55 protein-coding genes, 1 other RNA gene and 1 pseudogene (1 of these 57 running past the window's edge) are annotated in these 56306 nt (G+C 60.3%); 18 read left to right on the top strand and 39 right to left on the bottom strand.

From position 1 onward, the window contains the following. Positions 1-72: 72 nt before the first annotated feature. Both yjgA and mog read left to right on the top strand, forming a co-directional pair. The gene (yjgA, locus tag FH08_RS0125170; RefSeq protein ID WP_051888503.1) at positions 73-723 is read left to right on the top strand and encodes a ribosome biogenesis factor YjgA; all 651 of its coding nucleotides are present in this window, start codon (positions 73-75) and stop codon (positions 721-723) included. Then, on the top strand, positions 707-1327 hold the full coding sequence (mog, locus tag FH08_RS0125175; RefSeq protein ID WP_075583373.1) for a molybdopterin adenylyltransferase: 621 nt from the start codon (positions 707-709) through the stop codon (positions 1325-1327). Before yjgA ends, mog begins: the two co-directional genes overlap by 17 nt. On the opposite strand, the gene orn is transcribed toward mog, so the two are convergent. Then, on the bottom strand, positions 1328-1960 hold the full coding sequence (orn, locus tag FH08_RS0125180; RefSeq protein WP_031361018.1) for an oligoribonuclease: 633 nt from the start codon (positions 1958-1960) through the stop codon (positions 1328-1330). A 149-nt stretch (positions 1961-2109) separates the two neighbouring features. On the opposite strand from orn, the gene FH08_RS0125185 reads away from it, so the two are divergent. From FH08_RS0125185 to FH08_RS0125195, 3 genes are read left to right on the top strand one after another with little or no spacing between them, the layout of a single operon-like run. Beyond that, the gene (locus FH08_RS0125185) at positions 2110-3378 is read left to right on the top strand and encodes a M48 family metallopeptidase (RefSeq protein ID WP_031361019.1); all 1269 of its coding nucleotides are present in this window, start codon (positions 2110-2112) and stop codon (positions 3376-3378) included. Beyond that, positions 3375-4310 (top strand): ribosome small subunit-dependent GTPase A, encoded by a 936-nt coding sequence (gene rsgA / locus FH08_RS0125190; RefSeq protein ID WP_031361020.1) that lies wholly within the window; start codon positions 3375-3377, stop codon positions 4308-4310. The genes FH08_RS0125185 and rsgA overlap by 4 nt, the downstream gene beginning before the upstream one ends. Before the next feature lie 33 nt (positions 4311-4343). After that, positions 4344-4670, top strand: coding sequence for a DUF2007 domain-containing protein (locus FH08_RS0125195; protein ID WP_031361021.1), 327 nt, complete (start codon positions 4344-4346; stop codon positions 4668-4670). An 18-nt stretch (positions 4671-4688) separates the two neighbouring features. Here FH08_RS0125195 and FH08_RS0125200 read toward each other — a convergent pair whose 3' ends face one another. The 6 genes from FH08_RS0125200 to rpsP all read right to left on the bottom strand — a co-directional run bounded on the left by FH08_RS0125200 (position 4689) and on the right by rpsP (position 9014). Further along, a complete protein-coding gene (locus FH08_RS0125200) occupies positions 4689-5627 on the bottom strand; it encodes a CobD/CbiB family protein (protein WP_031361022.1) in 939 nt (312 codons plus the stop codon). A gap of 114 nt (positions 5628-5741) precedes the next feature. After that, on the bottom strand, positions 5742-6428 hold the full coding sequence (locus FH08_RS0125205; RefSeq protein WP_031361023.1) for a CoA pyrophosphatase: 687 nt from the start codon (positions 6426-6428) through the stop codon (positions 5742-5744). A gap of 202 nt (positions 6429-6630) precedes the next feature. Then, entirely contained in the window at positions 6631-7020 is a 390-nt protein-coding gene (rplS, locus tag FH08_RS0125210; RefSeq protein ID WP_031361024.1) for a 50S ribosomal protein L19, read from the bottom strand. Between the two features lie 142 nt (positions 7021-7162). Beyond that, positions 7163-7933, bottom strand: coding sequence for a tRNA (guanosine(37)-N1)-methyltransferase TrmD (gene trmD / locus FH08_RS0125215; RefSeq protein ID WP_031361025.1), 771 nt, complete (start codon positions 7931-7933; stop codon positions 7163-7165). 39 nt (positions 7934-7972) lie between these two features. Next, positions 7973-8680, bottom strand: a complete 708-nt coding sequence (gene rimM / locus FH08_RS0125220) for a ribosome maturation factor RimM (protein ID WP_031361026.1) — start codon at positions 8678-8680, stop codon at positions 7973-7975. Between the two features lie 79 nt (positions 8681-8759). After that, positions 8760-9014 (bottom strand): 30S ribosomal protein S16, encoded by a 255-nt coding sequence (gene rpsP, locus FH08_RS0125225; protein ID WP_031361027.1) that lies wholly within the window; start codon positions 9012-9014, stop codon positions 8760-8762. A gap of 225 nt (positions 9015-9239) precedes the next feature. On the opposite strand from rpsP, the gene FH08_RS0125230 reads away from it, so the two are divergent. Further along, complete coding sequence (locus tag FH08_RS0125230; RefSeq protein ID WP_081889567.1) at positions 9240-10430, top strand: PQQ-dependent sugar dehydrogenase; 1191 nt, start codon at positions 9240-9242, stop codon at positions 10428-10430. Between the two features lie 172 nt (positions 10431-10602). Beyond that, positions 10603-11097: an NINE protein gene (locus FH08_RS0125235; RefSeq protein WP_035567123.1), complete on the top strand. Its 495-nt coding sequence runs from the start codon at positions 10603-10605 to the stop codon at positions 11095-11097. A 60-nt stretch (positions 11098-11157) separates the two neighbouring features. On the opposite strand, the gene FH08_RS0125240 is transcribed toward FH08_RS0125235, so the two are convergent. Together FH08_RS0125240 and FH08_RS0125245 are read right to left on the bottom strand one after the other, a co-directional pair. Next, positions 11158-12303: a PA0069 family radical SAM protein gene (locus FH08_RS0125240; protein ID WP_031361030.1), complete on the bottom strand. Its 1146-nt coding sequence runs from the start codon at positions 12301-12303 to the stop codon at positions 11158-11160. Positions 12304-12371: 68 nt separating this feature from the next. Further along, complete coding sequence (locus FH08_RS0125245; protein WP_031361031.1) at positions 12372-12860, bottom strand: Lrp/AsnC ligand binding domain-containing protein; 489 nt, start codon at positions 12858-12860, stop codon at positions 12372-12374. A 149-nt stretch (positions 12861-13009) separates the two neighbouring features. Between FH08_RS0125245 and FH08_RS0125250 the strand changes: the two genes are divergently transcribed. Further along, positions 13010-14302, top strand: a complete 1293-nt coding sequence (locus FH08_RS0125250; RefSeq protein ID WP_031361032.1) for a D-amino acid dehydrogenase — start codon at positions 13010-13012, stop codon at positions 14300-14302. A 103-nt stretch (positions 14303-14405) separates the two neighbouring features. Here the strand turns inward: FH08_RS0125250 and FH08_RS0125255 are convergent, their stop codons facing one another. The 3 genes from FH08_RS0125255 to FH08_RS0125265 all read right to left on the bottom strand — a co-directional run bounded on the left by FH08_RS0125255 (position 14406) and on the right by FH08_RS0125265 (position 17978). Continuing rightward, positions 14406-16196, bottom strand: a complete 1791-nt coding sequence (locus FH08_RS0125255) for an acyl-CoA dehydrogenase (protein ID WP_031361033.1) — start codon at positions 16194-16196, stop codon at positions 14406-14408. Between the two features lie 83 nt (positions 16197-16279). Beyond that, a complete protein-coding gene (locus tag FH08_RS0125260; protein WP_031361034.1) occupies positions 16280-17215 on the bottom strand; it encodes an electron transfer flavoprotein subunit alpha/FixB family protein in 936 nt (311 codons plus the stop codon). 13 nt (positions 17216-17228) lie between these two features. Beyond that, positions 17229-17978 carry an electron transfer flavoprotein subunit beta/FixA family protein gene (locus tag FH08_RS0125265; RefSeq protein WP_031361035.1) on the bottom strand — a complete coding sequence of 250 codons (750 nt, stop codon included), beginning with the start codon at positions 17976-17978 and terminating at the stop codon, positions 17229-17231. Between the two features lie 265 nt (positions 17979-18243). Between FH08_RS0125265 and FH08_RS0125270 the strand changes: the two genes are divergently transcribed. Further along, positions 18244-19149: an alpha/beta hydrolase gene (locus tag FH08_RS0125270; RefSeq protein ID WP_035567117.1), complete on the top strand. Its 906-nt coding sequence runs from the start codon at positions 18244-18246 to the stop codon at positions 19147-19149. A gap of 9 nt (positions 19150-19158) precedes the next feature. Here the strand turns inward: FH08_RS0125270 and FH08_RS0125275 are convergent, their stop codons facing one another. Beyond that, complete coding sequence (locus FH08_RS0125275; protein ID WP_031361037.1) at positions 19159-20082, bottom strand: histone deacetylase family protein; 924 nt, start codon at positions 20080-20082, stop codon at positions 19159-19161. Between the two features lie 310 nt (positions 20083-20392). Here FH08_RS0125275 and mltB point away from each other — a divergent pair, with 310 nt between their 5' ends. Next, positions 20393-21565 carry a lytic murein transglycosylase B gene (mltB, locus tag FH08_RS0125280; RefSeq protein ID WP_031361038.1) on the top strand — a complete coding sequence of 391 codons (1173 nt, stop codon included), beginning with the start codon at positions 20393-20395 and terminating at the stop codon, positions 21563-21565. An 86-nt stretch (positions 21566-21651) separates the two neighbouring features. Here the strand turns inward: mltB and cysM are convergent, their stop codons facing one another. From cysM to gyrA, 17 genes are all read right to left on the bottom strand, one after another. Beyond that, complete coding sequence (gene cysM, locus FH08_RS0125285; protein ID WP_031361039.1) at positions 21652-22554, bottom strand: cysteine synthase CysM; 903 nt, start codon at positions 22552-22554, stop codon at positions 21652-21654. A 180-nt stretch (positions 22555-22734) separates the two neighbouring features. Continuing rightward, the gene (locus FH08_RS0125290) at positions 22735-23076 is read right to left on the bottom strand and encodes a ComEA family DNA-binding protein (protein ID WP_031361040.1); all 342 of its coding nucleotides are present in this window, start codon (positions 23074-23076) and stop codon (positions 22735-22737) included. 74 nt (positions 23077-23150) lie between these two features. Then, positions 23151-24143, bottom strand: coding sequence for an ADP-glyceromanno-heptose 6-epimerase (gene rfaD / locus FH08_RS0125295; RefSeq protein WP_031361041.1), 993 nt, complete (start codon positions 24141-24143; stop codon positions 23151-23153). Positions 24144-24150: 7 nt separating this feature from the next. Further along, positions 24151-25155: a D-glycero-beta-D-manno-heptose-7-phosphate kinase gene (rfaE1, locus tag FH08_RS0125300; protein ID WP_051888505.1), complete on the bottom strand. Its 1005-nt coding sequence runs from the start codon at positions 25153-25155 to the stop codon at positions 24151-24153. After that, positions 25133-26524 (bottom strand): UDP-glucose dehydrogenase family protein, encoded by a 1392-nt coding sequence (locus FH08_RS0125305; protein WP_031361043.1) that lies wholly within the window; start codon positions 26522-26524, stop codon positions 25133-25135. The genes rfaE1 and FH08_RS0125305 overlap by 23 nt, the downstream gene beginning before the upstream one ends. Before the next feature lie 140 nt (positions 26525-26664). Continuing rightward, a complete protein-coding gene (gene lapB / locus FH08_RS0125310) occupies positions 26665-27840 on the bottom strand; it encodes a lipopolysaccharide assembly protein LapB (RefSeq protein WP_031361044.1) in 1176 nt (391 codons plus the stop codon). Positions 27841-27931: 91 nt separating this feature from the next. Continuing rightward, entirely contained in the window at positions 27932-28225 is a 294-nt protein-coding gene (locus FH08_RS0125315; protein ID WP_031361045.1) for a LapA family protein, read from the bottom strand. Between the two features lie 380 nt (positions 28226-28605). Further along, on the bottom strand, positions 28606-28953 hold the full coding sequence (locus FH08_RS0125320) for an integration host factor subunit beta (protein ID WP_031361046.1): 348 nt from the start codon (positions 28951-28953) through the stop codon (positions 28606-28608). Positions 28954-28973: 20 nt separating this feature from the next. Next, positions 28974-30689 (bottom strand): 30S ribosomal protein S1, encoded by a 1716-nt coding sequence (gene rpsA / locus FH08_RS0125325; protein WP_031361047.1) that lies wholly within the window; start codon positions 30687-30689, stop codon positions 28974-28976. A gap of 173 nt (positions 30690-30862) precedes the next feature. After that, entirely contained in the window at positions 30863-31543 is a 681-nt protein-coding gene (gene cmk, locus FH08_RS0125330) for a (d)CMP kinase (RefSeq protein WP_031361048.1), read from the bottom strand. Positions 31544-31619: 76 nt separating this feature from the next. Continuing rightward, positions 31620-32924 carry a 3-phosphoshikimate 1-carboxyvinyltransferase gene (gene aroA, locus FH08_RS0125335; protein WP_031361049.1) on the bottom strand — a complete coding sequence of 435 codons (1305 nt, stop codon included), beginning with the start codon at positions 32922-32924 and terminating at the stop codon, positions 31620-31622. Between the two features lie 16 nt (positions 32925-32940). Continuing rightward, on the bottom strand, positions 32941-33864 hold the full coding sequence (locus FH08_RS0125340) for a prephenate dehydrogenase (protein ID WP_031361050.1): 924 nt from the start codon (positions 33862-33864) through the stop codon (positions 32941-32943). Between the two features lie 92 nt (positions 33865-33956). Then, positions 33957-35069 (bottom strand): histidinol-phosphate transaminase, encoded by a 1113-nt coding sequence (gene hisC, locus FH08_RS0125345; RefSeq protein WP_031361051.1) that lies wholly within the window; start codon positions 35067-35069, stop codon positions 33957-33959. 31 nt (positions 35070-35100) lie between these two features. Next, complete coding sequence (gene pheA, locus FH08_RS0125350) at positions 35101-36183, bottom strand: prephenate dehydratase (protein ID WP_031361052.1); 1083 nt, start codon at positions 36181-36183, stop codon at positions 35101-35103. A 66-nt stretch (positions 36184-36249) separates the two neighbouring features. Next, positions 36250-37332: a 3-phosphoserine/phosphohydroxythreonine transaminase gene (serC, locus tag FH08_RS0125355; protein ID WP_031361053.1), complete on the bottom strand. Its 1083-nt coding sequence runs from the start codon at positions 37330-37332 to the stop codon at positions 36250-36252. Positions 37333-37534: 202 nt separating this feature from the next. After that, complete coding sequence (locus tag FH08_RS0125360; protein ID WP_031361054.1) at positions 37535-38137, bottom strand: DUF2059 domain-containing protein; 603 nt, start codon at positions 38135-38137, stop codon at positions 37535-37537. A 131-nt stretch (positions 38138-38268) separates the two neighbouring features. After that, on the bottom strand, positions 38269-40974 hold the full coding sequence (gene gyrA, locus FH08_RS0125365) for a DNA gyrase subunit A (RefSeq protein ID WP_081889566.1): 2706 nt from the start codon (positions 40972-40974) through the stop codon (positions 38269-38271). A gap of 723 nt (positions 40975-41697) precedes the next feature. Here gyrA and ompA point away from each other — a divergent pair. The 4 genes from ompA (at position 41698) to ssrA (ending at position 44499) form a co-directional block, all read left to right on the top strand. Beyond that, positions 41698-42351 carry an outer membrane protein OmpA gene (gene ompA, locus FH08_RS0125370; protein ID WP_031361056.1) on the top strand — a complete coding sequence of 218 codons (654 nt, stop codon included), beginning with the start codon at positions 41698-41700 and terminating at the stop codon, positions 42349-42351. A 195-nt stretch (positions 42352-42546) separates the two neighbouring features. Then, the gene (ubiG, locus tag FH08_RS0125375; RefSeq protein WP_031361057.1) at positions 42547-43245 is read left to right on the top strand and encodes a bifunctional 2-polyprenyl-6-hydroxyphenol methylase/3-demethylubiquinol 3-O-methyltransferase UbiG; all 699 of its coding nucleotides are present in this window, start codon (positions 42547-42549) and stop codon (positions 43243-43245) included. 77 nt (positions 43246-43322) lie between these two features. After that, positions 43323-44039: a phosphoglycolate phosphatase gene (gph, locus tag FH08_RS0125380; RefSeq protein WP_031361058.1), complete on the top strand. Its 717-nt coding sequence runs from the start codon at positions 43323-43325 to the stop codon at positions 44037-44039. A gap of 91 nt (positions 44040-44130) precedes the next feature. Next, positions 44131-44499: a transfer-messenger RNA gene (gene ssrA, locus FH08_RS49970) on the top strand. 114 nt (positions 44500-44613) lie between these two features. Here ssrA and FH08_RS0125385 read toward each other — a convergent pair. The 6 genes and pseudogenes from FH08_RS0125385 to FH08_RS0125410 form a co-directional block, all read right to left on the bottom strand. After that, on the bottom strand, positions 44614-44901 hold the full coding sequence (locus FH08_RS0125385) for a helix-turn-helix domain-containing protein (RefSeq protein ID WP_031361059.1): 288 nt from the start codon (positions 44899-44901) through the stop codon (positions 44614-44616). 3 nt (positions 44902-44904) lie between these two features. After that, positions 44905-45276: a type II toxin-antitoxin system RelE/ParE family toxin gene (locus FH08_RS54030; protein WP_268810833.1), complete on the bottom strand. Its 372-nt coding sequence runs from the start codon at positions 45274-45276 to the stop codon at positions 44905-44907. Next, positions 45161-45454 carry an addiction module antidote protein gene (locus tag FH08_RS0125395; protein ID WP_031361061.1) on the bottom strand — a complete coding sequence of 98 codons (294 nt, stop codon included), beginning with the start codon at positions 45452-45454 and terminating at the stop codon, positions 45161-45163. The genes FH08_RS54030 and FH08_RS0125395 overlap by 116 nt, the downstream gene beginning before the upstream one ends. Before the next feature lie 3 nt (positions 45455-45457). Further along, positions 45458-45756, bottom strand: a pseudogene (locus FH08_RS48585) (type II toxin-antitoxin system RelE/ParE family toxin). A gap of 524 nt (positions 45757-46280) precedes the next feature. After that, positions 46281-46544 (bottom strand): hypothetical protein, encoded by a 264-nt coding sequence (locus FH08_RS0125405; RefSeq protein WP_031361062.1) that lies wholly within the window; start codon positions 46542-46544, stop codon positions 46281-46283. A gap of 180 nt (positions 46545-46724) precedes the next feature. After that, positions 46725-47813, bottom strand: coding sequence for a substrate-binding domain-containing protein (locus FH08_RS0125410; RefSeq protein ID WP_031361063.1), 1089 nt, complete (start codon positions 47811-47813; stop codon positions 46725-46727). Between the two features lie 140 nt (positions 47814-47953). Here FH08_RS0125410 and FH08_RS0125415 point away from each other — a divergent pair, with 140 nt between their 5' ends. Genes FH08_RS0125415 through FH08_RS0125430 form a run of 4 tightly spaced genes read left to right on the top strand, consistent with a single transcriptional unit; the run spans position 47954 to position 53193 of the window. Next, positions 47954-48445 (top strand): NAD(P)H-dependent oxidoreductase subunit E, encoded by a 492-nt coding sequence (locus tag FH08_RS0125415; RefSeq protein WP_031361064.1) that lies wholly within the window; start codon positions 47954-47956, stop codon positions 48443-48445. Continuing rightward, entirely contained in the window at positions 48442-49998 is a 1557-nt protein-coding gene (locus FH08_RS0125420; RefSeq protein WP_031361065.1) for a formate dehydrogenase beta subunit, read from the top strand. The genes FH08_RS0125415 and FH08_RS0125420 overlap by 4 nt, the downstream gene beginning before the upstream one ends. Positions 49999-50014: 16 nt before the next feature. Beyond that, positions 50015-52945, top strand: coding sequence for a formate dehydrogenase subunit alpha (gene fdhF, locus FH08_RS0125425; protein WP_031361066.1), 2931 nt, complete (start codon positions 50015-50017; stop codon positions 52943-52945). Between the two features lie 2 nt (positions 52946-52947). Next, entirely contained in the window at positions 52948-53193 is a 246-nt protein-coding gene (locus FH08_RS0125430) for a formate dehydrogenase subunit delta (protein WP_031361067.1), read from the top strand. 4 nt (positions 53194-53197) lie between these two features. Here the strand turns inward: FH08_RS0125430 and FH08_RS0125435 are convergent, their stop codons facing one another. From FH08_RS0125435 to FH08_RS0125445, 3 genes are all read right to left on the bottom strand, one after another. Beyond that, on the bottom strand, positions 53198-54928 hold the full coding sequence (locus FH08_RS0125435; RefSeq protein ID WP_051888507.1) for an FAD-dependent monooxygenase: 1731 nt from the start codon (positions 54926-54928) through the stop codon (positions 53198-53200). Positions 54929-54994: 66 nt separating this feature from the next. Next, entirely contained in the window at positions 54995-56047 is a 1053-nt protein-coding gene (locus tag FH08_RS0125440; protein WP_051888508.1) for a cation diffusion facilitator family transporter, read from the bottom strand. Beyond that, positions 56048-56306, bottom strand: partial view of an ArsR/SmtB family transcription factor gene (locus tag FH08_RS0125445; RefSeq protein ID WP_031361070.1) — the 3' portion only. Its footprint extends 104 nt past the window's final position; only the last 259 of its 363 coding nucleotides appear in the window; its start codon lies off the right edge, out of view; it ends in the stop codon at positions 56048-56050.

Here is a 56306-nt window from a genome sequence, read left to right on the forward strand (position 1 = left end):
ACTCGCCGGACCACAGACCCTGGAGATAGTCACAAGTGCGAACGGCCCCCCCTCCCAAGTTACAATACCCGGATGAACCGTAAAACCCGCACGCAACCGATAAACCCGGCCGAGGCCTCCGAACAGGACGGCAGCGAGCACGGCTACGACCGTCCCAGCAAATCCCAGCTCAAACGCGACATGCTCGCGCTCCAAGTGCTGGGCGTCACGCTGATCGAACTGCCGAAAGACGCGCTCAAACGCATGCCCATGCCGGAAAAGCTCGACGACGCCGTCCGCGACGCCCGCCGCATCACCGACCACGAAGGCAAACGCCGGCAGCTGCAGTACGTCGGGCGTGTCATGCGCTCGCTCACCGACGAGGAGACGGCAGCGATTCGCACTGCGCTGGATTCATATCGCGGCGTGAACCGAGCCGAAACAGCCAAGCTGCACTGGATCGAACGCACCCGCGAAAAACTTCTCGCCGATGACGCCGCCCTCACCGATTTCATCCGCCAGCATCCCGGCGTCGACCCGCAAGAAGGCCGCACGCTGATCCGCAACGCCCGCAAGGAACGCGAACAGGCGAAGCCGCCGCGCTACTTCCGCGAGCTGTTCCAATGGATCAAGACCGCGGCGGGCGTGGAAGACGAGGAAGACGAGAGCCTGAACGAAGGTGAAGCCGAAGACGAAGGCGTCGAATTCCCCGAACGAGAAGACGACGATGGCTACAAAGCGTAACCACCCCGACGAATTGGTGATCGGCCTGGTGTCGATCAGCGACCGGGCTTCGCAGGGCGTGTACGAGGACAAGGGCATTCCGTCGCTGCAGGAGTGGCTCACGGGTGCACTGAGCTCGCCCTGGCGCGTTGAAACCCGGCTGATCCAGGACGACGCGGCGACCATTTCGGCAACGCTGATCGAACTCGTCGATGAAACCGGCTGTGACCTGATCCTGACCACCGGCGGCACAGGCCCATCGCGTCGCGACGTGACCCCGGAAGCCACGCTTGCGGTCGCCACGAAGCCAATGCCCGGTTTCGGCGAACAAATGCGCCAGATCAGCCTGAATTTCGTCCCGACAGCCATTTTGTCCCGGCAAGTGGCCGTGATTCGCGAGACGCCGGATCACGCGGCGCTGATCGTGAATTTGCCCGGGCAGCCGAAATCGATCCGCGAAACGCTGGAAGGATTGCGCGGCGCGGACGGCAAATCCAGCGTGCCGGGTATTTTTGCCGCGGTGCCCTATTGCGTCGATCTGATCGGCGGTCCGTACATCGAAACGCGGCCGGAAGTGGTGGCCGCGTTCAGACCGAAAAACGCGATCCGGCCGCCAAAATCCTGATTATTTGCCCGCTTGGACCGGCTCGGTATCACCCGTTGCCGACGGGATCAGGAAATGCTCGCGGTAGTACTTGAGTTCGTCGATGGATTCGTGGATATCGGCGAGCGCCGTGTGCATCGCGCGCTTCTGAAAACCCTTGTAGATGGCCGGCTGCCAGCGGCGGCACAACTCCTTGAGCGTGCTGACGTCGAGGTTGCGATAGTGGAAAAACGTTTCCAGTTCGGGCATCCACCGGGCCATGAAACGCCGGTCCTGACAGATGGAATTGCCGCACATGGGCGACTTGCCAGGCGGCACATACTGGCCCAGGAATTCCCGGATTTGCCGCGTGGCGTCTGCTTCGTCAACCGTCGACGCTCGCACACGTTCAGTCAATCCCGACCGGCCGTGCGTGTTGCGGTTCCACTCGTCCATCTTGCCCAGCGCCGTTTCGTCCTGGTGAATCGCCAGAACCGGCCCTTCCACCAGTTTGTCGAGCGTCGAATTCGTCACCACCACCGCAATTTCGATAATGCGGTCAGTATCGGGTTCGAGACCCGTCATCTCCATGTCGAGCCACACGAGATTCATGTCGCTGCGAACGAGGTCGGAGGAGCTTGCGGAAGAAGCGGGATCGAGCACGGAATCGGCCATATGAGGGCAACCTGAGAAGGGTTTGACGCGGGTTTCACGCCTTGCCAGGCGCGGTTTTGGATATCCAACACAGACCGCGCGCGGCGACGGCCAAGAACCTATAATTCTCGCATAATTCAATCGCGCTTATTTCAATCGGGTTTCCGCTGATGTCCAATTTCAATCTCGCCTTCTCGATCGTGTTCGTCGTGGCACTGGTCGGCATGGTCGGCACCAAGCTGTGGCTGGCGTCGCGCCAGATCCGGCACGTCGCCGCGCATCGCAAGGATGTGCCGCCGCAATTCCTGCAGACCATTCCGCTCGCCGCCCACCAGCGCGCCGCCGATTACACCGTCGAACGCACGCGCCTGACCATGGTCGAGGTCGTGATCAGCGCCGCGCTCCTGATCGCGCTCACGCTGCTTGGCGGCATCCAGCAGATCGAACTGGCCGTCACTGACTGGCTCGGCCGGGGTTATGTCGGGCAAATGGCCCTGGTGGCTATTGTGGTGGCAATCACCGGCGTGGTGGACCTGCCGTTCGACTACATCCGGCACTTTGTGATCGAAGAGAAATTCGGCTTCAACCGGATGACGAAAAAGCTCTTTTTCCTCGATCTGGTGAAAGGTGTCGTGCTGGGCGCGGCAATTGGCTTGCCGGTCCTGTTCGTGACGCTGTGGCTGATGAACCAGGCCGGCGCTTTGTGGTGGCTGTGGGCGTGGGTGCTGCTGGTCGCGTTCCAGATGCTCGTGCTGATCCTGTACCCCACGTTTATCGCGCCGATGTTCAACAAGTTCGAGCCCCTGAAAGACGAAGCGTTGCGGGTGCGTATCGAGAACCTGATGGCCCGTACAGGCTTCGCCGCGAAGGGATTGTTTGTCATGGACGGCAGCCGCCGTTCGGCCCACGGCAACGCGTATTTCACGGGTTTTGGCGCGGCGAAGCGAATCGTTTTCTTCGATACCCTGCTCGCCCGCCTCTCCGGCAACGAGATCGAAGCGGTGCTCGCACACGAGCTCGGCCACTTCAAGCGGCGTCACGTGATCAAACGCCTGATCGTCACGTTTGTGCTGAGCCTCGTGATGCTTGCGCTGCTCGGCTGGCTCGCGCAATGCGTGTGGTTCTACGAGGGACTTGGCGTGCGGCCATCGCTGCTGGGCAACAACAACGGCCTCGCGCTCGTGCTGTTCATGCTGGCATTGCCCGTCTTCATGTTCTTCGTGACGCCGTTGGGCAGCCTGAGCTCACGCAAACATGAATTCGAAGCCGATGCATTCGCTGCGAGCCAGACCGATCCGCGCGATCTCGTCAACGCGCTGGTCAAGCTGTATGAAGACAACGCGTCCACGCTCACGCCCGATCCGCTCTACTCCGCGTTTTATGCATCGCACCCGCCTGCATCGCAGCGCATCGAGCGCTTGATGCAGTTCGCCGCATGAGGCCGGGTGACGCGAAGCAAGCGAAGAAAGCAACGAACGCGCGCATCGAAGGAAAGGTTATCGCCGCGCACGGGCGACATTATCTGGTCGCCCCCGCCGACGGCAGCGCGATGCTCCAATGCTTCCCGCGCGGCAAGCGCAGCGAGATAGCGGTCGGCGACCGGGTGAGTTACGAGCAGTCATCGGCGGATCAGGGGGTGATCGTCGAGATTGGCGAGCGCCGCAATTTGCTTTATCGATCCGACCAGTTCAAGTCGAAGCTCTTCGCCGCCAATCTCGACCAATTGATGATCGTGCTCGGCACGGAGCCGCATTTCAGCGAGGACTTGCTCGGGCGCGCGCTGATTGCGGCCGAGGCACATGGCCTCGAGCCGTTGATCGTGCTGAACAAGATCGATATGGAAGGGCCACTCGCGGTCGCCCGCAAGCGGCTGGCGTTGTATCGGGAGCTTGGGTACACGGTGGTGGAGTTATCGGCGAAAGCGGCGCCTCAGCGCGTGCATGAGGAACTCGATGCACGACTGGCCGATCGCGCCACCTTGCTGCTTGGGCAATCGGGCATGGGTAAATCGACGCTGGTGAACATCCTCGTGCCGAACGCCGAAGTCGCGACGCGGGAGATATCGAAGGCATTAAACAGCGGCCGGCATACGACCACGTTCACGCGGCTGTATCCGCTGCCAGGCGGCGGATCGCTGATCGATTCGCCGGGGTTCCAGGAGTTTGGGCTGCATCACTTGTCCGAGGGACAACTGGAGCGTTCGTTCGCAGACTTCCGGCCATTCCTCGGCAAGTGCCGCTTCTATAACTGCAGGCATCTGCATGAACCGGGCTGCGCGATTCTCGAAGCCTTGGCGGAAGGCAAGATCAGGCCCGCGCGACATCAGTTGTATGCGCAACTGGTGCATGAAGCCAGCCAGATTGTTCGATGATCGGCAACGTCATCTAAAACAGATTGCGACGGGATGAAGAAACTGACGCGGGCTCCGAATCTGATTACAGCGCATCACTGGGTGAACGTGTTGGTGACGGCGGGGATCGCATGCGAGATGCACAACCGTTATCTGAGCGGCGCGATGGGCGAGATTCCGGCAGAGCAATGCGCGCCGGAAATATGGATACTGGATGATCGCGACGAGGGTTTGGCGACAGGCATCCTGGACCGCGCCCGAAGCGGCCCGGCAACCAACGCCCGGGGATGGCGCTGCCAGCAATGCGGTGAAGCGCTGGAAGCGCAATTCACCGTGTGCTGGCAATGTGGGACAGAGAGGGACCCGCTGAACGATGAATAGGCCTGCGGGACAACCTCTTCAGGCCAGCCACACCGCGATGCTGAGCATGAGCAGCAACAGCATCCAGAGAATCACGGCACGCCAGACCAGGCCCACTGCGGACTGAAGCGTCCTGGGCGTGCAATCATCGCCAACGGGCAGCGGACTGGCGTCGCCAACGGCCAGAGCATCGATGCTCAGCGGCTCCGCCAACGGCCCCGCCAACCGAGCCCCCAGCGCCCCGCTCCCGGCTGCGAGCAGAACCCCTTCGTTGGCATCGGGCCATTGGCGTGCGTGATTGCGCCACGCATAGATCGCGTCCTCAAAATTTCCAACGATCGCGAAGCCCAACGCGGTCAACCGCGCCGGCACCCAATCGATGAAAAAGAATGCCCGCTGCGCGAAGGTGGAGAACGCCGGCGTGCGTTCATCGGTCGGCTGGACCCATGACCTCGCCAGATACTCCGCAATACGATAAAACACCGCGCCTGCCGGCCCGATCGGAATCAGGAACCAGAAGAACACGCCGAACACGTGCCGATGCGACGCCACGACCGCATGAACTAAGGTGTGCCGGACGATCTCGCTGACGGGCATATCAAGCGTATCGATGCCGGTCCATTCGTTGAGGACCTCGCGAGCGCGGGGCACGTCGTCGTTGTTCAGCGCGAGATGGATGTCGGTGAAATAGTGGCTGAACTGCCGGAAGCCCAACGTGAAATACACGATCACGACGTTCCACAGGAACGCCAGCGCGAAGTTGATGCGATAGAGCACGTAATAGACAAGCCCGACGGCCAATGTCCACGGCACCACGACCACTAGCCACGCGAGCACGCCGTGCCGCTGCTTACCGGCATCGAAGCCATGAGCCGCGGATTCCGCATGGTACTGAAGCAACGCCGAAATGGGATTCTGCGGCGAGAGCGCGCGCAACTGCTCGATGATGAGAGCCAGCAATACAGAGAAAAAAGTCATGCGATGCGCCGAGACCTTCGAGTTTTACGAATTTCTTGTAAAGATAGCACAGCACTGTGCACGCCAGAGGGACACATCGGCCGTAGGGCTAGCCGTGCTTCCATACGTTGACCGTCAAGCCGCGAGGAAACGATAGAAATTGCGTAACATACCCGCCGTTGCGCCCCAAATGAAATACGGAGCCACATTCTCGGCAGGCGAAAAAGGCATCGCAAAAAAACGACGCTCGCCGCCTTCCCAACGAAACACGCGGACTTGATGGTTGGCCGGGTTCATGAGAAATGCGAGTGGGACTTCGAATATATCGGCGACTTCGAGGGTATCGGCGCGCAGTTCGAACGGGGGATGGACCAGCGCCACGACCGGCGTCACGCGAAAGCCCGTGCCCGTCAGATACTCGGGCAACTCACCCAGCACTTCCACATGCTTCGCCGCGAGGTCCACTTCCTCCTGCGCTTCGCGAAGCGCAGTCGCAGCGGCGTCGAGGTCCTCCGGTTCGCGACGTCCGCCCGGGAAACTGATCTGCCCCGCGTGATCCGAAAGATGCTCCGCCCGCTGAGTGAGCAGCACGGTCAGCCCGGTCTCCCGCAAAACCAGCGCAATCAGCACCGATGCCACCCGTGGATCGCCACCCAGCGCCTTGATTCTGTCGTCGCGCGCGTCTGGCGTCCAGTCGAGCGTCTGCTTGAACCGTGCACGGAGTCCGTCTGGCGTCAGGAGTTCGTCGCGCAAAGGCGGCAGATCTTCGCCGATCGATTCGATCGGCAAGATCTCAGGCTCGAGGATTCGGGGAGTCGACAGCTTGGACGGAGACACGAGGGGCGTTTAGTTCTCGGGTGGATCCAGGTTTAGGTCTGGTTCTGATTCTGATTTTGAAAAATCGTTGCGGTCGGGACGCAAATAAGACCCGAGTGAAGCATAAGACACGGCAACACTCGATTTGACCACACGAAAGAAAAAAGCACCCGCGAAGGTGCTTTTTCCAGTGCAGCTTCGGTGCAGTTTATTGCGCCTTGGCAGCAGCACGGTCTTTCGACACGAGCTTTTCCTTGATCCGAGCCGACTTGCCCGAACGCTCGCGCAGGTAGTACAGCTTCGCGCGACGCACGTCACCACGACGCTTCACGACAATGCTCGCCAGCAGCGGCGAGTAGGTCTGGAACGTACGCTCGACGCCTTCGCCCGACGAAATTTTGCGGACGATGAAATTCGAGTTCAAACCACGGTTGCGCTTCGAGATCACCACGCCTTCGTAAGCCTGGACACGCTTGCGCGTACCTTCGACTACGTTGACGCTAACGATCACCGTATCGCCGGGGGCGAATGCGGGAATCGATTTCTCGCCGAGTGCGCGCGCGATTTCTTCTTTCTCAAGCTGTTCAATCAGATTCATTACTGACTCCTGGAGCCATCTTGCCGGAGTTGTTTGCCATTATGAGTGGCCCCGGTAGAGGATGGGTTCACATCTGGCGCCCGCTTGAATTCACAAGCCTGGCACCACCCTTTCGTCTCGCCTTGTATTTGCCTTCCAAAGCCTACTGCGCTTTCGATCGTTCCTTGGCGAGACTTGTAAGCCATGTCTCATCGACACGGCTCAACATTTTAGCCTTGCGCGCCTTTTCTATCAGATCAGGTCGCTTTTCCTGCGTATTCTTTAGCGCTTCACGCCGGCGCCACGCCTCGATTTCCTTGTGATGGCCGCCAAGCAGCACATCGGGAACCCGCACACCGCCGTATTCTTCCGGGCGCGTGTAGTGCGGGCAATCGAGCAGCACATCGACGAAACTGTCTTGCACAGCCGACTGCGAGTCGTTCAGCACGCCGGGCAACTGGCGCACCACGGCGTCCATGAGCGCCATGGCCGGCAATTCGCCGCCCGACAACACGAAGTCACCGAGACTCACTTCTTCGTCAACCACACGATCGATCAAGCGCTGGTCGATCGCTTCGTAACGGCCGCACAGCACAACGAGACCCGGCTCCTGAGCGAATTGCATGACCCGCTCATGATTCAGCGTTTTCCCTTGCGGCGACATCATCACCACACGCGATCCGCTGATGCCCTGCTCCGCCTGCGCCGCTTTCGCAGCCGCAATTGCATCTTCCAGCGGCCTTGCCAGCATGACCATGCCGGGGCCGCCGCCGTACGGGCGATCATCGATGGTTCGATAATTGTCCGTGGTGAAATCGCGAGGATTCCACGTGCGAAGACCAAACCGCTCCTGCTTGACTGCCCGACTGGTAATACCCCAATCGGTCAGCGCGCGAAACATCTCGGGAAAGAGCGTCACGACGTCAAACTGCATCGCTCTCTCCTTGCAGTAATCGATGAACCGATCTTTCGATCAATAGTCAACGCCCCAGTCAACGACAATCCTGCGCGCCGCCTGATCCACCGATTTGACGAATACGCCAACGAACGGAATCAGCCGTTCGCCAGTTGCGGGCGAACCGTCCTTGCCTGTAGTCGGAAATTCCACGCGCATGATGGAATGCGCGCCGTTGTCGATCATGCCCGCGACCTGGCCTAAAGCCACGTCCGCGTCATTCACGACGTCCAGGCCGATCAGATCGACCCAGTAGAATTCGTCACTGCCTGTCAGTTTCGGGAAGTCGCTGCGCAACACATGGATACTGTGACCGCGCAACGCATAGGCCGTGTCGCGATCATCGCAGCCGGCAAAGTGCGCCACGACCGTGTCGCTATGCACTTTGGACTGCAAGCACCGAACTGCCTTGCGCTCGTTTCCCTTGACCAGCCACCAGCGTTTTGCCGCGAGCATTGCGTCACCGCCATGACCCGCATGCGCGTGCGGCGCAATCTTGACCCAGCCCTTCAGTCCGTAAGCGTCGACGATCGCACCCACTTCAATGGCGTCATCGGGCAGACTTTCTATGGGCTCGATCGAGCCTGCGCTATCTGAAGCGTCGACAGCCACGCGACGCGCTGCCGGCTTACTGACAAACGCGCCAAACGTGGCTTCGTTCGGCTCAGGTTTTTCGCCACGTGCGGCTTTCAAACCTGAGTCTGAAGCTGAATCACGCGTCGACATGAGCCAATCTCCCGCGAACCTGAGCAGCTGGAATCGATCGGATCACCAGTACCCGAGCGATCGACTGCAGCAAGCGCACTTAAGCAGCCGGCTGAGCTTGTTGCGATTGCTTGACCAGACGGGCAACCGTAGGCGACAACTGCGCGCCATTGTCTTGCCAGTACGTCAGGCGGTCCTGGGCGATACGCAGCGATTCGCCTTTGGTCGCGACCGGGTTGTAAAAACCCACGCGTTCGATGAAGCGGCCATCACGGCGGCTACGCGAATCGGTTGCAACGATGTTGTAAAACGGGCGCTTCTTGGAGCCGCCACGAGCCAAGCGGATGATAACCATGCTGAAATCCTTGAAAACCGGGGTTCGGAACTACCAAAACACGCGATTATAGCGGCAAAACGGAGCCTTAACAAACACTTGCGTCGATTAATCAAGATGGCACGTGGCCTGCGGCGTGACATTCAGCCGACTATCGCCCGCCCTGACGCGGCGCAAAGCGGGTTTTTCAAGACTTCGCGAGGCAACGTAAAGTGTCATTTTGGGGAGACAAATTTGGACTCGCTCATGACTTTGACCTGTAAGGCTTTCTCTTGCGACGATTCGCGGCGGGCGAGCGCTTTCGCTCAAGGTTTCTCGCGTTCGGCGCACTCGTTCCTTTTGGTGGCAAATTTTCTCATTTTGCTGACCGGTTCGTTCGCTGCAGGTGGCGCCCACGCGGCGCTGCCGATCGACCAGATCAAGTTGCCGCCCGGCTTCAGCATTGCTGTTCTCGCCGACAACGTCCCGAGCGCCCGCGCCATGGTTTTGTCGCCTAAAGGCGTACTTTACGCCGGAAGCATCGACGGGCACGTCTACGCGCTCGAGTTGAAGGACGGACGCGTGACGGCGCGACACGTGATCTCGTCAGATCTGGACGAGCCCGCGGGCGTGGCGTTCCACAACGGAGCGCTGTATGTTTCCGCGATCTCCCGCATCCTGCGCTTCGACGACATCGACGATCACCTCGACGCACCGCCCAAGCCTGTGGTGGTTACCGACAAACTACCCTCCGACCGGCACCACGGCTGGAAATTCATCGCGTTCGGCCCGGACGGTAAGCTGTATGTGCCGACCGGCGCGCCGTGCAATGTCTGCAATCCGGATCGCAAACGGTACGCACTGATCGCCCGGATGAACCCGGACGGCACCGACTACGAAGTGTTTGCGAACGGCGTTCGCAACACGGTGGGTTTCGACTGGAATCCGCAGACGAAAGAACTCTGGTTCACCGACAACGGCCGCGACATGCTTGGCGACGATATCCCCGACGACAAGCTCAACCGCGCGCCGAAGGCCGGCATGGACTTCGGTTTCCCCTACTGTCACGGCGGTGACGTTACGGACCCTGAATTTGGCGCCGGCCATCCGTGCTCCGGGTTCACGCCGCCCGTGGTCAAGCTGGGCGCACACGTGGCGTCGCTCGGCATGCGTTTCTATACAGGCACGATGTTCCCCGCCGACTATAAGAACAACGTTTTCATCGCGGAACACGGGTCGTGGAACCGCAGCACGAAGGTGGGGTATCGCGTAGTAAGGATCGTGCTGGGTGCGAATGGCGAGAAACCGCGCATGGAGCCGTTCGCCCAAGGCTGGCTCCTTCCGAAAGAGCAGGTCTGGGGCCGTCCTGCCGATGTCCTGCCCATGCCCGACGGCTCACTTCTCGTCAGCGACGACTACGCGGGCGCGATCTACCGTATTACGTACGCCCAGCCTTGACCTTGCCGTGATCTCGCAGCGGCATTGTCGCTGTCCGGTCGCTGCGCGCTGAGCCGTTTAGCCGCGTGAACGCCCGCCCCCACGCGGGCGTAGAATGCCGCGTCGGCGCGAAAGTGTTGTCGTTTGTGCCAATCCGCTTCCATTGCTCACTGCATTTTCCTTTTCGTTCCCGATGAACAACTCGCCGTCCACTGCCACGCACCCATCGAAACCGACATCAAATGGGCGTTTTCGTTCGAAAACGCTGACCGCCGCGCTCGCCTTCTTCTTCGGAAGCATTGGCGCGCATCGCTTTTATTTGTACGGGTTGCGCGACAAGTTCGGCTGGGCGCACATTGTTGGCATCGTGCTGGGCGTGGCCGGTTACCTGCTGCTCGCGGCAACGGATCGGGCTTCGATTCCCGGCTGGATCTTGGTCGTGCCCGGCGCCATTTCACTGCTGGCGGCGTTCCTGTCGGCGATGGTCTACGGCTTGCGTCCCGACGAAAAATGGGACGCTCAGTTCAATCCACAAACAGGCCAACATAGTGAATCCGGCTGGGCGGTCATCTTCGTCGTGATCTTTTCTTTGTTCTTCGGCGCGCTCCTGCTGATGGCAGGTCTTGCCGTCACCTTCCAGACCTACTTCGAAGGGCAGGTTCAAGCAGCTAAAGAGTTGTCGCAATAAGTGCCGCAATGAGGTTCAGGGGGTCGTAGCGACACTGCCCGGCAGTCGCTACGCCACGCTTCAAAACAATTTCATCTGCGCACTGTCCACGACTGCACGTGGATTTCGACCTACCGGCTTTTCGACACGTCGAAATTCCGACATATCCAGAATTCCGTGCCGCCGCTGATTCAGGCCAAGTCGCTTCGTGGCGTTATGAAAGCGCTGCTTGAGCATGTCAGCCCATAAACCTTCGCCTTTCATCCGCTTCGAGAAATCCGAGTCGTAGTCCTTGCCTCCGCGCATGTCGCGTACACGCCCCATCACGCGCTCCGCCCGATCCGGGAAATGCGCCGCAAGCCAGTCCTTGAACAGCGGCGCCACCTCCCACGGCAAGCGCAAAACGATGAAGCTCGCACTTGTCGCACCCGCTTCTGCGCAGGCTGCCAAAACTCGTTCCATGTCTGGCTCCGTGACGAACGGAATCATGGGCGCGACACTGACGCCTACGGGAATGCCCGCCTCGGTCAACGTCCGGATAGTACGCAGCCTTCTTGAAGGCGTGGCGGCGCGCGGTTCGAGCGTGCGGGCAATATCCGCATCAAGCGTGGTTATGGTGACGGCAGCCATGAACTGGCCCTTCTGCGCCATGGGTGCGAGCAAGTCGATATCCCGTTCGATCAGCGACGACTTCGTGATTGCCGCGAACGGATGTCCTCGTTCGCTCAGTATCTCGGTCACCCGCCGCGTGATCCGCAAATTCCGTTCGACGGGCTGATACGCGTCTGTATTCACGCCCAGCGCGATTGGCTCCGGCCGATAGGACGGTTTGTCCAATTCCCGCTCGAGCAATTCCCCAGCATTGATCTTGGCGTAGATCCGGCTTTCGAAATCCAGCCCTGGCGACAAGCCCAAATAACTATGCGTAGGCCGCGCGAAGCAATATATACAACCATGCTCGCAGCCGCGGTACGGGTTCAGCGACACCCTGAACGGAATGTCCGGTGACGAATTGCGCGTCAGAATGCTCTTCGCGCGTTCTTCGAATACTTGCGTGCGCAGGACCGGTGCGTCATCGGTTTCCCCCTCCTCGCTGACATGCGTCCAGCCGTCATCTACCCGTTCACGTTCGTCCTTCTCGTAGCGCCCCTGAAGGTTCGTGACCGCCCCTCGGCCCTTGCGCGGCGCGGGAGGAGCAACAGGATATTCGTGGTCGTGAGAAGCCATGGCCGGGGATTGGAAGAGACAAAGTACTGTATAAATATACAGTAAATTTCCCCGATCGCAAGCTCATTTCAGGCGTCGACGGCGATGGTCAGCGTTTCCTTGATTTCCTCCATGACCACATAACTCTTCGACTGCACGGCGCCCGGCAGTTGCAGCAGGATGTCGCCGAGCAGCTTGCGGTAGTCGGCCATTTCACCAATACGGGCCTTGATCAGGTAGTCGAAATCGCCGGAAACGAGATGGCATTCCAGCACTTCGGGAATGCGCTGCACTTCGCGCCGGAACTGCTCGAACATGTTGCCGCTTTTGTGGTCGAGGGTGATCTCGACGAACACCAGCAGCGACGCGCCCAACTGATGCGGATTCACCCGCGCGTAATACCCCGCGATCACCTGATCGCGCTCCATGCGTTTGACGCGTTCGATGCACGGCGTCACCGAGAGCCCGATCTGCTCAGCCAGGTCTTTCATCGCCATGCGCCCGTCCTGTTGAAGGATCTTCAGAATCCGGCGATCGATCTTATCGAGTTCTCGTACTGAATTTCGTTGTGTTCTCATTGCTTTCCGCTGAAAACTGAATAAATACAATAACAAAAACTGCCTCTGTATCAATACTATAGTCGATACCACTATGTAACCCGCTACTCACATTGCTTCACTCAAAACGAAGCGAATGACCGGCGGACACACTTTGCACGGAGCAAGGCATGCGAGTCGTAATTCTGGGAAGCGGTGTTGTTGGCGTCACGAGCGCTTACTATCTGGCGCGCGCGGGGCACGAAGTGACCGTGATCGATCGTGAGGCGGGACCGGCACTCGAGACGAGTTTCGCGAACGCGGGGCAGATCTCGCCCGGTTACGCATCGCCGTGGGCCGCGCCCGGCGTGCCGCTGAAAGCAATGAAATGGATGTTCGAGAAACACGCGCCTCTCGCTATCCGTCTGGACGGAACGTCGTTTCAATTGAAGTGGATGTGGCAGATGCTGCAGAACTGCACGCAGGCGCGCTATTCGGTCAACAAGGGTCGCATGGTGCGCCTGGCCGAATACAGCCGCGATTGCCTGCAGGCGTTGCGCGCGGACACCGGCATCCACTACGAAGGCCGCACCGGCGGCACACTGCAAGTTTTCCGGACCCAGCAGCAACTCGATGGCGCCGCGAAGGACATCGCCGTGTTACGCGACGCGAACGTGCCGTTCGAATTGCTGACGCCGGCTGAGCTGCACAACGCGGAACCGGCGCTTGCCGCCGTGTCGCACAAGCTGACGGGCGGCTTGCGCCTGCCGAACGACGAGACCGGCGATTGCCAGAAATTCACCACCCGCCTCGCCGCCATGGCCGAACAGCTAGGCGTGAAGTTCCGCTACAACACACCAATCGACGCGCTTGCGGTCAGCGGCGGCCGCATCGCGGGCGTGCAGTGCGGTGGAGAGACCATTCGCGCTGATTCTTATGTTGTCGCGCTGGGCTCCTACTCCACGAAACTGCTGGGCAGTCTTGTTGATATCCCCGTGTATCCGCTGAAGGGTTATTCGATCACGGCACCCATCGCGAACGAAAGCGCCGCGCCGGTTTCCACCGTGCTCGACGAAACGTACAAGATCGCGATCACCCGTTTCGATGACCGGATTCGCGTCGGCGGAATGGCTGAGATTGTCGGCTTCGACAAAACGCTAAAGCAGGCGCGTCGTGAAACGCTGGAAATGTGCGTGAACGACCTGTTCCCCGGTGGCGGGGACACCGCGAAGGCGTCGTTCTGGACCGGCTTGCGCCCGATGACCCCGGACGGCACGCCTATCGTTGGCCGTACGCCGCTGCCGAACCTGTTCCTCAATACGGGCCACGGCACGCTCGGCTGGACCATGTCGTGCGGCTCGGGCCAGTTGCTGGCCGACTTGATATCGGGTAAGCAGCCGGCAATCCAATCCGACGATTTGTCGGTACATCGGTATTTCGGTGAAACGCGTACGAACACGCGGCCGTCGTATGCGGGTGCTTGAGATGGATTTTCGCGCGTAGCGGCGAGCGCATGCTTCAAAAAAATGCCGTCCCTGACTTTCGTCAGGGACGGCATTTTTCATAGCCCGGCTCAACCTCAGCCAATCAAAACTGATCCTCGCCCAGCGCGAGATACCCTTCCTTCCCGTTCCCACTGACCACCGACGCTTCAATGCCCGGTGCTTGCGACAAAATATGCTCCGCGAAAAACTGGGCCGTCGCGATTTTGGCGCCATAAAACGCTTCGTCCTCGCCACGCTTGTCCGTTGCCACCAACAGCGCGCGCGCCATTTGCCATCCGCCGAACACAATGCCGGCCAGCTTCAGATACGGCACGCTGCCGGCAAAGACCGCGTTCGGATCGCTTTTCACCTTGGCGACCATGAACTCGACCACCCTTGCCAGCGACAGGCTACCCGCGCTCAAATATCGATGCATCGACGTGAACGCCTGCCCTTCGCGATCAGCCAATAGCGCAATCGTCTGATCCATCTGCGCGAAAATCGCCTGCGCCGTCGCGCCGCCGTCACGCACCGTCTTGCGGCCGATCAGGTCGTTAGCCTGGATCGCGGTCGTGCCTTCATAGATGGTAAGAATGCGCGCATCGCGGTAATACTGCGCCGCGCCCGTTTCCTCGATGAATCCCATGCCGCCGTGAACCTGCACGCCGAGGCTCGCGACATCGATGGAAAGCTCCGTGCTCCAGCCCTTCACGATCGGCACAAGAAACTCGTAGATCGCCTGATGGCTCGCTCGCGCAGCTTCATCGGGATGATGATGTGCAAGGTCGCAATGCGCCGCCGCGACGTAAGCCAGCGCACGTGACGCTTCGGTCAGCGCGCGCATGGTGGAGAGCATGCGGCGCACGTCGGGGTGGTGAATGATCGACACCGGCTGTTTGGCGGAGCCATCGACCGGCCGGCTTTGCACACGATCTTTCGCAAACGCGACTGCCTTCTGATACGCCCGCTCCGCCACGCCCACGCCTTGCAAACCAACCGCAAAACGCGCCGCGTTCATCATGATGAACATGTACTCCAGTCCGCGGTTTTCTTCACCGATCAACTCGCCGACAGCGCCGCCGTGATCGCCGAATTGCAGCACGGCAGTCGGGCTCGCCTTGATCCCGAGCTTGTGTTCGATCGACACGCAATGTACGTCGTTGCGAGCGCCGAGCGAGCCGTTTTTATCGGTGAGAAATTTCGGCACCACGAAAAGCGAGATGCCCTTCACGCCGTCGGGCGCGTTGGGCGTGCGCGCCAGCACGAGATGGACGATGTTCTTCGCCATATCGTGCTCGCCGTAAGTGATGAAGATCTTCGTGCCGAAGATCTTGAACGTGCCATCGCCCTGCGGCTCGGCGCGGGTGCGGACCAGCGCGAGATCCGAACCGGCTTGCGGCTCGGTGAGGTTCATCGTGCCGGTCCATTCACCCGAAATCAGCTTCGGCACGTAAAGCTGCTTCTGTTCCTCGGTCCCCGCAGTAAGCAATGCTTCGATAGCGCCGTCAGTGAGCAGCGGACACAACGCGAACGACAGGTTCGCCGCATTCAACATTTCGATGCAGGGGGTCGCGATCAGCTTGGGCAAGCCCTGGCCTTCGTACTCGACCGGATGCAGCACCCCTTGCCAGCCGCCCTCGCCGAACTGGCGGAATGCTTCCTTGAAACCGGGCGTGGTCGTGACTTCGCCGCTCTTCCAAAAGCTCGGGTTCTTGTCGCCTTCGAAGTTCAACGGCGCGACGACTTCGTTGTTAAAGCGCGCGGCTTCTTCGAGTACAGCCTGCGCGGTGTCGAGACCCGCGTCCTCGAAACCCGGCAACGCAGCGATGGCTTCTATGTCGGCTAGTTCCTTCATCACGAACAGCATGTCCTTGACGGGCGCTCTATAGCTCATGGTTTGTCTCCCCCAACAGATGTGAAAAGGGGCGCACGTATGTCGCCCCTTTGCTTTTTTCCGGCCGATGGCGCTAAGAACGATCAGCCTAGTTCTTTCACGAGCTCCGGTACGACCGTGAACAAGTCGCCCACGAGGCCATAGTCGGCCACGCTGAAAATCGGCGCTTCGGCATCCTTGTTGATCGCGACGATCACCTTGCTGTCTTTCATCCCGGCCAAGTGCTGGATCGCGCCCGAGATGCCAACGGCAACATACAAGTTAGGCGCCACGATCTTGCCAGTTTGACCGACCTGATAGTCGTTCGGAACGAACCCTGCATCGACCGCTGCACGCGATGCGCCCAGCGCTGCACCGAGTTTGTCCGCCAGCGGCTCGAGCACTTTCGTGTAGTTCTCGCCGCTGCCCAAACCCCGTCCACCCGACACGATGATCTTCGCCGACGTCAGTTCCGGCCGGTCCAGCTTCGTCAACTCGCGGCTCACGAACTTGGAGATACCCGCGTCGGCCGATGCTTCGATTTTCTCTACCGATGCATTGCCACCTTCTGCGGCCACCGGATCGAAACCCGTGGTGCGAACCGTGATGACCTTGATCGCATCGCTTGATTGAACAGTGGCGATTGCGTTGCCCGCGTAGATCGGACGCTCGAAGGTATCAGGCGAATCCACTGCCGTGATGTCACTGATCTGCGCCACATCCAGATGCGCCGCAATACGCGGCGCGATGTTCTTACCGTACGGTGTCGCCGGAGCCAGGATATGCGAGTAGTTCTTCGCGATCTGAACCACCGTTCCGTCGATATTCTCGGCCAGGCCATCGGCGAGTTGCGGGGCATCGGCGAGCAATACCTTCGCTACGCCCACAATCTTCGCTGCTGCATCGGCCGCTGCTTGCGCGTTCGAACCCGCGATCAGCACGTGGATATCGCCACCGATCTTCTGGGCAGCGGCGACGGTGTTCAACGTCGCCGTTTTGACAGATGCGTTGTCGTGTTCTGCAATTACAAGAATGGTCACTTTGGAAACTCCCTCACAGAACCTTGGCTTCGGTCTTCAACTTCTCGACCAGCGTCTTCACGTCCGGCACCTTCACGCCTGCGGAGCGCTGCGGCGGTTCAGCAACTTTGAGCGTCTTCAGGCGCGGCGTAACGTCGACACCCAGGTCTGCGGGCTTGAGCGTTTCCATCGGCTTTTTCTTGGCCTTCATGATGTTGGGCAGCGTCACGTAACGCGGCTCGTTCAGGCGCAAGTCCGTGGTAACCACAGCGGGCAGCGTCAGCGACAGCGTTTCCGAACCGCCATCGACTTCCCGCGCCACCGTGGCTCTACCGTCGGCTACCGTCACCTTCGAGGCGAACGTTGCTTGCGGCAAACCAGCCAATGCGGCGAGCATCTGACCCGTCTGATTCGAGTCATCGTCGATTGCTTGCTTGCCGAGGATAATGAGCTGCGGCTGTTCTTTATCGATCAGCGCCTTCAAGATCTTCGCGACCGCCAACGGCTGCAATTCCTCAGTCGATTCGACCAGGATCGCGCGATCCGCACCGATCGCCAACGCCGTGCGCAGCGTTTCCTGACATTGCGTCACGCCGCACGACACCGCGATCACCTCCGTCGCCACGCCCGCTTCGCGCAGGCGCACGGCTTCTTCCACGGCGATTTCATCGAACGGATTCATCGACATCTTCACGTTCGCGATGTCCACTCCACTGCCATCCGTCTTTACCCGGACTTTCACGTTGTAGTCGACCACGCGTTTGACTGGCACCAAGATTTTCATGCACACGCTCCTAAGTTACGAATACATCATCCCAAGCCCATTATAACGAGTGACTTCCACCGCCGAATGCTTACGGCAGACTCGCGAGGTGTCCCTCAGGCTTCGCACAATCAGTAGACGCCTAATTTTTACAGCACGATCGTTCTATTTTATACATGGAATGGCATGGATGCAATCGGCGATGCGCTCTAAACGGCACATTCACGAACTTTCCGTCATGGCATCGGGACTATCATCTGCGGAATTTCGATCTTGCCGACAGGCCATGCAAAAAAACCCGCACAGCACGTATTCGACCAGCAGCATTGCCACCGCCGATGCGATCGGCCTTCATCTTCACCGATGGCAAGCCGCCGACACGTTCCCCAAACCGCTGGCGCGAATCGCGCTGGTGCACGGGCTGGCCGAACATGCGCGCCGCTACGACGCCTTCGCGCTGCGCCTGAATGCGGCTGGCATCGAATTGATGGCTGTGGATCTGCGTGGCCACGGCAAGTCGCCGGGCGAGCGCGTGTGGATCAACTCTTTCGACGACTACCTGCTCGACACCGACGCCCTGCTTGATGCTGCGGACACTACGACGCCGCTCGAGATCCCGCTGTTCCTGATGGGACATAGCATGGGCGGCGCCATCGCAGCGCTTTACGCAGCCGAGCGCCTGCCGCGGAGCGGCCGGAAGCTAGCCGGACTGATTCTGTCGAGCGCTGCGCTTAAAACCCCGGCCGACGCGCCGCGCTGGAAGCTCAAGCTGGGCGGCCTGATCAGCCGCCTGATGCCACGCTTTCCCGCCCTGACTATCGATCCGGCCACGTTGTCCCGTGCACACGGCGTGGTCGAGGCGAACCGGCGCGATCCGCTGGTGCATCATCGGGCGATACCGGCCAGGACGGCATCGCAGATCGTGGCCGCCATGCGCCGCATCGAGGCAAAACGCACATCGATCAACCTGCCGTTGTTCGTGTTTCACGGCACGAAGGACGCGCTTACCAATCCCGACGGCAGCCGCGAATTCGAAGCCAACACCGGCTCGACCGATACCACCCTGCTGATCCTGGAAGGCAGCTATCACGAGACGCTCAACGATCTCGACCGCGATCGCGTGATCAAGGCGTTGATCGACTGGTCGCTCGTGCGTGCCGAACTTGAGCGTGGGAATTCAAGCTTGTCCTGAGGCAACGACTTAGATATCGGCGAGCGCACGCACATGCGCGACCACGCTGCGCCCAAGCGCCGACAGGTTATAGCCGCCCTCGAGAGTGCTTACTATCCGGCCCTGCGCATGCCGCTTGGCCACCGCGCGGATCTGCTCGGTCAGCCACGCGTAATCTTCCTCGACAAGACCCATGTTGCCGAGATCGTCCTCGCGATGCGCGTCGAAACCTGCGGAGACGAAGATCATCTGCGGCTTGAATTCATCGAGTCTCGGCAGCCACATCATGTCGACGGCCTCGCGCACAGCCATGCCTTTCGTACGCGCGGGCATCGGCAGATTGACCATGTTCGATGCGTGATTGTCCGCGCCGCTGTATGGATAGAACGGGTGCTGGAAAAAGCTGCACATCAGCACGCGCGGATCGCCCGAGAACGCGGCCTCCGTGCCGTTGCCGTGATGCACGTCGAAATCGATGATAGCCACGCGCTCGAGCCCGTGCACTTCAAGCGCGTGACGCGCTGCGATTGCGATGTTGTTGAAGAAGCAGAAGCCCATCGCGCGCGCCGGTTCCGCGTGATGTCCGGGCGGCCGCACGCTGCAAAACGCGTTGTCGTAGGTGCCGGCGATAACAGCGTCGGTCGCGGCGACCGCCGCGCCCGCTGCACGCAACGCCGCGTGATAGGAACCCGGCGACATCATCGTATCCGGGTCGATTTCCGTGCGGCCGACTGACGGTGCGCTCTCCTTGACGAAATCGATATGCGCCTGCGTATGAACCCGCGCCAGGTCTTCTTCGCTCGCGAGCGGCGCTTCTTCACGCCCGATCAGGGTGTCGATACGGCTAGCGATCAACTGATCCTCGATCGCCTGAAGGCGCGCGGGGCACTCAGGATGCCACGGCCCCATATCGTGAAGAAGGCAATCTGAGTGGGTATAAAAGCCGGTAGCCATGATGGGTTGCGCAGCCGGGCGAGCCGTGCCGCGTGTCTCTTATGGTTCAGATGTTCTTGTCGGTCGCGGTACTCGCCCCTTCCTGCCGCGCGCCAGTTAGCGGCCGAACGCCGCACCGCGCGGGTTCTTGTTAAGTTACCACATTGGAAATGGCGCGGCCGGCCGGCAACTGCTTTTGCAGCGTCCAAGCCCGCTCGCAGCGGCTTTCAGGATAGCCTCGAAAACGCGTCGGTTATACTGATCCGACTCCCGTATGCCCTGCGCGTTTTTCCTGCGCGCCTCGCGTTACATCGCCACATTTACGCACACTATGAACTTCAAGTTTGCTTCGACCGTCTTGCCTCTTTCGGCGCGAACCGCGCGCCGTGCCTCAGTCGCCGCCCTTGTTTGCGCGCTTGGCACACTCAGTATCGGCCAGGCAGTTGCGCAATCCCAGCCGCAATCCGCACCCGCGCAAGGGCAGATGTTCGAAGAGGAGATCATTCCGCAGCGTTACGCGAACAATCCGAATGTGGACGCGTTCATCAACGACCTCGTTGCGCGTTATGACTTCGATTCCGCTGCCTTGCACGACCTGTTCAATCGCGTGAGTTATTCGGCGACAGCCGTGAAGCTGGTCCTGCCCTCGCCTACGCCCGCCACGAAGAACTGGCGCGCCTATCAGGCGCGTTTCGTGGAGCCGGTGCGTATTGCCGCCGGCGTGAAATTCTGGCGCGCGAACCAGGCCGCTTTGCAACGGGCGTCGGATCAGTACGGCGTGCCGCCTGAGGCGATTGTCGGGATCATTGGTGTGGAAACCATCTATGGCAAGTACATGGGCAACTTCCGCGCGCTCGATGCACTGACCACGCTGACCTTCGATTACCCCGATACGCCGAACCGCGCCGAACGCCAGGCGACGTTCCGCAAGAATCTCGAGGATTTGCTGGTCTGGACACACGACCAGCAGATCGATCCAACCACCGTGCTCGGTTCGTACACGGGCGCCATCGGCATTCCGCAATTCCTGCCGAGCAGCATCGTGCAGTACGCGGTAGATTTCGACGGCAACGGGCACATCGATTTGCGGACCAGTCCCGCCGATGCCATCGGCAGTGTCGCGAACTATCTGAAGCAGCACGGCTGGGAATCGGGACGGCCTGTGGTCTGGAAGATTGCCGGCGACACCGGCAGCCAGGGCATTGCGCAAGCCGCAGCGGACGGTCAGCCCGAGCCACACTGGTCGCTCGCGCAGCTCACGAAAGCCGGCATGCTGATGAGCGAGCCGGGGCTCAACACCGAAGCGCAAGCGGGTACGCCGGTGACGGTCGTCGACTTGCCAACGCCGGGCCGCGCGACCGAATACACGCTCGGCTTGAAGAACTTCTACGTGCTTACGCGCTACAACCGGAGTTTTTTCTATGCGCTCGCCGTGTATCAGCTTGGCGAAGCGGTGAAAGCGCAGATGGCCGCGGGAAATGCCGGCGTTTCAGCATCGCAATGACGTAGCCGTCGGGCGCTTTTGACCGGCGCACTATGCAAAAAGCCCGGTAGATACCGGGCTTTTTTTGTTCTGACTGAAGTTACGTCTCAGGCCGGGAACACACCCGTCGACAAATAACGATCCCCGCGATCGCAGACGACGAACACGATGGTCGCGTTCTCGACCTGGCGCGCCACGCGCAACGCCACTTCGCATGCGCCCGCCGCGGAAATCCCGCAAAAAATGCCTTCCACCGATGCCAACCTCCGCGCCATTGCTTCGGATGCGGCCTGGCTGACACTTTCCGTGCGGTCCACGCGGCTGCGATCGAAGATTTTCGGCAGATAGGCTTCGGGCCACTTGCGGATGCCGGGGATGCGCGAGCCCTCTTCCGGCTGCGCCCCGACGATCTCGATGTTCTCGTTCTTTTCTTTCAGGTATCGCGACACGCCCATGATGGTGCCGGTCGTGCCCATGGCGGAAACGAAATGCGTGATGCGGCCTTCGGTGTCGCGCCAGAGTTCCGGACCGGTAGTCTCGTAGTGCGCGAGCGGGTTATCCGGGTTCGCAAACTGGTCGAGGATGATGCCCTTGCCATCGCGCTGCATTTGCTCAGCGAGATCGCGAGCGTACTCCATGCCGCCGGTGACGGGTGTGAGCACGATTTGCGCGCCGTAGGCCGCCATGCTTTGCCGACGTTCGATCGACAGGTCTTCCGGCATGAGAAGCACCATCTTGTAGCCACGAATGGCGGCAGCCATGGCTAGCGCAATACCAGTATTACCGCTCGTTGATTCAATCAGCGTGTCGCCGGGCTTGATGCGGCCGCGCTCTTCCGCCTTCTTGATCATCGAAAGTGCCGGACGGTCCTTCACGGAACCCGCCGGGTTGTTGCCCTCGAGCTTGCCGAGGATCACGTTGTTGCGGCTGCGGATTTCATCGTCCGGGATGCGGACTAGTTGCACCAGCGGCGTATTGCCGATAGTGTCTTCGATAGTCTTGTAAGCCATAGCGGTCGTGGGGTTGCTGCGGTCGATAAGCTATTGATTGTAGCCCAGCGGGTTTCCGGGTGCCGGGCGGCCCTATTGGACGGAGGGGATGAAGCGCCGGCGATTTGGAAGGCTGCAGGCTGGTCAGCGAAGGAAAGCGCATCAAGTCGGCCAGCGCGCCGACCGATGCGCCATACCACCTTACTTCTTGACGACGACTGCGCCGGCAGCCGGCTTGGCGCCGGGTTTAGGCGCGCCGCCTGCAACCGCCGCAGGCGTTGCGCCCGGTCCAATGGACAGCCCTTCAGCCTGCAAGCGCTCGACTGTCTTGCCGCCCATGCCTTTGACGCGTTTGCTCAACTCGGCCGCGTCTTTAAACGGACCATGTGCTTCGCGTTCATCGAGAATGGCTTTCGCCTTGGCCGGTCCAATGCCCTTGATGCCGCGTAACGCATCGGAATTGGCGCTGTTGATATCCACGGCAGCAAACGCCGAACCAATCGATACAGCGAGCGTGAACGCCGCGAGAAGTTTCTTGATCATGTGAGTCTCCCTTGAAAACCGGTCCGCGAAAATTGCTGACCGGGAGACCCAGTGTATGAAGATAACGAACCCTTTTATAGCTGACCGAATAGCCAACGCACGTAGCGATCGACCCCTTCCTGAACCGTCAGGAACGGTGCGTCATACCCGGCCTCGCGCAACTTCGACTGATTCGCCTGCGTGAAGCACTGGTACTTGCCGCGCAACGCGTCGGGGAACGGAATGTATTCGATCAACCCGCGCTGCACCAGCTCCGCCAGCGACAACGGCGCTTCGCCATCAATTGCCCGCAGCGAGTTCACCACCGTGGACGCAATGTCGTTGAATGGCTGCGCACGCCCCGTACCCAGGTTGAAAATACCCGATGTCTCCGGATGATCGAAGAAGTGCAGATTGACCTTCGTCACGTCTTCCACCGACACGAAGTCTCGCGTCTGCTCGCCCGCACCATACCCGTTGTATTCACCGAACAGCTTGACCTTGCCCTCGGCGCGGAACTGGTTGAAGTTGTGGAACGCAACGGACGCCATGCGTCCCTTGTGATTCTCGCGCTGCCCGTACACGTTGAAATAGCGGAAACCGGCAATCTGGGTGCGCGCTTTCGGCAGGATCTGGCGCACGATCTGATCGAAGAGAAATTTCGAATAGCCGTACACGTTCAACGGCTTCTCAACGTCGCGACGCTCAACGAACTCACTCGATCCGCCATACACCGCCGCCGACGATGCATACAGGAACTGCACACCCTGCGCGAGGCACGTGTCCAGCACGTCGCGGCTATAGCGGAAGTTGTTTTCCATCATGTAGCGGCCGTCGGTTTCCATGGTGTCTGAGCACGCGCCTTCATGGAAAATGGCCCTGACCTTGCCGAAATCGCCGCGTTTAAAGCGCGCGACGAACTCGGTCTTGTCGAGGAAATCGTCGACTTCGCAATCGACCAGGTTCTTGAATTTGTCGGCGCGCGTGAGGTTGTCGACGGCGATCACACGTTGCTCGCCACGCTCGTTGAGCGCCTTGACGATGTTGCTGCCGATAAACCCGGCCGCGCCGGTAACGATGATTGTCATGATGGTTTTAGGCGAAAAGTTCGTTGTAGTCGACAGTCGCCGTACCGAGCTTCCCGACGACGATTCCCGCTGCACGGTTGGCGTAAGCAATGCAGTCCACCAGCGGCACACCCGCGCCCAGCATGGTTGCAACGGTTGCAATGACCGTGTCGCCGGCACCCGAAACATCATACACTTCGCGTGCATCGGCCTGCGTGTGGATCACCCGGTCGGCGGTAAAGAGCGTCATGCCCTCTTCCGATCGCGTCAGCAGCAACGCGCTGAGATCGAGCGATTCGCGCAGCGCCGTGACACGCGCGAGCAGGTCTTCTTCCGAGCTCCAGCGCCCGACCACTTCACGCAATTCCGCGCGGTTCGGCGTGATCAACGTCGCGCCCCGATACCGATCCCAGTCGTCACCCTTCGGGTCGACAAGCACCGGTTTGCCGGCCCGCTTCGCGTCCGCGATCATTTGCGTCACATGCGTCAGACCGCCCTTCGCGTAATCCGACATCAGGATCACATCATGTTGCGGCAAGAGCGTTTCGAACCGGGCGAGACACGCGCTCAGGACTTCATGCGTCGGCGTATTTTCGAAGTCGACTCGCAACAGTTGTTGCTGCCGCGACAGCACGCGCAGTTTGATAGTCGTGAGCAACGCGGGATCGCGTTCGAGGAACCCGGTGACCCGGCTCTCGCCCAGCAATTCCACAATGCGTTCGCCTGGCTCATCGTGTCCGACCACGCACAGCAAGCCTGCCTGCGCGCCGAGCGCCGCCGCGTTGCGCGCCACGTTCGCCGCGCCCCCAAGCCGGTCTTCTTGCCGCTGTACATGCACGACCGGCACAGGCGCTTCGGGGGAAATACGGTTCACATCGCCGAACCAGTAGCGGTCGAGCATCACGTCGCCAACCACCAGCACGCGCGCCGCCGCAATGCGCGCGCGCGGAACCGGTGGAACGGGAGCGTGTCCGGCGACTGCAGGCACCGCGACGGCGGCCGCCGCTGCGTCAGGCGACAGGGAGTTCAACATGGGGACGTCCTATTGCAAAATAGTCGATGCCGAGTTCCGCCATCGCTTCAGGTTCGTACAGGTTGCGGCCATCGAAAATGACCGGCATTTTGAGCTCGCTCTTCAGATGCGCGAAGTCCGGGCTCTTGAACTCCTTCCACTCGGTCACGATCACGAGAGCGTCCGCGCCGGGCAACGCGTCCTTTTGTGAATCGACGAAATGCAGGCGTTCGAGTTGCTGCGGTTTATCGGCGAGATCGAGCGCAAATACGCGGCGGCTTTCCGCCAGCGCCACGGGGTCATACGCGCGCACCGTCGCGCCGCGCTCGAGCAGCGCGCCAATCAGTCGGCGGCTCGACGCCTCGCGCATGTCGTCGGTATTCGGCTTGAACGCCAAGCCCCACACGGCGAACGTGCGGCCGCGCAAGTCTTCGCCCATGCGCTTCGTGATCTTGCTGACGAGCACTTCCTTTTGCAGATCGTTCACTTCTTCCACGGCTTCGAGGATCCGCAACCGATGCCCGTTCTCACGCGCCGTCTGCGCCAACGCCTGCACGTCCTTCGGGAAACACGAACCACCGTAGCCGCAACCGGCATACAGGAAGTGATAACCAATACGCGGGTCCGAACCAATGCCGCGACGCACCGCTTCAATATCCGCACCCACGGCATCCGCGAGATTCGACAAATCGTTCATGAACGAGATGCGCGTGGCGAGCATTGCGTTTGCCGCGTACTTCGTGAACTCCGCCGAACGCACGTCCATATAGAGCGTGCGATCGTGATTGCGGTTGAACGGCGTATAGAGACGCTTGATCTTCTCGCGCGCAATCTGGCCGGCTTCGTCGTCGTCCACGCCGAGCACGATGCGGTCGGGGCGCATGAAGTCATCGACAGCCGCCCCTTCCTTCAGGAACTCCGGATTCGATAGAACCGAAAAGCCGTTCTTCCCCGTCGGCTCGATTCCCCGCGCCTTCAGTTCCTGCTCGACTACGTTGCGCACGTGCTGGGCTGTTCCAACCGGGACCGTCGATTTATCGACGATCACCTTGAAGCCGTTTGCATAACGCCCAATGTTGCGAGCAGCCTCGAGCACGTACTGCAAGTCAGCGGAACCGTCCTCGTCCGGCGGCGTTCCAACCGCGATGAACTGGATCTCGCCGTGCTCGACGCTTTCCTTGATGTCCGTGGAAAAACGGATACGGCCGGCCGCACGCGTACGTTTCAGTATCTCGTGCAAGCCCGGTTCGTGGATCGGCACGCCGCCGTTATTGAGGATGTCAATCTTGCTTGCATCGACGTCCAGGCACAGCACGTCGTTGCCGATTTCAGCGAGGCACGCGCCGGTCACAAGTCCGACGTAGCCCGTCCCGATGATGGATATTTTCATAAGCGTTCCGGAGAGACCGGTGATAGTCGTTGGATCAGGCTAAAACAGCCGCGGAGCCCGATGGTGTCAACCGTTGCGGATCCTGAATGAGCCGGGCCACACGGGCCGCGCGCCGGTCCGTGCTCACACGCAAGCCCCGTTCAGACGGATGCGGTGATCGGCTCGACGCGGCGTGGCGCATAGGTTTCCCAGCCGCTGCAGCCAGGACATTGCCAGTAAAAAAGACGCGCGCGGAAACCGCAATTCTGGCACGTGTAGCGCGGCAGGTTCTTGGTCCGCTGTTTGACGAGCGTGCGCATCAGTTCGAGTTCGCTGCGACGGGGCTCCTCGGCCGTCGCCACTTGCGCTTCCAGTAGCCGCGTCATGCCGGCGACATTCGGCGATGTCTGCATCTGGTGCCGGGCAAGCGCGTGGGCTGCGTCCATCCCGCGCAATTGCGAGACGTGCTTGAACGCCACGTCGAGCAGATCGTTCGACGGATAGCGATTCACGTAATCAACCAGCAGGTCGACGCCTTCAGCCGTACGGCCGAGTTGTTCGTAAGCCTGGACCAGCTTTTCAGCCACCAGCGGCAGATAAGCCGCATTCTGCTCTTCCACACGACGCCAGCACGCAATGGCTGCCTCCAGATCGCCCCCGGCGGCATCCACGTCGCCAACCAGGATAGTCGCCCGCACGTTGTCGGGATTGGCCGCGAGCGCGAGCTTCAGCTCCGCGCGGGCGTCTTCCGGGTTCTTGCGCTGCAACGCTTCTTGCGCGAGTTCGCAATGGAACTGGGCGACCTCTTTCTCAAGCGCCGCCGCGCCCATTTCCTTGATTCGGCCAGCGGTTGCAATCGACTTGTTCCAGTCTTTCTCGATCTCGTAGATGGTCAGCAACGCCCGTTGCGCGCCGAGCGCATATTCGCCCGTTTCGAGCGACCGAAACGTTTCCTCGGCGCGATCCAGCAGACCCGCCTTCAGGAAATCCTGGCCAAGTTCGAACAGCGCGTGATCGCGTTCGGCGACGGGCAGATCGGCGCGGCCCAGCAGGTTCTGATGCACGCGAATGGCCCGGTCCGTCTCACCGCGGCGGCGAAACAGGTTGCCGAGCGCAAAGTGCAATTCGATGGTTTCAGGATCGAGCTTCGCAACTTCGATAAAGGCGTCGATGGCCTTGTCGTGTTGCTCGTTCAGCAGGAAATTGAGGCCGCGAAAATACGAGCGCGGCAGATTCGCGTTTTCGGACAGCAGCGTTTTCAGGTCATAGCGGGATGCAATCCAGCCGAGAGCAAACGCGACCGGAATGACAAGCAGCCACCAGAAGTCTAGATCCATGCGAATTCTTGAAAAGGGTTAAGGGCCGGCGCGAAGTGCCGGAAGCAGGCACCCGGCCGCGCTGGCACGGGGCCGGTCAGCGCATGGCCCGTCAGATCAGTGGCGGCATAGGCGGTTCCATCGGCACGACGGGAACATCGCGCGCCACGCGCACTTCGCGTTTGAGCCGGGCATTTTCCATCCGCAGGCGAAACAACGACGGCAGCGACGACAACAGCCCAGCAACCAAGCCGACGACAAAAAACGCGAGGCCGATCAGGATCAGCGGTGCTTGCCAGAAGTAGCCAGCGAGAAAATTGAGCGTCGCACTTTGCGTATTGGCCAACGCCAGCACGAGCAGGAGCACGAAAACCAGTACACGGATCAGCCAGACAAAAAATTTCATAAGGGTCTCTTTGACGGCAATAGCGGAACGACGCAAGAGGCAACGCGGGCGGCGGGTATAACACCGATATCCACGAGGGACGCAATGCGCGGGCCACGCTGCCCTTGGTCGTTGGCGTCCGGTATTGTAATTGAAGCGTATGAGGCAATGCGCAACGGCTTGGACGTTAGGCCGATCGGCAGGGCGTTTGCGGGAGTTTACCGCTCCACGGTAACGCGAAAAATAACAATGACGAACGACCGTGCAAAACTGTAGCGCCACCAGCGCACGTTCGGCCCGGGCATAAAAAAAGCACCCTTGCGGGTGCTTTTTCCGGTCATTTGCCTATGGCAGACTGCGGCGCGAGGCGGGATGAACTCGGGAATGAACTCAGACGTCGGTCAAATATCGTCGTCTTCGTCACTATCCTCGCTATCCGCTTCATTCGACTGCTTCAGCGGCTCGCCCGCGCGGCCATCTACTCGTTCGCGCAACTCCTTGCCCGGTTTGAAGTGAGGTACGAATTTCTCCGGTACCAGCACCTTCTCGCCCGACTTGGGATTGCGTCCAACGCGCGATGGACGACGATTGAGGCCAAAACTGCCGAAGCCGCGGATTTCGATGCGATGGCCGTTGGCCAAAGCGTCCGACATCGCATCGAGCATCGTCTTCACCGCGAAATCCGCATCTTTAAGAACAAGTTGCGGAAATCGCAGCGCCAGTTGGGCGACCAATTCCGATTTGGTCATGCTGCAGCAATACCTGCGGCTTAGCCGTTCTGGCCGTCGAGCTTGGCCTTCAACAGCGCGCCAAGGTTCGTCGTGCCGGTTGCAGCCGTGCTCGAGTCAGCCGAAGCCAGACCACGGATAGCTTCCTGTTGCTCAGCCGAATCCTTGGCCTTGATCGACAGGTTGATGCCACGCGATTTGCGATCGATGTTGATGATCATCGCGTTGACCTTGTCGCCTTCCTTCAGCACGTTGCGAGCATCTTCCACGCGGTCCTGAGCGATTTCCGACGCGCGGAGATAACCTTCCACGTCTGCCGTCAACGTCACGACTGCGCCCTTCGCGTCAACCGACTTGACCACGCCGTCAACCGTCGCGCCCTTGTCGTTCATTGCCACGAAGTTGCTGAACGGATCGCCTTCGAGTTGCTTGATACCCAGCGAGATGCGTTCCTTCTCGACATCGATGCCCAGAACGATAGCCTGGACTTCGTCGCCCTTCTTGTACTTGCGAACAGCTTCTTCGCCCGTTTCGCTCCACGACAGGTCCGAAAGGTGAACCAGACCGTCGATGCCGCCCGGCAAACCGATGAACACGCCGAAGTCGGTGATCGACTTGATGGCGCCTTCCAGCTTGTCGCCCTTCTTGAAGTTGCGGCTGAAGTCGTCCCACGGGTTCGGCTTGCACTGCTTCATGCCGAGGCTGATACGGCGGCGGTCTTCGTCGATTTCGAGAACCATGACTTCGACTTCGTCACCGAGTTGCACAACCTTCGACGGTGCAACGTTCTTGTTCGTCCAGTCCATTTCCGACACGTGGACCAGGCCTTCGATGCCCGATTCCACTTCGACGAATGCGCCGTAGTCGGTGATGTTCGTGACCTTACCGAACAGGCGCGTGCCCGACGGGTAACGGCGGGAAATGCCTTCCCACGGATCGTCGCCGAGTTGCTTGATACCGAGCGAAACGCGGTTCTTCTCTTGGTCGAACTTGAGGATCTTTGCGGTCACTTCTTGGCCAACCGACAGCACTTCGCTCGGGTGACGCACACGACGCCATGCGATGTCCGTGATGTGCAGCAGGCCGTCGATACCGCCCAAGTCCACGAATGCGCCGTAGTCCGTGATGTTCTTGACCACGCCTTCCACGATCGCGCCTTCCTTCAGCGTTTCGAGCAGCTTTGCGCGCTCTTCGCCTTGGGTAGCTTCGATCACAGCGCGGCGCGACAACACGACGTTGTTACGCTTGCGGTCAAGCTTGATCACGCGGAATTCGAGGGTCTTGCCTTCGTACGGGGTCGTGTCCTTGACCGGACGCGTGTCAACCAGCGAACCCGGCAGGAACGCGCGGATGCCGTTGACCATGACGGTCATGCCGCCTTTGACCTTGCCCGTGATCGTGCCGGTCACGAGTTCGTTGTTGTCGAGCGCTTTTTCCAGCGACAGCCACGAAGCCAGACGCTTCGCCTTGTCGCGCGACAGGATGGTGTCGCCATAACCGTTTTCCAGGGCGTCGATAGCCACTGAAACAAAGTCGCCCGCCTGCACTTCTACCTCGCCCGCGTCGTTCAGGAATTCTTCGAGCGGAATGTAGGCTTCGGACTTGAGACCAGCGTTGACGACCACGAAATTGTGGTCGACGCGCACGACTTCGGCGGAAATAACTTCACCCGCACGCATGTCCTGCTTGGTCAACGACTCTTCGAACAGAGCCGCAAAAGATTCGGTAATCGGGGTAGATGTTTGCAGGTCGGACATAAAAATCTATAGTTGCGCAGCTGCTTCGCAATGCCTGCCCAAACTGTTCGGGCCGATGGCAAAAAAGGCGAACGCTACACGGGGTTGAGGGGTTAAAACACGCTCCATGTTTCTCATGGAGCTCCAAAGCAAAGCCTTCAAAATGTCGGCTTTTTCCAACAAATTCCTACTATCTACGCGGGAACCGCATTAAACCAACCGATGATCTGATCGACCGCCTGGTCGATGGATAACCCGGAGGTGTCCAGCGTCTTCGCGTCCACTGCGGGCTTGAGCGGTGCGGCTGCACGATTACTGTCCCGTGCGTCCCGCTCGCGCAAATCTCGCAGCAAGTCTTCCATATTAGCAGAAAAGCCTTTTTGTATCAATTGCTTATGCCGCCGCGCGGCCCGCGCTTCATCGCTGGCCGTGAGAAACACCTTGAGCGTTGCATCGGGAAAAATAACGGTGCCCATGTCGCGGCCGTCGGCAACCAGCCCCGGTGGCTTGCGGAACGCCCGCTGGCGCGCAATCAGCGCGGTCCGAACCTGGCCGTGAACGGCAATCGCGGAGGCGCGGTTGCCAATTTCCTCTGCCCGAATTTCGGTTGATACATCCACGCCGTCCAGCTGCGCACAGCCTTCCCGGAACGTGATGTGGAGTTCCGCGACAAGCTCGGCGAGCGCGTCGCCGTCCTCGGGTTCGATGTTGTAGCGCGCGCTTGCGAGCGCGGTGAGCCGGTACAGCGCGCCGCTATCGAGTAAATGGAAGCCTAGCGTGGCGGCGACTGACGCGGCGACGGTGCCTTTGCCCGAAGCCGTCGGGCCGTCGATGGTGATAACCGGAGTCTGGTGAAAGGGACGAGTGGGTTTCATCGGAGACGTCCGGATCGGCGGTCGGCTGCGCGCGGGGTCGGAGCGTGCATTGCTGTATTTGTAATGGTCATGGTCATCAGGCCTTCGCGAGCTTGGCGAACTGCTCGAAATAATCCGGGAAGGTCTTGGCGACACATTTCGGGTCGTTGATACGCACCGGCACGCCACCCAAGCTCACGAGCGAAAAACACATCGCCATGCGATGGTCGTCGTAGGTATCGATAGCCGCATTCGGCGTCAATGCAGCCGGCGGCGTGACAACCAGGTAATCCGCGCCCTCCTCGATCGTCGCGCCGACCTTGCGCAGCTCGGTGGCCATCGCGGCAATCCGGTCCGTCTCCTTCACGCGCCAGCTCGCGATATTGCGCAGCGTGGTCGTGCCGGTCGCGAACAGTGCGGCGACGGCAATGGTCATCGCGGCGTCGGGGATCAGGTTGAAATCCATGTCGATGGCCATCAGCTTGCCGTCATCGGATTCCACGCCGCGCACTTCAATCCAGTCATCGCCCAACATGACATTTGCGCCCATGCGGATCAACGCATCGGCGAAATTCACATCGCCCTGGATGCTCGCGCGGCCCACGCCTTCCACGCGCAGCGGACCTCCGCCCAGCGCACCGGCCGCGAGCAAATATGACGCCGACGACGCATCGCCTTCCACCGCGATCGTTCCCGGCGACTTGTAGCGCGCGCCAGCCGGCAGCGTAAAGCTCTTCCAGCCGTCGCGTTCGACGGTCATCCCGAAACGCTCCATCAGCTTGATCGTGATGTCGATATACGGTTTCGAAATCAGCTCACCGTCCACTTCCACGACAATCGGGCCGCGCGTGTTCTGCGCCATCGGCAAACTCATCAGCAACGCGGTCAGGAACTGGCTCGACACGTCGCCACGCACGCGGATTGGCTGGTCGACAGCAATGTCAGCGGGGTGAATCCGCAGCGGCGGGAAACCATCGTTCGCTTCGTAATCGATCTTCGCGCCAATCTGACGCAAGCCATCGACGAGATCGCCGATCGGCCGTTCATGCATGCGCGGCACGCCATGCACACGATATTCGCCGCCGTTCAGCGCGAGCGCAGCCGTGAGCGGACGCACCGCGGTGCCCGCGTTGCCAAGAAAAAGCTCCGCCGATTTCACCGGGAAGCGCCCGCCGGTGCCTTTCACGACACAGCGCTCGCCATCGTTTTTCACCTCGACGCCCAACGTATTGAGCGCCACGAGCATCACGCGGGTGTCGTCGGAATCGAGCAGGTTCGTAATCACCGTTTCGCCCTCAGCCAGCGCAGCGAGCAGCAGGACACGGTTAGAAATGCTCTTCGATCCGGGCAGCCGGACCGTGCCGGACGCACGCGAAAAAGGTCCGAGATCGAGGTGTTCCATGATTAAGTCCAGTTAGCTATTGTGCGGATTCATCGGCGGCCTTGATCGCGCCGCCTTGTTGCCACTCGCTTCGAGCGGTCCGCGAGCGTTCGAAGGCAGTTTCGAGCGCGGCGCCGTCGGCGGTGTCGATGGCCTGGCGAAAACGCGCCAGCACGTTGGTATAGGTATCGATTTCGGTCAGCAGCGCCGTCCGGTTCGCGATGCACACGTCGCGCCACATTTCCGGACTCGACGCCGCGATCCGCGTGAAATCGCGGAAACCACCGGCGGCGAACGAAAACTTGAGCGCGGCGTCGGGCGCTTGCAGAATCATCTCAACCAGCGCGAACGACAGCACATGCGGCAAATGGCTCACCGACGCAAACACGCCGTCATGCTGCTCGGGTGTCATCCGATGCACGCTCGCGCCGGTCGCGAGCCACATTGCAGCGACACGGTCCACCGCGTCCGCCGAGTTCTCCGGTAACGGGCACAGCACGACGTTCCGATCCACATAGAGATCGGGTATGGCGGCGTCCGGACCACTTGATTCCCGCCCGGCAATCGGATGCCCCGGCACGAATTGCGCAACCCGGTCGCCCAACGCTGCACGTGCCGCCGAGACAACGTCATTTTTTGTGCTGCCCGCATCGGTAACGATGGTGCGCGGGTCAAGGAACGGCGCAATCCGCCGCAGCAACGGCTCTGTTTGCGCAACCGGCGCGGCGATCAGCACGAAGTCGGCGTCACGCAGCGCGAGTTCGAGCGCACGGTCGTCGTCGAGAAGCACGGCCGAATCGATCAACCCGATTTCCAGCGCCCGCTCAACGGACTTCTTCGAGCGCCCGACACCCACGAATTCACCCGTCGCGCCCGCGCGTTCACGCAGTGCGCGCGCAAGTGATCCGCCGATCAGGCCGACACCAAAAATAACGATTTTATTGAAAGAGAACGCGGCCACGGGACATCGATAAAAACGCGCCTTTCGGCGCGAGGGGTGAACAATCGAACCGGCCCGTGCTTTTTAAAAAAGCACGGGCGAAACAGAAACAATCAAGCAGCAGCCAACGACTTTTCGAGCGCCGCGATAAATGCGTCGTTCTCTTCCGGCAAGCCAATCGTGACACGCAGCCACGGCAACAAACCGTAGTTGGCGACCGGCCGCACGATCACGCCTTGCTTGAGCAACGCGAGATTCACGCGCTGCCCGGCGGCATCGTCGTTACCCACGCGCACCATCACGAAGTTGCCATCGGACGGGACGTATTCTAGGCCGAGTTTGTCGAAGGCTTCCGTCAGCCGGCGATAGCCCGCCGCGTTGATCTCGGCGCTCTTCGCCAGGAACGCCGTGTCCTTCAACGCGGCGATCGCAGCGGCTTGCGCCATCGTATTCACGTTGAACGGCTGGCGCAGGCGATTCAGCAGATCGGTTTGCTCCGGTTGCGCAATAGCGAAACCGACGCGCAATCCAGCCAGCCCGAACGCCTTTGAAAACGTCCGCGACACAAGCAGATTCGGATAACGACGCACCCATTCGATGGAATCGTAGCGCTTGTCCTTCGACAGGTATTCCGTGTATGCCTCGTCCAGCACGATTGCCACGTGACGCGGCACGCGTGCGATGAACGCCTCGAGCGTCCGGCCATCGATAAACGTACCGGTCGGATTGTTCGGATTCGCGACGAACACGAGACGCGTGTCATCGGCGATGGCAGCGAGCATCGCTTCGAGATCGTGACCGTACTTCACGGCCGGCACGACGATCGCGCGCGCGCCCAGACCTTGCGTGGCCAGTGCATAGACCGCAAACGAATATTGCGCGTAGACAATCGACTGCCCCTTCTCGACGAACGCATGCGCGGCGATTTCGAGGATGTCGTTGCTGCCATTGCCGAGCGTGATCCATTCCGGCGGCACGCCGTAACGTTCGCTCAACGCGGCTTTCAGGTCGAAACCGTTCGCGTCAGGATAACGGCCGAGGTCCGCGATTGCTTGCGCCATCGCGAGCTTCGCCGATTCAGGCATGCCAAGCGGATTTTCATTCGACGCGAGCTTCACGATGTCCGCTTCGTTGAGTCCGAATTCACGCGCCACTTCCGAGATCGGTTTGCCGGCAATATAAGGCGCGATCGCGCGCACGTAGGAGGGGCCGAATTGCGATGTCATGTTTTTCTCCAGCGGTTTTAAAGGGCTCAACTCAGCGATCGCGCGGGTACGAGCCGAGGATCTTCAGGAACTCGGCCTTTTCGCCCAGTTCGTGGAGCGCGGCGGCAACCGGCGCGTCGTCGCGATGTCCTTCCACGTCGATATAAAAGTAGTACTCCCACGTGCCGACGCGCGCGGGACGCGACTCGAAACGGGTCATCGATACCCCATGACGTGCCAGCGGTTCCAGCAATTTCAGCAACGCGCCCGGCTCGTTCGCCACCGACACGATCAGCGACGTCTGGTCATGGCCACTGACGCCCGTGCGCTCCTTGCCAATCATCACGAAGCGCGTGCGGTTGTGCGGGTCATCCTGGATCAGCGCGCTGACCACGCCGAGTCCGTAATGCGTGGCCGCACGGTCCCCCGCGATAGCCGCAATAGTCGGGTCACCCACCGCGAGCCGCGCCGCTTCCGCATTGCTCGATACCGCCTGACGCGCAAGCGTCGGCGCATTCGCCGTCAGCCAATGCTGGCATTGCGCGAGCGCTTGCGGATGCGCGAATACGCGCGTGACGCCATTGAGCGTGCCGGACGCCGTCAACAGATTGTGGTGGATCGGCAAAGCCAGTTCGCCGCTGATCACCAGCGATGTTTGCAGCAACAGATCGAGCGTGCGCGAGACTGCGCCTTCCGCGGAATTCTCAACCGGCACCACGCCGAATTCGGCTGCGCCGGCTTCAACCGAGCGAAACACTTCGTCGATGGAAGGACACGGCACACCTTCGATGGAATGTCCGAAATACTCGAACATCGCCTGCTCGCTGTAGGTCCCGACCGGACCGAGATAGGCTGCGCGCAGCGTCTGTTCAAGCGCGCGGCTCGCGGCCATGATCTCGCGCCAGATCGAGCTGATGTGATCATCGGCGAGCGGCCCTTCGCTCATTTCCTGGAGGCGCGCAATGACCTGCAACTCGCGTTCGGGGCGAAACACCGGCGCGTTGAAATGCTTCTTCACCTCGCCCACTTCGAGCGCCACGGCGGCGCGCTGGTTCAGGAGCGCGATGAGCTGCGCGTCGAGCGCATCGATGCGCTCGCGCAGCGGGATGAGTCGTGAATTAAGGTCGTCGTCCATGCGTTGTATGAGATGAGTCGATCCGGCTTGATACCCCAAGCATCGGATGGGAGGCCAGGCCCGACTTCAGGCGCTGGCCCGCTCGAATTCCTTCATATACTCGACGAGCGTCTTCACCGCTTCGAGCGGCACTGCGTTATAGATGGACGCGCGCATGCCGCCGACCGACTTGTGGCCTTTCAGCTGCAGCAGGCCGCGCGCTTTTGCGCCGGCCAGGAATGCTTCGTTACGGGTTTCGTCGGCGAGAAAGAACGGTACGTTCATCCTCGAGCGCGACTGGCGCTCGACTTTGTTCAGATAAAAACTGCTGGTGTCGATGGTGTCGTACAGCAGCGTCGACTTTTCGATGCTGCGTGCTTCCATGGCTTCCAGCCCACCCTGCTTTTTCAGCCACTTGAACACTAGGCCCGCAATGTAGATGGCGTAGGTGGGCGGCGTGTTGTACATGGAATTGTTCGCGGCCACCGTCTTCCATTCGAACGCCGACGGGCAGATAGCCAGCGCACGGTCGAGCAGATCCTCGCGCACGATCACGACCGTCACGCCCGCCATGCCAATGTTCTTCTGCGCGCCGCCGAACAACACGCCGTATTTCGCGATGTCCATCGGGCGGGAAAGAATGTGCGACGACGCGTCGGCGACCAGCGGCACCGAACCGAGATCGGGAATCTCAAAGGTCTCGACGCCGTCGATCGTTTCGTTCGTGCAGATGTGGACGTAGGCCGGATCGTCGGAAAGATGCCATTCTCCGACCTTCGGCACGTGCGTGAACCCTTGCTCCGTCTTGCCGTTCGCGGCAATGTGCGGGGTGCCGTACTTCTGCGCTTCCTTGAAGGACTTCTGCGACCACGAGCCTGTCACAACGAAGTCCGCGGTTTTGCGTGCCCCGAGCATGTTCAGCGGGACGATCGCGTTCTCGCCTATGCCGCCGCCCTGCAGGAACAGGATCCTGTGCGACGCGGGCACTTTCAGCAGATCGCGGAGATCGGTCAGCGCGGCTTCATGGATTGACATGAATTCAGCGCCGCGATGACTCATTTCCATCACGCTCATGCCGCTGCCGCGCCAATCGAGCATTTCGTCGGCGGCTTGACGGAGTACTTCTTCGGGCATTGCTGCAGGACCAGCGGAGAAATTGAAGACGCGCATCTGATAAACACCCCGAAAAACCGGACGCAACAAAGAGAACGCCAGCGAGAAAAGCTGAATAAAGCCTGAATCTCGCCACGAAAAACAAATGGCTGTTTGCGTCTGAACGCAAACAGCCATTATCGCACCGTCCCGAAAACCCGCCAATCTGCAGCCGCTTACTGCAGCCACATGAACGGCGGCGGGTTTTGGCAGCCTTAGCTTACTTCGGCTTGACAGCAGCCACTTCCTTGTCCGCTTGCGCGCGGGTGGCCTTGATCGATTGCGGCATGTATTTCTGCATCAGACCGTTCACCACGTCACGACCCACCTGGTCCTGAACCTGGATGAACTTGCGACCCGTCGGGCTCTTGTAGAACGTCGTCAGGTCCTTGATTTCAGCCGTCGTGTAGTACTTCGCGTACGCGTCGTACTGAGCCTGCATGGCGTCCTGACGGAACGAGTCGGTCGCGAAGACCTGACCAGCCGAATCCACCAGCTTCGGTACCGTGTCCTTCTGGAGCTGAGGAACAGAAGCTTGCTTCTGCTTGTCGTTCATCGTCTTGTTTTCGCTCAACGCGTCGGACAGGATGGCCGGAACCAGTTGCTTCGACTGCATTTGTGCACTGTTACCAATGGCGCCGACGAGCTTTTGCGCGTCGATTGCGTCCAGCAGGTCCTTGATCGCAGCTTGCTTCGCCGGATCCGGTGCCGCTGTGGCTGCATCTGCAGCCGGCGTCGTCGCTTGGCTCTGGAGTGATTGAGCCGATGCGAAAGCCGGTACCAAAGCAGCCAGCAACATCCATTGTTTAAACTGTTTTTGCATCATTACTCCCTTAAAAAATTTTTGCTTCCATCGCGGCGCGACTCGGCATTTGCTCAAGGCATTTGCTCAAATCGCGCAGCTTATCCATTCAAGCTTTCAGAAACAGAACAGGCGCGGTGGAGAACACTGGGTCAGGACGTGCTGTCCTCATCACCTTCCGACGTGTCGTCCGGGGTGTCGCCTGCATCGGTCGCATCATCAGCCGCAGCGCTGGCCGTTGGCTCGCCGGCATCGTTTGCCTCGCCCGCTTCACCTTCCAGATCGGCGTCGAGTTCGACTGCCACTTCCGCCTCGGCGATATGCTGCAAGCCGGACAGCTTGGTGCCGTCGTCAAGACTGATGAGTGTAACACCTTGGGTTGCACGGCCCATTTCACGGATTTCCGACACCCGCGTGCGGATCAGCACGCCGGTATTGGTGATCAGCATGATCTCGCTTTCCGGCTCGACGAGCGTTGCGGCAACCACCTTGCCGTTACGTTCCGACGTCTGGATAGCGATCATTCCCTTCGTGCCACGGCCGTGACGGGTGTATTCGTCGATCGGCGTACGCTTGCCGAAGCCGTTCTCGGTCGCAGTCAGCACCGACTGGTTTTCACCGCCGGCGACGAGCAACGCGATGACCTGCTGCCCTTCTTCCAGTTGCATGCCGCGCACGCCACGGGCTTCGCGGCCCATTGCACGCACGTCGTTTTCGTCGAAACGCACTGCCTTGCCCGAATCCGAGAACAGCATCACGTCATGCTGGCCATCGGTAATCGCCGCGCCGATCAGGAAATCACCGTCGTCCAGACCAACCGCAATGATGCCCTTGCGCAACGGCCGGCTGAAGGCTTCCAGTGGCGTTTTCTTGACCGTACCCAATGAAGTCGCCATAAAAACGTATTTATCGGCGGAGAATTCCTTGATCGGCAGCACGACGTTGATCTTCTCGCCGTCCTGCAGCGGGAACATGTTCACGATCGGCCGGCCGCGCGAATTCCGCGAGCCCTGCGGTACTTCGTAGACCTTGATCCAGTAAACACGGCCACGGTTCGAGAAACACAGCATGTGATCGTGCGTATTCGCGATGAAGAGCGTGTCGATCCAGTCGTCTTCCTTCATCTGCGTGGCCTGCTTGCCGCGGCCGCCACGCTTTTGCGCGCGATACTCGGACAGCGGCTGCGACTTCACGTAACCGGTGTGAGACATGGTCACGACCATTTCCTGCGGCGTGATCAGGTCTTCGGTATTCAATTCGGTCGCATTCAGTTCAATGCGCGAACGACGATCGTCGCCGAATTCGGCACGAATCGACGCCAGTTCTTCAACGATAATCGCGCGAATCCGTTCCGGCCGCGCCAGGATGTCGAGCAAGTCGGCGATTTGCGCCATCACTTCCTTGTACTCGCCAACAATCTTGTCCTGCTCGAGCCCGGTCAGGCGTTGCAGGCGCATTTGCAGAATTTCCTGCGCCTGGACGTCGGACAGCTTGTACAAGCCATCGGCCTGCATGCCGTACGCCGGATTCAGCCCTTCCGGCCGGTACGCCTGACGCCCGCCCGATTCCTCGGTTTCGGCGCGCGACAGCATTTCGCGCACGATTTCCGAGTCCCAGGCGTTGTTCATCAAGTCCTGTTTCGCGATCGGCGGAGTAGGCGCTGCCTTGATGATGCGGATGAATTCGTCGATATTCGCCAGCGCCACCGCCAGGCCTTCCAGCACGTGGCCACGATCCCGCGCCTTGCGCAGTTCGTATACAGTGCGCCGCGTCAGCACTTCCCGCCGATGCGACAGGAAACACTCCAGCATCTGCTTCAGGTTCAGCAAACGCGGCTGGCCGTCGACCAGCGCGACCATGTTGATGCCGAACGTGTCCTGGAGCTGCGTCATCTTGTACAGATTGTTCAGCACCACTTCCGGCACTTCGCCGCGCTTCAGTTCGACCACCACGCGCATGCCGCTCTTGTCGGATTCGTCGCGGATGTCCGAGATGCCTTCGATCTTCTTCTCGTTCACCAGCTCGGCAATGCGCTCGAGCAGCGTGCGCTTGTTCACCTGATACGGGATTTCGTCGACGATGATCGCCATCCGCTGGCCGCGGTCGATCTCTTCGAAGTGCGTGGTCGCGCGCATCACGACACGTCCGCGGCCTGTTCGATAGCCGTCCCGTACGCCCGAGACGCCATAAATCACGCCGTACGTCGGAAAATCCGGTCCCGGAACGATTTCCATCAGTTCATCGATGGTCGTGTCGGGGTTATTCAGCAGATGCATGCAGGCATCGACGATTTCGCGCAGGTTATGCGGCGGAATATTCGTCGCCATGCCCACAGCAATGCCGGCAGAGCCATTGATCAGAAGATTGGGGATGCGTGCCGGCAGAACCAGCGGCTCGCTTTCGCTGCCGTCGTAGTTCGGGCCGAAGTCGACCGTTTCCTTGTCGATATCCGCCAGCAGCTCATGGCCGATCTTGGCCATGCGGATTTCGGTGTATCGCATGGCGGCGGCGTTGTCGCCGTCGACCGAACCGAAATTGCCCTGGCCGTCGACCAGCATGTAGCGCAACGAAAACGGCTGCGCCATCCGGACGATGGTGTCGTAGACCGACTGGTCGCCGTGCGGGTGATATTTACCGATGACATCGCCCACAATACGCGCCGACTTCTTATAGGCACGATTCCAGTCGTTATTCAGTTCGTGCATTGAATACAGCGCGCGACGGTGGACTGGCTTGAGGCCGTCGCGGACATCGGGGAGCGCTCGCCCCACGATCACGCTCATCGCGTAATCGAGATATGAGCGGCGCATTTCCTCCTCGAGGGAGATTGGCAGGGTCTCTTTGGCGAATTGATCCATTTATCCGTGTCTTGAACTGTGCGGCGCCGGCGCGGAATAAAAGCCTCTTTTGCGGCGTTTTACCCGGGATTCACCGTCGTTTAGCATCGGCATTGCGAAAGCAACGCATCACGCGATTCTAACATGCGCGACATCCGCTCCCGGGACCGCTGCGTATACAGGGAGTCGGAACAGAGAGAATTGAGAAATTCGGGGACAAAACAGCGCGGCCGCGGGCGGATCAGGAACAGCATCGATATGCGCAAGCCAATGACTAGCATGACGCGGGCCTGTTGGACAATCAGTAGCGAAAGCTTACAAATTGCCACATAGAACAAAGTGAAAACGTCAGACTAACCCGCTATCATTCGCCGTCACGGGTTTTGACGCCGCCAATTCACGCGCGAAAAACCGTCGAAAAAGAATGTATTGATGTTTTTGGAAAAAGTTCCGGGGTGGCACGCATTGTGCGCATGTTCGGCACGTATCAAACCCTGCAATTCCTTGCCCCGTCTTGTTGCGCATGCACCACATAAGGTTGCGGGCGTTAGGGGGTCAGGGATATTTTTATCGTTGCAAGGGAACGATATGGCAAAATGCGAACGCACAAAGTTAGACACTGCTCGAAGTCTACACACAGCGTTTTGTTCCGCGGTAATGTTATACTTCGAGCAATGTATGACTTGTCTTCGTCAACAAGGCTCGCAGTAAACCTGCGGTAATCTCAATTTCGAGAGGAGAAATATGAATAAACTTTCAAAGCTCGCGTTCATTGCAGCTACCGCAGTTATGGCTGCATCGGCGATGGCGCAATCGGTCCCGGCTTCGCGCCAGGCTGTGAACGACAACTGGGTGAACGGCACGGGCGAATACGTGTGGATGAACGGCACGAACGAGCTTTGCTGGCGTGACGCGTTCTGGACCCCGGCAACGGCCAACGCAAAGTGCGATGGCGCGCTGGTAGCCCAGGCACCGCAGCCGCCGGTCGCACCGGCACCGGCTCCGGTTATCCAAAGCCAAAAGGTTACGTACCAAGCTGACGCTCTGTTCGACTTCGACAAGGCCATCCTGAAGCCAGGCGGCAAGGAAAAGCTTGACGATCTCGCATCGAAGATTGGCGACCTGAACCTGGAAGTCGTGGTCGCAACGGGTTATACGGACCGTATCGGTTCGGACAAGTACAACGATCGTCTGTCCCTGCGCCGTGCACAAGCTGTCAAGGCATACTTGGTCAGCAAGGGCATCGAAGCCAACCGTATCTATACGGAAGGCAAGGGCAAGCGTAACCCGGTCACCACGGGTTGCAACCAGAAGAACCGCAAGCAACTTATCGCCTGCCTCGCACCGGATCGTCGCGTGGAAGTCGAAGTTGTTGGAACCTCGCGTCAAGCGCAGTAATTCGCGACTGATTGCCGCAGGATCAAAGCCCCGCTTCGGCGGGGCTTTTTTTATGTACTGCGCGTCTTGCTGCACGCCCGGGGCCTCCCCCTGCTCGACCAGCCTGGGCTCGTGGCGCGTTTCACCGGCTCTCGCCACCGCCTATATACTTGCTGCTTGACCGTTCCTGACCTTATGTTTCAAGGCTATCCGCACATGATCAATGCCGATCCCCACGAGCTTCAGAAATTCAGCGAGCTGGCTCATCGCTGGTGGGACCCGAATGCGGAGTTCAAGCCACTGCACGAACTCAATCCGGTGCGGCTCGACTGGATCGACGCGCTTGCGCATCTGCCGGGCAAGCGCGCGCTGGATATCGGTTGCGGCGGCGGCATCCTGTCTGAATCCATGGCCGTGCGTGGCGCAAAGGTGAAAGGCGTGGATTTGTCATCAAAAGCGCTGGGCGTGGCCGACCTGCATAGCCTGGAGAGCGGCGTCGAGGTCGAATACGAAGAGATCGCGGCCGAGGCGCTGGCGGCGCGGGAACCCGGCAGCTATGACGTGGTGACCTGCATGGAAATGCTCGAGCACGTGCCGGATCCGGCGGGCATCGTCCAGGCGTGCGCCACGCTCGTCAAACCCGGGGGCTGGGTGTTTTTCTCCACGCTCAACCGCAATGCGAAGGCGTATTTGTTCGCGGTGATCGGCGCGGAATACATTGCGCGGATGCTGCCGCGCGGCACGCACGATTACGCGCGCTTCATCAAGCCGTCAGAACTTGCGCAGTACGTGCGTTCTGCGCAACTTGATATCGTCGAGATCAAAGGGATTACGTACCGGCCGCTGAGCAAGCGCTTCGGTCTCTCCGACGACTCAAGCATCAACTATCTGATGGCTTGCCGCCGCGTGGCCTGACGGGAAAAGACATGAGCGATCGCCCAAGTGATGCCGACCCCACGCCTCCGAGCGTCATCGAACCTGTACGGACTTTCATGAGCGACGACCCGACGCCCTTGCCCCAGCATCAAATCGACAAGACCCGGCTCAGGCTCTGCCACGCGGTTTTGTTCGATCTCGACGGGACCATCGCTGATACCGCGCCCGACCTCGTCGCCGCGGTCAACAAGATGCGGCACGACCGTGGGCTGGAAATGCGGCCGCTCGAAACCTTGCGCCCATTGGCGTCGGCGGGAGCGCGCGGATTACTTGCAGGGGCATTCGAGATCGGGCCGGAGCATCCCGATTACGCGTCCATGCGCGAGGAGTTCCTCGCCAACTATGAAGCGGATTTGTGCATCGAGACGACGCTGTTTCCGGGCATCGACGAATTGCTCAATCAGCTCGATGCACGCGGCGTGCGCTGGGGCATTGTGACCAACAAGGCAACGCGGCTGGCCGAACCGCTGGTGGCGCTGCTTGGACTGGCTGAGCGCGCAGCGTGTCTTGTTTGCGGCGATACCACCCCTCACTCGAAGCCGCATCCGGCGCCGTTGCTGCATGCTGCTGAATTGATGGAAGAAGCGCCTGAGCGTGTGGTGTACGTAGGTGACGACCTGCGAGACGTGCAGGCGGGTTTCGCCGCCGGCATGGTCACGGTGGCGGCCGCCTACGGGTACTGCGGGACGGATTTGCCGCCCACCCGGTGGCATGCTGATCACGTGGTGGAAACGACAATCGAATTGCAACATCTGCTGCGCGATGTGCAGTAGCGTGCGTGCGAACGCAGTTGACGGCGCGGCCATGCGGACGGGCTCTCCGACGAAAACGCGGACGAAACTGTGAGATAATGGCCAATGCTTCGGGGGCGACCTGGTTTCGACAGGGGTTGCGAAGCGGCTAGGGCATACCGAGGACCCGTCACCTCGTAAATCAATGGGAAAAACGTAACTGCAAACGACGAAACGTTCGCACTGGCAGCCTAAGGGCCGCCTGCCTCTCCCTAGTTTACTGACGGACTAGAGTCGCAAGACCGGTAGCAATACCGCGAGAGGTCATATACGTCAGATAAGCCTTGTCGGCGTCACGACGCCAAGGTCGAAAATTTAGTGAATCGCCGAAGCGAAGCGTGTTCGTCCGCGTCGCCAGGTTAAATCAAATGATAGAACTAAGTATGTAGAACTGGTCGTAGAGCGCTACTGGACGCGGGTTCGATTCCCGCCGCCTCCACCAATAACGCATCCGGACTTGTGCCGGATTATTTGAAACCCCGTGGGCCGAAAGGCTTCGCGGGGTTTTTTATTGTCGGCGTCGCCTTTCCATTGCTACCGTCAATCCGGAGCGCGCTCATGCTGCCTCAAGGGCCACGCGCGGATGTAGACCGGCACGCACTGCCAACGTGACAAGCATGTCGAGGCTGAATTTCTCCCACTTGCCGCGCATGAGGTCGGACACGCGGGTTTGTCCGATGCCAAGCGTTGCAGCAGCCTGCGCCTGGGTCCACGACCGTGCCTCGATGGCTAAACGCAACGACGCCATGAGATCGGCTCGTAGTTGCAGCAACGTTGACTCTTCCTCAGAAAAGCCGAGATCCGCAAACACGTTACCGGTCGATTCAGTAATCGGTTCATTCATGGTTTAACCTCCAATCTGCTTATAACGCCGCGCCGCGAGATCGATATCCGCCTTCGATGTCTTCTGTGTCGTTTTAGGAAATGCATGCAGCACGTACACGGCATCCGCGAACTTTGCCACGTAGATGACACGCCATTCGCCTTCCACGTGAATCCTTACTTCGTATGCTCCGGCTCCGATTGTCACCATCGGCTTAAAGTCGGACGGCATCATGCCACGCTGAATAGCATCCAATTCGAAGCCGGAGTAACCTTTCGTGTCAGGTTGTCGACGCGTGCAGGCGGATGCCGAGCGCCCGCACGACCTTCCAGATAGTGGCGAACTCCGGATTACCTTCGCCGGACAGGGCGCGATATAAGCTTTCGCGCTTGACACCGGTTTCTCTCGCCAGTTGCGACATGCCACGGGCGCGCGCTATCACGCCAAGAGCATGAGCAATGAATTTTGGATCATCTCCCGCCTCCTCCAGGCAGGCGTCAAGATATGCAGCCATTTCCTCTTCAGTACGCAAATGCTCAGCGGAGTCCCAAGAAGTTGTCTTCACTTTGGTCATGATTCATTCCGTATCGAGGTTTGCTGCAAGGGCTTTGGCCCGGTCAATGTCAGCCTGCTGCGTAGACTTATTACGCCGCACAGCAGGATCACGAGAACTGCACCGCTCTGCGTGTAATACACCCGGTAGCCGGGACCTAGATCAATGCGCAGTTCGTTGACGCCACCACCAACCGATTTATGATCGCCGGGGTTGCCCGTCGCCAGCCGATCGATTCGTGCCTGAATCCGAACTCGGGTGCGCAGGTCCCGCAGACGATCAAACCAGTGGTCGAAGACATCGGTAGTACGGATGGCGGGCATCGGTTCGATTGTAATCCATAGGGGACAATGCTTCAAATAAGCACGTGACAAAGACGCTCAAATGGATCGGCTGCTTTGCGCGCATGGCTGCGAGCTCGCCCTTTCAACGCCGAGTCCATCAGCTCGGTTCGGTCGTCAGCCGATAAATTCGAACCTACACTCGGAGCCCAACTCAGGTCGCTTAGAAGACAAAAAATGACATGCGACCAACCCATTGATTCAAGGTAGTCTTCGGAAAAATCGGCCCGTGAGTTTCGCCCGATCTGCGGAATGCGCAAGAGCACGGCATGAGCCGCCCCCAAAAACAAAAACGCGCCGCCGAAAATCCGGCGACGCGTTTCAAATCGAATCTATCTGATTCAGCTAAATCAACTCAGCCCTAGCCGTGACTAGCCGTAGCTCAAACGGGTATTTCAAGTCGCCGCGGTATCACGCTTTTAAGCCAGTTGCACACTGCAACCCAGCAGCTTCGATATCAGCCGCCGCGTGCGAGCCTGGACTTTATTATCAGCGCTCCTGCAGGCTTATTGGTCCTGCGGGCACTGCAAGTTACAGCCGTTCGGATCGCCCAGGTCACCGCGCTTGCGCTTCGCCGTCACGCCGTTCTGATACTTGTCCGACGGCGCGGAAGCGGCAAACTGCAACTGCGGATGTTCTTTCAGGCGAAACTGGTCCTGCAAAATGCCACCGGGAACACCAGGGGAATTCTGGGCAAAAGCGACGGGCACAAAGGCAACGGCGCTTACAACGAACGCGATCAACGCGGCAACGCTCAAAAGCAATTTCATGGCAGCAGTAACGGTGAGTAAAACAGTCGTCGGTTAAACGTTTGGCCAGCGGCATCTCCCGCATGCTGAGAGGCGACACAACGTCGCATGTAACACCATGAGCCTGCCGAGCCAACCATCAGGTTAACGTAATTCTAAACATAAGGCTTCGGATCGGCCGAATAGACCGGATCTAAATGGTTACCGCACGTTTCCGGTCGCTCCGCTGAGCGCCGCCTCGAGCTCAAGCAGTTGCCCGCAAAAAGCCGGATCGTAACCCTCCAGATGCGCCACGCTGTCACGGAACGCATCGCTGCGCAGCACCTCCAGTAGGCCGCTGAGTCCCGCGTCGTTGAGTTTGTCGCGGTTGCACACGAACAAGTAGTCCTCTTCGATAATCGGGATGAAATCCAGCCCAAACTGCTGTGCGGCCGGCTGCACGCCAAAGCCAAGATCGGCCATGCCGCTCGCGACAAATGCAGCAATGGCCGAATGCGTCAGTTCGGCGGTGGCATAACCGTTGATGCTCGCGGGATCGACGCCAATCTGGCGCAGCGCCAGATCCAGCAACATACGCGTGCCTGATCCGGGCTGGCGGTTGACGAAGCGAATGTCGTCGCGGGCGAGATCGTGCAAGCCGCGTATACCTTTGGGATTGCCCTTCGGCAGAAACAGGCCCTGCGTGCGCCGCGTCAGATGAATCAGCCGATGCCGCCCCGCGTCGAGCCAGGGCCGGTAGATTTCGGCGCAACTCGCGCGGAATTCGCCGATCGGCAAGTGGAAACCCGCCAGCTCGCACTCGCCGCGCGCGAGCGCGCTGACGGCTTCAGCGCTTTCGCGGTACTTGATGTCGGCGGGAATCTGCTTGCCAGCCAGCGCGCCCACCAACGCCGCGACGGCGTACCCATGCGAGGCGTGAATCCGTATCTCGCTAATGGCGCGCGACAGCCGCCGGTTCAGTTCGCCGGCCACTTCGCTAGCCAACGCCTGAAGCGGCCCGTCGAGCCGCTCGTTCGACAAACGCTGCGCCCGCAGCACTGCTTCGCCGAGCTCCGACAGCACCGACCCGCGGCCACGCGACTTCGTGATCAGCGCGCCGCCCAGCCGCGTCTCTATGTCGCGCAAAAGGCCCCACGCGTGCCGATAGGACAAACCCTTAGCCGACGCGGCTTGCGCAATGCTGCCGGTCTGCGAAACCAGCAGCAAAAGCGGCACGGCCGCGCTGAGACTGGCTTCGCGGCCCGTGGCGTCGCGCAAGACGAGCTCTGTACGGCATTCGACATCGATCATATGTAGTCTCAGTTCCTATTGCCATCGACCGGTTAGCCTCGTATCTTGCATATCACGGGCTCGGTGCAGCAAATTATAAGACCGATATATGCATTTATAAAACATATGCCGAGCAATGGAGATTCCCCACAATGGTCCAGATGCCTCACAACCACCAAACTCAGCCGGCCGGCACGCCCGATGAGCGCGTCGCGCGCCATCTGAAAAAGGGTGCGTCGCTGCTCGCCGTGCTGCACGCTATTCAGGACGAAGCCGGTTACATTCCCGCCGATGTCATCGCCCCACTCGCTCAGGCCATGTCGCTGTCGCGCGCGGAAGTGCACGGCGTGATCACCTATTACCACCATTTCCGCTCCGAGCCGCCTGCGCGCGTGACGGTGCAGTTGTGTCGTGCCGAGGCCTGCCGGAGTATGGGAACGGAAGCGCTCGCGGCGCATATCGAAGGGCATACGGGGTGCAAGTTCGATTCCGGTCATCGGGTTGATACCGAGCTCGAAACCGTGTATTGCCTCGGGCAATGCGCGCTGTCGCCGGCCATGACCATCAACGGCGAGTTGCATGCCCGCGTCACGCCCAAGAAGTTCGAGCGGCTGTATGAAGCGGCGCGCGCAAGCGCGGAGGACCTGGTATGACGCGCATCTACGTCCCTTGCGATTCATCGGCACTGGCGCTTGGCGCTGATGGTGTCGCGCTGGCAGTTGCCGTTGAAGCTCAGGCACGCGGGATTGAAGTTGAAATCGTGCGCAACGGTTCGCGCGGCATGCTGTGGCTCGAACCGCTGGTTGAGGTTGAGACGGCGGAAGGCCGTATCGGTTATTCGAATGTCGATGAAGACGATGTTGCCGCGCTCTTCGATGCCGACCTGGCAAATGGCGGCGCGCATGAAAAGCGCGTCGGCGTAGTCGATACGCTGCCGTGGCTTGCCAAGCAGCAACGCCTGACGTTTGCGCGCATCGGCATCACGGACCCGCTTTCCACCGATGACTACGTGAAGCATGGCGGCCTCGAAGGTTTGCGCAAAGCGCTTGAAACCGATGGCGATGCCGCCTGCGAAGCGCTGCTCGAATCGGGTTTGCGCGGACGCGGCGGTGCGGCGTTCCCAGCCGGTATCAAGTGGCGCACGGTGCGGGCAGCATTGGCGCCGCAAAAGTACATTGTCTGCAACGCCGACGAAGGCGATTCCGGCACGTTCTCGGACCGGCTGGTCATGGAAAGCGACCCGTATATGTTGATCGAAGGGATGATCATCGCGGGGATCGTGACCAAGGCGACGAAGGGTTATATCTATGTGCGCAGCGAATATCCGCACGCAATCGCGACGCTGAATCGCGCCATCGATAAAGCCCGCGACGCCGGTTGGCTCGGTGCAAGCGTGCTCGGCACTGATAAGGCGTTCGAACTGGAAGTGGCCAAAGGCGCCGGATCGTATGTCTGCGGTGAAGAAACGGCGTTGCTGGAGTCGCTGGAAGGCAAGCGCGGCGTAGTCCGCGCGAAGCCGCCGGTGCCGGCCTTGGTCGGTTTGTTTGGGCAGCCGACGGTGATCAATAACGTCATCACCCTGGCGACGGTGCCCATCATCTTCGCCAAAGGCGCCGCGTTTTATCGCGACTTCGGCATGGGCCGCTCGCGCGGCACGCTGCCGTTCCAGATAGCAGGCAATGTGAAGCAAGGCGGCCTCGTGGAGCTCGCGTTCGGCGTGACCCTGCGGTCTCTGATCTATGAATACGGCGGCGGCACGGCCAGCGGCCGGCCGGCGCGCGCCGCGCAAGTCGGCGGTCCGCTCGGCACCTATTTGCCAGAAAGCCAGTGGGATATTCCCATGGACTACGAAGCGTATGCAGCGGTCGGCGCGGTGGTCGGACATGGCGGTATCGTGATTCATGACGATACGTCGAATCTCGCCGACCTCGCCCAGTACGCGATGCACTTCTGCGCCGTGGAATCGTGTGGCAAATGCACGCCCTGCCGCATTGGTTCCACACGCGGTGTTGAAGTCATCGCGAAGATTCGTGCTGGCGATACATCGCCGAAACAAGTGACGCTGCTGCGCGATCTCTGCGACACCATGGTTAGCGGCTCACTCTGCGCAATGGGCGGCATGACGCCGTATCCGGTGCTCTCGGCACTCGACCATTTCCCTGAAGACTTCGGTCTTTCCAAAAAGCCGTCGCAGAAAGCGGCTTAAAAGAAGGAACACAACCATGTCCAACTCATCCTGCGGTTCCGGCAATTGCGCGTGCAAGACGAAACTGCGCGATCCCTTCGACGATACCGACTACGGCACACCGCTGCGCCATGCGGATATCGACGTGACGCTCGACATCGACGGTACGTCGGTGACCGTGCCGGCCGGAACGTCGGTGATGCGTGCAGCGATCGAAGCCGGCGTCAACGTTCCTAAGCTCTGCGCGACGGATTCACTTGAGCCATTCGGTTCGTGCCGTCTGTGCCTGGTTGAAATTGAAGGCAAGCGCGGCTACCCGGCGTCGTGCACGACGCCCGTTGAAGCCGGCATGAAAGTGCGCACGCAGACGAACAAGCTGCAGTCGCTGCGTAAGAACGTGATGGAGTTGTATATCTCCGATCACCCGCTCGACTGCCTCACCTGCCCCGCCAACGGCGACTGCGAGTTGCAGGACATGGCGGGCGTGGTCGGCTTGCGCGAAGTTCGCTACGGCTATGAAGGCGCGAATCACCTGTTGGACAAGAAGGATGAATCGAATCCGTATTTCACGTACGACGCGTCGAAGTGCATCGTCTGCAATCGCTGCGTGCGGGCCTGTGAGGAAACGCAGGGAACGTTCGCGCTGACCATCGCGGGGCGTGGTTTTGAATCGCGCGTGGCCGCGAGTGAAAACCAGCCGTTCATGGAATCCGAATGCGTGTCGTGCGGTGCGTGCGTGGCGGCTTGCCCGACCGCGACGCTGCAGGAAAAAACCGTGATCATGCTCGGCCAGCCCGAGCATTCGGTCGTGACGACGTGTGCGTATTGCGGCGTCGGCTGTTCGTTGAAAGCCGAGATGAAAGGCAGCGAAGTCGTGCGCATGGTGCCGAACAAGAACGGCCAGGCCAACGATGGTCACGCGTGCGTCAAAGGCCGCTTTGCATGGGGTTACGCCACGCACAAGGACCGCATCACCAAGCCGATGATCCGCGCCAAGATCACCGATCCTTGGCGCGAAGTGAGCTGGGAAGAAGCGCTCTCCTACGCTGCCAGCGAATTCCGTCGAATCCAGGACAAACATGGCGTGGATTCGATTGGCGGGATTACATCGTCGAGATGTACGAACGAGGAAACCTACCTCGTGCAGAAACTCGTGCGCGCGGCGTTCGGCAATAATAATGTCGATACCTGTGCCCGCGTTTGTCACTCACCGACCGGTTATGGCCTGAAGACTACGCTGGGTGAATCGGCGGGAACGCAGACCTTCGCGTCCGTCGAGAAAGCCGATGTGATCGTCGTGATCGGCGCGAATCCGACCGATGGCCATCCGGTGTTTGCATCGCGGCTGAAGCGCCGCGTGCGTGAAGGCGCACAACTGATCGTGGTCGATCCGCGTCGGATCGATATCGTGAATACGCCGCATGTGAAGGCGTCGCATCATCTGGCATTGCGGCCGGGCACGAACGTCGCCATGGTCAACGCGCTCGCGCATACCATCGTGACCGAAGGCTTGGTGAAGGAAGATTTCGTGGCCGAGCGCTGCGATCCCCGTGCGTTCCAGCAATGGCGCGACTTCGTCACCCTGGACGAGAACTCGCCCGAAGCCATGGAAGCCATCACTGGCGTGCCGGCGCAATCGGTGCGCGAAGCCGCGCGCATCTATGCGAATGCCGGCAACGGTGCGATCTACTACGGCCTGGGCGTGACTGAACACGCGCAAGGCTCGACGACGGTCATGGGTATCGCGAACCTCGCGATGGCCACCGGCAACGTCGGCCGCGAAGGCGTGGGTGTGAATCCGCTGCGTGGTCAGAACAACGTGCAGGGTTCGTGCGACATGGGTTCGTTTCCGCATGAGTTGCCGGGTTATCGGCATATCAGCGATGCGGCAGTGCGTTCATTGTTCGAAGAAGCATGGAACGTGAAGCTGCAATCGGAGCCGGGCCTGCGGATTCCGAACATGTTCGATGCCGCCGTTCATGGCAGCTTCCTTGGCCTGTACTGCCAGGGCGAGGACATCGTTCAATCCGATCCGAATACGCAGCATGTATCGAAGGCGTTGTCGTCGATGGAATGCATCGTCGTGCAGGACATCTTCCTGAACGAGACCGCCAAGTATGCGCACGTGTTCCTGCCAGGTTCGTCGTTCCTCGAGAAGGACGGCACGTTCACCAACGCCGAACGGCGCATCTCGCGCGTGCGCAAAGTCATGCCGCCGTTGCCGGGCCTGGCCGATTGGGAAGTCACGATCAAGCTCGCCCGCGCGCTCGGTTATGAAATGAACTACACGCATCCGTCGCAGATCATGGACGAAATCGCGCGCCTCACGCCCACGTTTACCGGCGTGTCGTACAAACGTCTCGATGAGCTCGGCAGCATCCAGTGGCCGTGCAACGAGCATGCACCGGACGGCACGCCGACGATGCATATCGATGAATTCGTGCGCGGCAAGGGCCGCTTCGTCATCACGAAGTTCATCGCGACGCCGGAGAAGGTCACGCGCAAGTTCCCGCTGCTGCTCACCACGGGCCGCATCCTGTCGCAGTACAACGTGGGCGCGCAGACGCGTCGCACGGAGAACTCGCGCTGGCATGACGAGGATCGGCTGGAGATTCATCCGCATGACGCCGAGGACCGCGGTATCAAGGCGGATGATTGGGTCGGGATTGAATCGCGTGCCGGACAGACCGTGCTGCGCGCGAAGATCACCGAGCGGATGCAGCCGGGCGTGGTGTACACGACGTTCCACTTCCCTGAATCGGGCGCGAACGTGATCACGACCGACTCCTCCGATTGGGCCACGAATTGTCCTGAGTACAAGGTGACGGCGGTGCAGGTGATGCCGGTGGAACAACCGTCGCAATGGCAGAAGGATTATTCGCGCTTCAATACGCAGCAGTTGGAGTTTCTCGAGTTGCGTGATTCAACGGTGGCGACGGTGACACCTGTCACGTCGTCGGGGAAATAATCATGGATGTGAACAGCCTGGTCGTGATGGCGAATCAGATCGGTGAATTCTTCGATTCGATGCCGGATCGTGCCGAAGCGGTGGATAGCGTAGCCGATCACATTCACAAGTTCTGGGCGCCCCGGATGCGGATTGCGCTGCTCAACGGGTTGGACGATCCGGGCATTGCTTCCGAGCTTGAACCTATCGTGCTGGAAGCGCTGACGAAACATCGGGTAGCGTTGACGCCGGCGGGGGCAGTGGCATAACCCCTCACCCCTCCTCTCGCGGCTGCGTCGAACCGAACCAGGTTTCGCAATGACGCAGCAACGCCTGCGTATCCGACGGCGCTCGCCCTCTCGCCGCAATATACCCATCCGGGCGCACAAGATAAAAGCACGGCCGCGTGCGCCCGTACGCATCGGTCAGTGAATTCATGTTGTCGCTGTCGTTATCGGTGATACGCCACACGCGCACGGTATTCGGCAACACCTCTTCCACCAATACCGCCAGCTCATCCAGGTTTTTATCGCGGATAGCATGCGCAACGGTCAGCGTCGCGGGCGCCATTGCAATGTCATTCTCCGGCGACAGGTTCACTAGCAGGAACAACGAGAAGCACGCGGGATCGTGAAGATCGAACAGACAGCCCACGCCCGGCGCCCGTCCAAGCGGGCCATCGATGACATGCACCCACGCGTCCGGCGCGCGCTCACCCGCACGCGGACCGCCGTCGAGCGAGCGATCCAGCGTCAGCGGACTGCGCCGGTATTGAATCGACAACTCGCTGACCGTGCGTCGAGCGGCATCACGCAACGGACCGATCGCCGATAGAGCCGGCATCACGTGGTCACGGATCAGCTTCATCGGCCCATGCTCCGCGGCGGCCATTTGCGTCATGAAACTGGATTGCCGCAGCACATCGCGCTCAATCGGATGACGCTCGTCGTGGTACGTATCGAGCAAACGGTCAGGCGCGACCCCGGCGAGCATCCGCGCGATTTTCCAGCCGAGATTAAACGCCTCCTGAATGCCCGTGTTCATGCCTTGGGCACCGGCCGGACTATGGACATGCGCAGCATCGCCGGCGAGAAAGATGCGGCCCGAACGCAGCCGGTCGGCCATGCGGTTATTCAGATGAAAATACGACGACCACTGAAGGTTGGTCACCGTCACACGATGATGAATACGCCGTTGGATAATCGCCCGGCATTCGTCGAGCGTCGGCGCCGCGCTCTCCGGACTGACTATCCCGTGGTCGGGCGCCGTACCGGGCTCCGCACCGGACACCACGCGCTTGTCCGCGATCAGGCGCGTGCGGCCACCGCCCATCGGAAACAGGGTTGCGATTCCATCGCCGGACGCGAAAATATGGAATTCGTCGTCGGGCCATTCGGTATCGGCTTGCAGGTCGGCGAGCAGGAAAGTTTGCTCGAAAGTCTTGCCCACGAACTCGATGCCCAAACCGTGGCGCACCGTGCTATGGGCTCCGTCCGCTCCGATCAGGTAGGACGGGTGAATCGATTCTTCAGCACCGTTCCAATGCTGCACGGCCGCGTCCAGCCCCGCCGATCCCTGCCGGAAACGCGTCAATTCCACGCCGCGCTCAATGCGCACGCCGAACGACGCAAGGTGCTCCGTCATCAGGCGCTCGGTGACGGATTGATCGAGGAACAGCAGATACGGATACCGCGTTTGCAAGGGATCGAAGTCGAGCCGCGCCAGGCGCTGGCCGTTCGAATAGAGGTTCGCAACACGCGCCCGGTGACCGACTTCGAGAAACGGTTCAACCAGCCGATGCTGCTCGAAGAGTTCCAGCGTACGCGCCTGGATGCCGATGGCGCGTGACCACGGCGAGGGTTCGCGGGCCTTGTCGATGAGACGCACCGGAATACCGGCGCGCGACAGGCTCATTGCGGCGGCGAGGCCCGTTGGACCGGCGCCGGCGATCAGAACCGGCGGCACGTCAAGGATTTTGTGTCGATTCGGCGTCTGCGCGAGCATGCGCTTCTCCCTCAAACTTCACGCTACCAAGTGTACGCCGGTCGCCTCGCGCGAACGACCGCTCGCTCAATGCGTGTGAGGAGCGTGATGAGCCTCATGAGCGGGAGATTGCGCCGGCGAACGTTCGTGCAACGAGCAGTGATGCTCGGTCGTGCCCCGTTCCACCTGCAGCGTGGCATGGTTCATCGCGTGATCGCGGCGCAAGGTCGCCACGATGCCGTCCACGAATCCATCGCCGGGATGGCCTTCCGGCATCACCAGGTGTGCGGTCATTGCGTTCTCCGTGGTGGACAGCGCCCAGACGTGGAGATCGTGGACGTCGGTGACGCCCGGCACACCCGCCAGATACCGTTCGATACCCTGCTTGTCCACGCCAGGCGGGACCGCACCCATTGCAAGACACATCGCGTCGCGGCCGAGGCTCCACGTGCCCACCACGATCACGCAGACCACGATGATGCTCATCACCGGATCCAGCCAGCTCGCACCGGTGAACAGGATCACGAGGCCGCTGATGGCAACGGCCGCGGAGACGCCGGCGTCGGCAGCCATGTGGAGAAAAGCGCCGCGAACGTTCAGGTCCCCTTTGCTGCCCCGCATGAACAGCCATGCCGAGAAACCGTTCACGACCATGCCGATCGTTGCAACGATAAACACATCGAGGCCCGCAACAGGCGCCGGATTGAGCAGGCGCTGCACGGCTTCGAGCACGATCGCGCCGCACGCGAAGAGCAGCAGCGCGGCGTTGGCGAGCGAAGCGAGTATCGACGAACTGCCCAGTCCAAACGTGTAGCGCTCCGACGGTTTGCGCGTGCCGAGCCAGACGGCGCCCCAGGCGAGCAGCAGGCCGAGGACATCGGAGAGATTGTGGCCGGCGTCGGCAAGCAGCGCCGTGGAATGGGCGATAAAACCGTACACCGCTTGCACCACCACGATCAGCATGTTCAGCCCGACTGCGATCGCGAAGGTGCGGCCCTGCCCCGCTTGCGGCGCGTTATGGTGATGGTGGCCGCCGGCGCCGTGGTTGTGGGCGTGACTTGGCTCATGCTTATGGTCATGACCGTGGTCGTGGTCGTGCGCATGACCATCGGCGTGCTGGTGTTTCTCTTGAGGTTCCATTTATTCGTTATCCGGTCGGAAGTCGGCCTGCGGCTCGGCAACGTGTTCGAGCAACTCGGCCAGCATGGCGCTGATGTGGTTATCGGCGGCGAGATAGAAAACCTGCTTGCCTTCACGCTCGGCGCGCACGATCCGCGCCGCCCGCAGCAAACGCAGGTGATGGCTGACGAGCGAAGCCGACAACCCCAGCGATTCCGCTATGGCCCCCACCGCGCAGCGCCGTTCGACGCACGTCAGCACAATGCGCAGACGCGTGGGA

The organism is Caballeronia sordidicola, from assembly GCF_000729995.1.
GTDB classification, from domain to species: Bacteria; Pseudomonadota; Gammaproteobacteria; order Burkholderiales; family Burkholderiaceae; genus Caballeronia; species Caballeronia sordidicola_A.

Excerpts from the sequence above, each read along its gene's own strand:
- yjgA (WP_051888503.1), top strand. The coding sequence starts at position 73 with ATGAACCGTAAAACCCGCACGCAACCGATAAACCCGGCCGAGGCCTCC.
- mog (WP_075583373.1), top strand. The coding sequence starts at position 707 with ATGGCTACAAAGCGTAACCACCCCGACGAATTGGTGATCGGCCTGGTG.
- orn (WP_031361018.1), bottom strand. The coding sequence starts at position 1,960 with ATGGCCGATTCCGTGCTCGATCCCGCTTCTTCCGCAAGCTCCTCCGAC.
- FH08_RS0125185 (WP_031361019.1), top strand. The coding sequence starts at position 2,110 with ATGTCCAATTTCAATCTCGCCTTCTCGATCGTGTTCGTCGTGGCACTG.
- rsgA (WP_031361020.1), top strand. The coding sequence starts at position 3,375 with ATGAGGCCGGGTGACGCGAAGCAAGCGAAGAAAGCAACGAACGCGCGC.
- FH08_RS0125195 (WP_031361021.1), top strand. The coding sequence starts at position 4,344 with ATGAAGAAACTGACGCGGGCTCCGAATCTGATTACAGCGCATCACTGG.
- FH08_RS0125200 (WP_031361022.1), bottom strand. The coding sequence starts at position 5,627 with ATGACTTTTTTCTCTGTATTGCTGGCTCTCATCATCGAGCAGTTGCGC.
- rplS (WP_031361024.1), bottom strand. The coding sequence starts at position 7,020 with ATGAATCTGATTGAACAGCTTGAGAAAGAAGAAATCGCGCGCGCACTC.
- trmD (WP_031361025.1), bottom strand. The coding sequence starts at position 7,933 with ATGCAGTTTGACGTCGTGACGCTCTTTCCCGAGATGTTTCGCGCGCTG.
- rimM (WP_031361026.1), bottom strand. The coding sequence starts at position 8,680 with ATGTCGACGCGTGATTCAGCTTCAGACTCAGGTTTGAAAGCCGCACGT.
- rpsP (WP_031361027.1), bottom strand. The coding sequence starts at position 9,014 with ATGGTTATCATCCGCTTGGCTCGTGGCGGCTCCAAGAAGCGCCCGTTT.
- FH08_RS0125230 (WP_081889567.1), top strand. The coding sequence starts at position 9,240 with ATGACTTTGACCTGTAAGGCTTTCTCTTGCGACGATTCGCGGCGGGCG.
- FH08_RS0125235 (WP_035567123.1), top strand. The coding sequence starts at position 10,603 with ATGAACAACTCGCCGTCCACTGCCACGCACCCATCGAAACCGACATCA.
- FH08_RS0125240 (WP_031361030.1), bottom strand. The coding sequence starts at position 12,303 with ATGGCTTCTCACGACCACGAATATCCTGTTGCTCCTCCCGCGCCGCGC.
- FH08_RS0125245 (WP_031361031.1), bottom strand. The coding sequence starts at position 12,860 with ATGAGAACACAACGAAATTCAGTACGAGAACTCGATAAGATCGATCGC.
- FH08_RS0125250 (WP_031361032.1), top strand. The coding sequence starts at position 13,010 with ATGCGAGTCGTAATTCTGGGAAGCGGTGTTGTTGGCGTCACGAGCGCT.
- FH08_RS0125255 (WP_031361033.1), bottom strand. The coding sequence starts at position 16,196 with ATGAGCTATAGAGCGCCCGTCAAGGACATGCTGTTCGTGATGAAGGAA.
- FH08_RS0125265 (WP_031361035.1), bottom strand. The coding sequence starts at position 17,978 with ATGAAAATCTTGGTGCCAGTCAAACGCGTGGTCGACTACAACGTGAAA.
- FH08_RS0125270 (WP_035567117.1), top strand. The coding sequence starts at position 18,244 with ATGCAAAAAAACCCGCACAGCACGTATTCGACCAGCAGCATTGCCACC.
- FH08_RS0125275 (WP_031361037.1), bottom strand. The coding sequence starts at position 20,082 with ATGGCTACCGGCTTTTATACCCACTCAGATTGCCTTCTTCACGATATG.
- mltB (WP_031361038.1), top strand. The coding sequence starts at position 20,393 with ATGAACTTCAAGTTTGCTTCGACCGTCTTGCCTCTTTCGGCGCGAACC.
- cysM (WP_031361039.1), bottom strand. The coding sequence starts at position 22,554 with ATGGCTTACAAGACTATCGAAGACACTATCGGCAATACGCCGCTGGTG.
- FH08_RS0125290 (WP_031361040.1), bottom strand. The coding sequence starts at position 23,076 with ATGATCAAGAAACTTCTCGCGGCGTTCACGCTCGCTGTATCGATTGGT.
- rfaD (WP_031361041.1), bottom strand. The coding sequence starts at position 24,143 with ATGACAATCATCGTTACCGGCGCGGCCGGGTTTATCGGCAGCAACATC.
- rfaE1 (WP_051888505.1), bottom strand. The coding sequence starts at position 25,155 with ATGTTGAACTCCCTGTCGCCTGACGCAGCGGCGGCCGCCGTCGCGGTG.
- FH08_RS0125305 (WP_031361043.1), bottom strand. The coding sequence starts at position 26,524 with ATGAAAATATCCATCATCGGGACGGGCTACGTCGGACTTGTGACCGGC.
- lapB (WP_031361044.1), bottom strand. The coding sequence starts at position 27,840 with ATGGATCTAGACTTCTGGTGGCTGCTTGTCATTCCGGTCGCGTTTGCT.
- FH08_RS0125315 (WP_031361045.1), bottom strand. The coding sequence starts at position 28,225 with ATGAAATTTTTTGTCTGGCTGATCCGTGTACTGGTTTTCGTGCTCCTG.
- FH08_RS0125320 (WP_031361046.1), bottom strand. The coding sequence starts at position 28,953 with ATGACCAAATCGGAATTGGTCGCCCAACTGGCGCTGCGATTTCCGCAA.
- rpsA (WP_031361047.1), bottom strand. The coding sequence starts at position 30,689 with ATGTCCGACCTGCAAACATCTACCCCGATTACCGAATCTTTTGCGGCT.
- cmk (WP_031361048.1), bottom strand. The coding sequence starts at position 31,543 with ATGAAACCCACTCGTCCCTTTCACCAGACTCCGGTTATCACCATCGAC.
- aroA (WP_031361049.1), bottom strand. The coding sequence starts at position 32,924 with ATGGAACACCTCGATCTCGGACCTTTTTCGCGTGCGTCCGGCACGGTC.
- hisC (WP_031361051.1), bottom strand. The coding sequence starts at position 35,069 with ATGACATCGCAATTCGGCCCCTCCTACGTGCGCGCGATCGCGCCTTAT.
- pheA (WP_031361052.1), bottom strand. The coding sequence starts at position 36,183 with ATGGACGACGACCTTAATTCACGACTCATCCCGCTGCGCGAGCGCATC.
- serC (WP_031361053.1), bottom strand. The coding sequence starts at position 37,332 with ATGCGCGTCTTCAATTTCTCCGCTGGTCCTGCAGCAATGCCCGAAGAA.
- FH08_RS0125360 (WP_031361054.1), bottom strand. The coding sequence starts at position 38,137 with ATGCAAAAACAGTTTAAACAATGGATGTTGCTGGCTGCTTTGGTACCG.
- gyrA (WP_081889566.1), bottom strand. The coding sequence starts at position 40,974 with ATGGATCAATTCGCCAAAGAGACCCTGCCAATCTCCCTCGAGGAGGAA.
- ompA (WP_031361056.1), top strand. The coding sequence starts at position 41,698 with ATGAATAAACTTTCAAAGCTCGCGTTCATTGCAGCTACCGCAGTTATG.
- ubiG (WP_031361057.1), top strand. The coding sequence starts at position 42,547 with ATGATCAATGCCGATCCCCACGAGCTTCAGAAATTCAGCGAGCTGGCT.
- gph (WP_031361058.1), top strand. The coding sequence starts at position 43,323 with ATGAGCGACGACCCGACGCCCTTGCCCCAGCATCAAATCGACAAGACC.
- FH08_RS0125385 (WP_031361059.1), bottom strand. The coding sequence starts at position 44,901 with ATGAATGAACCGATTACTGAATCGACCGGTAACGTGTTTGCGGATCTC.
- FH08_RS0125395 (WP_031361061.1), bottom strand. The coding sequence starts at position 45,454 with ATGACCAAAGTGAAGACAACTTCTTGGGACTCCGCTGAGCATTTGCGT.
- FH08_RS0125405 (WP_031361062.1), bottom strand. The coding sequence starts at position 46,544 with ATGAAATTGCTTTTGAGCGTTGCCGCGTTGATCGCGTTCGTTGTAAGC.
- FH08_RS0125410 (WP_031361063.1), bottom strand. The coding sequence starts at position 47,813 with ATGATCGATGTCGAATGCCGTACAGAGCTCGTCTTGCGCGACGCCACG.
- FH08_RS0125415 (WP_031361064.1), top strand. The coding sequence starts at position 47,954 with ATGCCTCACAACCACCAAACTCAGCCGGCCGGCACGCCCGATGAGCGC.
- FH08_RS0125420 (WP_031361065.1), top strand. The coding sequence starts at position 48,442 with ATGACGCGCATCTACGTCCCTTGCGATTCATCGGCACTGGCGCTTGGC.
- fdhF (WP_031361066.1), top strand. The coding sequence starts at position 50,015 with ATGTCCAACTCATCCTGCGGTTCCGGCAATTGCGCGTGCAAGACGAAA.
- FH08_RS0125430 (WP_031361067.1), top strand. The coding sequence starts at position 52,948 with ATGGATGTGAACAGCCTGGTCGTGATGGCGAATCAGATCGGTGAATTC.
- FH08_RS0125435 (WP_051888507.1), bottom strand. The coding sequence starts at position 54,928 with ATGCTCGCGCAGACGCCGAATCGACACAAAATCCTTGACGTGCCGCCG.
- FH08_RS0125440 (WP_051888508.1), bottom strand. The coding sequence starts at position 56,047 with ATGGAACCTCAAGAGAAACACCAGCACGCCGATGGTCATGCGCACGAC.